This is a genomic window from Methanimicrococcus hacksteinii (assembly GCF_032714515.1).
GTDB lineage: Archaea > Halobacteriota > Methanosarcinia > Methanosarcinales > Methanosarcinaceae > Methanimicrococcus > Methanimicrococcus hacksteinii.
On the sequence record NZ_JAWDKC010000011.1, the window covers coordinates 115,344 to 173,014 of the forward strand.

Annotated in this window: 52 protein-coding genes and 2 tRNA genes (2 of these 54 cut by a window edge); 32 read left to right on the top strand and 22 right to left on the bottom strand. The window is 43.1% G+C overall.

The features are described from left to right. A protein-coding gene (locus MmiAt1_RS02585) for a hypothetical protein (RefSeq protein ID WP_318785339.1) crosses the window boundary here: on the top strand, positions 1-53 show its final stretch. 361 nt of this gene lie to the left of the window's left edge; only the last 53 of its 414 coding nucleotides appear in the window; the start codon falls outside the window, past its left edge; it ends in the stop codon at positions 51-53. Positions 54-108: 55 nt separating this feature from the next. On the opposite strand, the gene MmiAt1_RS02590 is transcribed toward MmiAt1_RS02585, so the two are convergent. Then, positions 109-480, bottom strand: coding sequence for a hypothetical protein (locus MmiAt1_RS02590; protein ID WP_318785340.1), 372 nt, complete (start codon positions 478-480; stop codon positions 109-111). A gap of 225 nt (positions 481-705) precedes the next feature. On the opposite strand from MmiAt1_RS02590, the gene MmiAt1_RS02595 reads away from it, so the two are divergent. The 10 genes from MmiAt1_RS02595 to MmiAt1_RS02640 all read left to right on the top strand — a co-directional run bounded on the left by MmiAt1_RS02595 (position 706) and on the right by MmiAt1_RS02640 (position 9,016). Then, positions 706-1,101 carry a 30S ribosomal protein S24e gene (locus MmiAt1_RS02595; protein ID WP_420891268.1) on the top strand — a complete coding sequence of 132 codons (396 nt, stop codon included), beginning with the start codon at positions 706-708 and terminating at the stop codon, positions 1,099-1,101. Positions 1,102-1,106: 5 nt separating this feature from the next. Next, complete coding sequence (locus MmiAt1_RS02600; RefSeq protein ID WP_133516768.1) at positions 1,107-1,256, top strand: 30S ribosomal protein S27ae; 150 nt, start codon at positions 1,107-1,109, stop codon at positions 1,254-1,256. A gap of 788 nt (positions 1,257-2,044) precedes the next feature. Beyond that, entirely contained in the window at positions 2,045-2,338 is a 294-nt protein-coding gene (locus MmiAt1_RS02605; RefSeq protein ID WP_133516767.1) for a 50S ribosomal protein L30e, read from the top strand. Between the two features lie 28 nt (positions 2,339-2,366). Further along, a complete protein-coding gene (locus tag MmiAt1_RS02610) occupies positions 2,367-2,795 on the top strand; it encodes a NusA-like transcription termination signal-binding factor (protein ID WP_318785341.1) in 429 nt (142 codons plus the stop codon). 85 nt (positions 2,796-2,880) lie between these two features. Then, entirely contained in the window at positions 2,881-3,309 is a 429-nt protein-coding gene (locus tag MmiAt1_RS02615) for a 30S ribosomal protein S12 (protein WP_133516765.1), read from the top strand. Positions 3,310-3,314: 5 nt separating this feature from the next. Continuing rightward, complete coding sequence (locus MmiAt1_RS02620) at positions 3,315-3,878, top strand: 30S ribosomal protein S7 (protein ID WP_318785342.1); 564 nt, start codon at positions 3,315-3,317, stop codon at positions 3,876-3,878. 87 nt (positions 3,879-3,965) lie between these two features. Then, a complete protein-coding gene (locus tag MmiAt1_RS02625) occupies positions 3,966-6,158 on the top strand; it encodes an elongation factor EF-2 (RefSeq protein ID WP_318785343.1) in 2,193 nt (730 codons plus the stop codon). Positions 6,159-6,589: 431 nt separating this feature from the next. After that, entirely contained in the window at positions 6,590-7,864 is a 1,275-nt protein-coding gene (tuf, locus tag MmiAt1_RS02630) for a translation elongation factor EF-1 subunit alpha (protein WP_318785344.1), read from the top strand. A gap of 42 nt (positions 7,865-7,906) precedes the next feature. Beyond that, the gene (gene rpsJ / locus MmiAt1_RS02635) at positions 7,907-8,215 is read left to right on the top strand and encodes a 30S ribosomal protein S10 (RefSeq protein WP_133516761.1); all 309 of its coding nucleotides are present in this window, start codon (positions 7,907-7,909) and stop codon (positions 8,213-8,215) included. A 351-nt stretch (positions 8,216-8,566) separates the two neighbouring features. Beyond that, entirely contained in the window at positions 8,567-9,016 is a 450-nt protein-coding gene (locus MmiAt1_RS02640; protein WP_318785345.1) for a hypothetical protein, read from the top strand. A 1,598-nt stretch (positions 9,017-10,614) separates the two neighbouring features. Here the strand turns inward: MmiAt1_RS02640 and MmiAt1_RS02645 are convergent. Both MmiAt1_RS02645 and MmiAt1_RS02650 read right to left on the bottom strand, forming a co-directional pair. Continuing rightward, positions 10,615-11,310 carry a DUF47 family protein gene (locus MmiAt1_RS02645; RefSeq protein ID WP_318785346.1) on the bottom strand — a complete coding sequence of 232 codons (696 nt, stop codon included), beginning with the start codon at positions 11,308-11,310 and terminating at the stop codon, positions 10,615-10,617. 349 nt (positions 11,311-11,659) lie between these two features. Beyond that, on the bottom strand, positions 11,660-12,700 hold the full coding sequence (locus MmiAt1_RS02650; RefSeq protein WP_318785347.1) for an inorganic phosphate transporter: 1,041 nt from the start codon (positions 12,698-12,700) through the stop codon (positions 11,660-11,662). A gap of 181 nt (positions 12,701-12,881) precedes the next feature. Here MmiAt1_RS02650 and MmiAt1_RS02655 point away from each other — a divergent pair, with 181 nt between their 5' ends. After that, the gene (locus MmiAt1_RS02655) at positions 12,882-13,412 is read left to right on the top strand and encodes a shikimate kinase (RefSeq protein ID WP_318785348.1); all 531 of its coding nucleotides are present in this window, start codon (positions 12,882-12,884) and stop codon (positions 13,410-13,412) included. Positions 13,413-13,826: 414 nt separating this feature from the next. Here MmiAt1_RS02655 and amrB read toward each other — a convergent pair whose 3' ends face one another. The 4 genes from amrB to pyrH form a co-directional block, all read right to left on the bottom strand. Beyond that, positions 13,827-14,756, bottom strand: coding sequence for an AmmeMemoRadiSam system protein B (amrB, locus tag MmiAt1_RS02660; protein WP_318785349.1), 930 nt, complete (start codon positions 14,754-14,756; stop codon positions 13,827-13,829). A gap of 520 nt (positions 14,757-15,276) precedes the next feature. After that, entirely contained in the window at positions 15,277-16,323 is a 1,047-nt protein-coding gene (locus tag MmiAt1_RS02665) for a D-aminoacyl-tRNA deacylase (protein WP_318785350.1), read from the bottom strand. Between the two features lie 222 nt (positions 16,324-16,545). Beyond that, positions 16,546-16,755: a zinc ribbon domain-containing protein gene (locus tag MmiAt1_RS02670; RefSeq protein ID WP_318785351.1), complete on the bottom strand. Its 210-nt coding sequence runs from the start codon at positions 16,753-16,755 to the stop codon at positions 16,546-16,548. 42 nt (positions 16,756-16,797) lie between these two features. Continuing rightward, positions 16,798-17,493 (bottom strand): UMP kinase, encoded by a 696-nt coding sequence (pyrH, locus tag MmiAt1_RS02675; protein ID WP_318785352.1) that lies wholly within the window; start codon positions 17,491-17,493, stop codon positions 16,798-16,800. A 348-nt stretch (positions 17,494-17,841) separates the two neighbouring features. Between pyrH and MmiAt1_RS02680 the strand changes: the two genes are divergently transcribed. The 9 genes from MmiAt1_RS02680 (at position 17,842) to MmiAt1_RS02720 (ending at position 27,429) form a co-directional block, all read left to right on the top strand. Continuing rightward, complete coding sequence (locus MmiAt1_RS02680) at positions 17,842-18,798, top strand: tetratricopeptide repeat protein (RefSeq protein ID WP_318785353.1); 957 nt, start codon at positions 17,842-17,844, stop codon at positions 18,796-18,798. 38 nt (positions 18,799-18,836) lie between these two features. Then, positions 18,837-19,400 carry a DUF4240 domain-containing protein gene (locus tag MmiAt1_RS02685; RefSeq protein ID WP_318785354.1) on the top strand — a complete coding sequence of 188 codons (564 nt, stop codon included), beginning with the start codon at positions 18,837-18,839 and terminating at the stop codon, positions 19,398-19,400. After that, positions 19,381-20,652: an A/G-specific adenine glycosylase gene (gene mutY, locus MmiAt1_RS02690; RefSeq protein ID WP_318785355.1), complete on the top strand. Its 1,272-nt coding sequence runs from the start codon at positions 19,381-19,383 to the stop codon at positions 20,650-20,652. Before MmiAt1_RS02685 ends, mutY begins: the two co-directional genes overlap by 20 nt. A gap of 103 nt (positions 20,653-20,755) precedes the next feature. After that, positions 20,756-21,667 carry a mevalonate kinase gene (locus MmiAt1_RS02695; RefSeq protein ID WP_318785356.1) on the top strand — a complete coding sequence of 304 codons (912 nt, stop codon included), beginning with the start codon at positions 20,756-20,758 and terminating at the stop codon, positions 21,665-21,667. Between the two features lie 142 nt (positions 21,668-21,809). Continuing rightward, positions 21,810-22,586 (top strand): isopentenyl phosphate kinase, encoded by a 777-nt coding sequence (locus tag MmiAt1_RS02700; RefSeq protein ID WP_318785357.1) that lies wholly within the window; start codon positions 21,810-21,812, stop codon positions 22,584-22,586. 311 nt (positions 22,587-22,897) lie between these two features. Beyond that, positions 22,898-23,227: a cupin domain-containing protein gene (locus tag MmiAt1_RS02705; RefSeq protein ID WP_318785358.1), complete on the top strand. Its 330-nt coding sequence runs from the start codon at positions 22,898-22,900 to the stop codon at positions 23,225-23,227. Positions 23,228-23,480: 253 nt separating this feature from the next. Beyond that, positions 23,481-24,575 carry a type 2 isopentenyl-diphosphate Delta-isomerase gene (gene fni, locus MmiAt1_RS02710; protein WP_318785359.1) on the top strand — a complete coding sequence of 365 codons (1,095 nt, stop codon included), beginning with the start codon at positions 23,481-23,483 and terminating at the stop codon, positions 24,573-24,575. 310 nt (positions 24,576-24,885) lie between these two features. Beyond that, the gene (locus MmiAt1_RS02715; RefSeq protein ID WP_318785360.1) at positions 24,886-26,229 is read left to right on the top strand and encodes an RNase J family beta-CASP ribonuclease; all 1,344 of its coding nucleotides are present in this window, start codon (positions 24,886-24,888) and stop codon (positions 26,227-26,229) included. A 234-nt stretch (positions 26,230-26,463) separates the two neighbouring features. Continuing rightward, positions 26,464-27,429: a polyprenyl synthetase family protein gene (locus MmiAt1_RS02720; protein ID WP_318785361.1), complete on the top strand. Its 966-nt coding sequence runs from the start codon at positions 26,464-26,466 to the stop codon at positions 27,427-27,429. 48 nt (positions 27,430-27,477) lie between these two features. On the opposite strand, the gene MmiAt1_RS02725 is transcribed toward MmiAt1_RS02720, so the two are convergent. Beyond that, entirely contained in the window at positions 27,478-27,825 is a 348-nt protein-coding gene (locus MmiAt1_RS02725) for a hypothetical protein (protein ID WP_318785362.1), read from the bottom strand. Positions 27,826-28,132: 307 nt separating this feature from the next. Beyond that, positions 28,133-29,128 carry an RNA methyltransferase gene (locus tag MmiAt1_RS02730; protein ID WP_318785363.1) on the bottom strand — a complete coding sequence of 332 codons (996 nt, stop codon included), beginning with the start codon at positions 29,126-29,128 and terminating at the stop codon, positions 28,133-28,135. 507 nt (positions 29,129-29,635) lie between these two features. Between MmiAt1_RS02730 and MmiAt1_RS02735 the strand changes: the two genes are divergently transcribed. Together MmiAt1_RS02735 and MmiAt1_RS02740 are read left to right on the top strand one after the other, a co-directional pair. Next, on the top strand, positions 29,636-30,472 hold the full coding sequence (locus tag MmiAt1_RS02735) for a respiratory nitrate reductase subunit gamma (RefSeq protein ID WP_318785364.1): 837 nt from the start codon (positions 29,636-29,638) through the stop codon (positions 30,470-30,472). Then, a complete protein-coding gene (locus tag MmiAt1_RS02740; RefSeq protein WP_318785365.1) occupies positions 30,472-31,764 on the top strand; it encodes a (Fe-S)-binding protein in 1,293 nt (430 codons plus the stop codon). Before MmiAt1_RS02735 ends, MmiAt1_RS02740 begins: the two co-directional genes overlap by 1 nt. 164 nt (positions 31,765-31,928) lie before the next feature. Here MmiAt1_RS02740 and MmiAt1_RS02745 read toward each other — a convergent pair whose 3' ends face one another. The 3 genes from MmiAt1_RS02745 to carB all read right to left on the bottom strand — a co-directional run bounded on the left by MmiAt1_RS02745 (position 31,929) and on the right by carB (position 36,408). After that, positions 31,929-32,789: a hypothetical protein gene (locus tag MmiAt1_RS02745; protein ID WP_318785366.1), complete on the bottom strand. Its 861-nt coding sequence runs from the start codon at positions 32,787-32,789 to the stop codon at positions 31,929-31,931. Further along, on the bottom strand, positions 32,767-32,943 hold the full coding sequence (locus MmiAt1_RS02750; RefSeq protein ID WP_318785367.1) for a hypothetical protein: 177 nt from the start codon (positions 32,941-32,943) through the stop codon (positions 32,767-32,769). The genes MmiAt1_RS02745 and MmiAt1_RS02750 overlap by 23 nt, the downstream gene beginning before the upstream one ends. A 249-nt stretch (positions 32,944-33,192) precedes the next feature. Further along, a complete protein-coding gene (gene carB / locus MmiAt1_RS02755) occupies positions 33,193-36,408 on the bottom strand; it encodes a carbamoyl-phosphate synthase large subunit (RefSeq protein ID WP_318785368.1) in 3,216 nt (1,071 codons plus the stop codon). Positions 36,409-36,514: 106 nt separating this feature from the next. Here carB and MmiAt1_RS02760 point away from each other — a divergent pair, with 106 nt between their 5' ends. After that, the gene (locus MmiAt1_RS02760) at positions 36,515-36,700 is read left to right on the top strand and encodes a hypothetical protein (protein ID WP_318785369.1); all 186 of its coding nucleotides are present in this window, start codon (positions 36,515-36,517) and stop codon (positions 36,698-36,700) included. Between the two features lie 1,374 nt (positions 36,701-38,074). Further along, positions 38,075-38,524 (top strand): hypothetical protein, encoded by a 450-nt coding sequence (locus MmiAt1_RS02765; RefSeq protein WP_318785370.1) that lies wholly within the window; start codon positions 38,075-38,077, stop codon positions 38,522-38,524. Positions 38,525-38,918: 394 nt separating this feature from the next. Here the strand turns inward: MmiAt1_RS02765 and gatE are convergent, their stop codons facing one another. Further along, positions 38,919-40,835 (bottom strand): Glu-tRNA(Gln) amidotransferase subunit GatE, encoded by a 1,917-nt coding sequence (gene gatE, locus MmiAt1_RS02770; protein ID WP_318785371.1) that lies wholly within the window; start codon positions 40,833-40,835, stop codon positions 38,919-38,921. Between the two features lie 957 nt (positions 40,836-41,792). Here gatE and MmiAt1_RS02775 point away from each other — a divergent pair. Continuing rightward, a complete protein-coding gene (locus MmiAt1_RS02775) occupies positions 41,793-43,562 on the top strand; it encodes a PKD domain-containing protein (RefSeq protein WP_318785372.1) in 1,770 nt (589 codons plus the stop codon). A gap of 479 nt (positions 43,563-44,041) precedes the next feature. Here the strand turns inward: MmiAt1_RS02775 and MmiAt1_RS02780 are convergent, their stop codons facing one another. After that, a complete protein-coding gene (locus tag MmiAt1_RS02780; protein WP_318785373.1) occupies positions 44,042-44,833 on the bottom strand; it encodes a DUF1638 domain-containing protein in 792 nt (263 codons plus the stop codon). Positions 44,834-45,094: 261 nt separating this feature from the next. Between MmiAt1_RS02780 and MmiAt1_RS02785 the strand changes: the two genes are divergently transcribed. From MmiAt1_RS02785 to MmiAt1_RS02795, 3 genes are all read left to right on the top strand, one after another. After that, on the top strand, positions 45,095-45,373 hold the full coding sequence (locus MmiAt1_RS02785) for a ferredoxin-thioredoxin reductase catalytic domain-containing protein (protein ID WP_318785374.1): 279 nt from the start codon (positions 45,095-45,097) through the stop codon (positions 45,371-45,373). Positions 45,374-45,632: 259 nt separating this feature from the next. Beyond that, a complete protein-coding gene (locus MmiAt1_RS02790; RefSeq protein WP_318785375.1) occupies positions 45,633-45,857 on the top strand; it encodes a hypothetical protein in 225 nt (74 codons plus the stop codon). Positions 45,858-46,049: 192 nt separating this feature from the next. Next, a tRNA-His gene (locus tag MmiAt1_RS02795) sits at positions 46,050-46,121 on the top strand. A gap of 158 nt (positions 46,122-46,279) precedes the next feature. Here the strand turns inward: MmiAt1_RS02795 and MmiAt1_RS02800 are convergent. Continuing rightward, positions 46,280-46,513 carry a hypothetical protein gene (locus MmiAt1_RS02800; protein ID WP_318785376.1) on the bottom strand — a complete coding sequence of 78 codons (234 nt, stop codon included), beginning with the start codon at positions 46,511-46,513 and terminating at the stop codon, positions 46,280-46,282. An 85-nt stretch (positions 46,514-46,598) separates the two neighbouring features. Here MmiAt1_RS02800 and MmiAt1_RS02805 point away from each other — a divergent pair, with 85 nt between their 5' ends. Then, a complete protein-coding gene (locus tag MmiAt1_RS02805; protein ID WP_318785377.1) occupies positions 46,599-47,201 on the top strand; it encodes a hypothetical protein in 603 nt (200 codons plus the stop codon). Between the two features lie 85 nt (positions 47,202-47,286). Here the strand turns inward: MmiAt1_RS02805 and MmiAt1_RS02810 are convergent. Together MmiAt1_RS02810 and MmiAt1_RS02815 are read right to left on the bottom strand one after the other, a co-directional pair. After that, positions 47,287-47,358: transfer RNA gene (locus MmiAt1_RS02810), tRNA-Thr, on the bottom strand. 147 nt (positions 47,359-47,505) lie between these two features. Continuing rightward, entirely contained in the window at positions 47,506-47,820 is a 315-nt protein-coding gene (locus MmiAt1_RS02815) for a DUF5611 family protein (protein ID WP_318785378.1), read from the bottom strand. 222 nt (positions 47,821-48,042) lie between these two features. Here MmiAt1_RS02815 and MmiAt1_RS02820 point away from each other — a divergent pair, with 222 nt between their 5' ends. Next, positions 48,043-48,345: a hypothetical protein gene (locus MmiAt1_RS02820; protein ID WP_318785379.1), complete on the top strand. Its 303-nt coding sequence runs from the start codon at positions 48,043-48,045 to the stop codon at positions 48,343-48,345. 95 nt (positions 48,346-48,440) lie between these two features. Here MmiAt1_RS02820 and MmiAt1_RS02825 read toward each other — a convergent pair whose 3' ends face one another. Genes MmiAt1_RS02825 through MmiAt1_RS02835 form a run of 3 tightly spaced genes read right to left on the bottom strand, consistent with a single transcriptional unit; the run spans position 48,441 to position 50,343 of the window. Continuing rightward, positions 48,441-48,884: a DUF2149 domain-containing protein gene (locus MmiAt1_RS02825; protein WP_318785380.1), complete on the bottom strand. Its 444-nt coding sequence runs from the start codon at positions 48,882-48,884 to the stop codon at positions 48,441-48,443. Further along, positions 48,881-49,546: a MotA/TolQ/ExbB proton channel family protein gene (locus MmiAt1_RS02830; RefSeq protein WP_318785381.1), complete on the bottom strand. Its 666-nt coding sequence runs from the start codon at positions 49,544-49,546 to the stop codon at positions 48,881-48,883. Before MmiAt1_RS02830 ends, MmiAt1_RS02825 begins: the two co-directional genes overlap by 4 nt. A 41-nt stretch (positions 49,547-49,587) precedes the next feature. Continuing rightward, entirely contained in the window at positions 49,588-50,343 is a 756-nt protein-coding gene (locus MmiAt1_RS02835; RefSeq protein ID WP_318785382.1) for a DUF2162 domain-containing protein, read from the bottom strand. A gap of 267 nt (positions 50,344-50,610) precedes the next feature. On the opposite strand from MmiAt1_RS02835, the gene MmiAt1_RS02840 reads away from it, so the two are divergent. Further along, positions 50,611-55,536, top strand: coding sequence for a cobaltochelatase subunit CobN (locus MmiAt1_RS02840; RefSeq protein WP_318785383.1), 4,926 nt, complete (start codon positions 50,611-50,613; stop codon positions 55,534-55,536). A 322-nt stretch (positions 55,537-55,858) separates the two neighbouring features. Here the strand turns inward: MmiAt1_RS02840 and MmiAt1_RS02845 are convergent, their stop codons facing one another. Both MmiAt1_RS02845 and nifB read right to left on the bottom strand, forming a co-directional pair. Continuing rightward, on the bottom strand, positions 55,859-56,872 hold the full coding sequence (locus tag MmiAt1_RS02845) for a methanogenesis marker 2 protein (protein WP_318785384.1): 1,014 nt from the start codon (positions 56,870-56,872) through the stop codon (positions 55,859-55,861). Between the two features lie 16 nt (positions 56,873-56,888). Then, positions 56,889-57,671, bottom strand: the 3' portion of a protein-coding gene (gene nifB, locus MmiAt1_RS02850) for a nitrogenase cofactor biosynthesis protein NifB (protein WP_420891269.1). 132 nt of this gene lie beyond the right edge of the window; only the last 783 of its 915 coding nucleotides appear in the window; the start codon falls outside the window, past its right edge; it ends in the stop codon at positions 56,889-56,891.

Here is a 57,671-nt window from a genome sequence, read left to right on the forward strand (position 1 = left end):
CTCTCCTTTTTGCAATGATCGGTTTGGCGCATTTCATCTCGGGAATTAATTGATTCTTATTCCGGCTCTGAAAGTTCGATAAAAACGAGGGTTGGGTTTGAATGTTTTTTAATTTGTGCGGCTCGCGCGCGGGCGGCAGCCGGCAGACGGCAAACGGAAACTGTAAGGTCGCTGCAGAAACGGAAACGGTAAGGTAGCAGCGGCAATCGGAAACGGTAAGGTAGCTGCAGAAACGGAAACGGTAGGTAATCTGTGCCCACGCTCGCGTAGCGAGCGGATGTGATAAAAATGAGATGATGCAACACTGCCGCCCTGCTTGCTGCCGCCCTGCTTGCTGCCGCCCTGCTTGCTGCCGCCCTGCTTGCTGCCGCCCTGCTTGCTGCCGCCCTGCTTGCTGCCGCTTCTGTCTTCTGCCGCCCTTAATTCGAATTGGAGACGATTTATCCGGGTTCTCTGTAATATTTTCCCAAAACGAAACATCGGTTTTCTTCAAATTTTCAAAAAACGAACTCCGTTTTTTTCTTTTTATTTTTTTGGAGGTGGGGAGTTCGGGTTTGATTCTTTCAAAAAACGGATGTTTCGGTTTGCCGGATTTTTCCGGTTTCCTTCCGCTAAAATTAACCAAACAGTTATAACCGATGACAACCTTTTTGAGCCGTTATATCCGACACCCGATCTTTGAATCGGTACTCGGAGGTCCAAATTATGGAAATTAAAATCGTTAAAGACTTAGACAACAAATTGTTAAACCGGAATGAACTGGATTTCACAGTTGAATATGAAGGTCCGACTCCGTCACGCGCAGATGTCAGAAAAAAACTCGCAGCTCTTTTGAACAAAAATGTCGATTTGGTTATTGTCCAGAGAATGGAATCCGAATACGGCCACCAGCTTGCAAAAGGATACGCAAAAGTGTATGAATCCGCCGACCGTATGAAACAGGTCGAACCCGAACACGTTCTTCTCAGAAACACAATGCCTGAAGAACCTGTTGTTGAGGAAGAAGCTGCCGAAGATGCTGAAACACCTGTCGGTGAAGATGCAGCGGCAGAAATGGAAGAACAGGCTGCTGAAGATGCAGCAGAAGAACTTGCGGAGTGAGTGACATGGCAGTGAAAGATTATTACAAAGTCGAAGGCGATAAAGTTACCCGCGTCAACAAATTCTGTCCGAAATGCGGCCCCGGCGTTTTCTTGTCCGAACACAAGAACAGAAACGCATGCGGCAAATGCGGATATACAGAATTTAAAAACTGATTTTTAAAATTATTTTATTATCTCATAAAAGAACTGAATCTTTCAGTTCTTCTCTTTTCATTTTTTAGAATACATTTTTTTTGCTTCGTATATTTTTAGTTTCAGACATTCGTTTTTCTTTCTGCAAAAAATTCATAAAGAAAAAGCGCAAATGAATAACTCGGTTTTAAATGTTTCATTCACGACATTTAATTCCCCCTGTATAGCCTTGTGCCCCAACACAAGGCACTTTCTACTTATTTCCGGTTTTGGATTTGATTTTCAGCAACCGATTTTTACATTTTATTTCGGGTTTTTAATTTTCCTTCAAAGCATTTGGATTTCTTTTCAGGATTATTTCAAGATTATTTTCGGGGTTCTTTAGGATTATTTTCAGGATTATTTTCAGAATTCTTCTCAAGGGTTTTTCAAAATTTCTTTTCAAATCTGCTTTGAATCCCTCTTCGGACAAATTTTCAACAACCTTTATATACAAAAACGGTATCTTTGCGGTATTCTTTATAGATTGTGAACCGGTTTTGCGCCGTTTCCTGAAATGTTTTTTCGGGAAGCGTACGATGCAGGATAAGTTTTTAGTTTTCTTAAAATTTAAGCATCGGACGTGATTGGCAAAATCGGGGAGAAACATTCCCCTCGGGTTTGTAAAGTCTATGACCCTGTCAGTGACTTTTTTATAGAGACGGCAGTCTGTTTATTGCTTTTGCAGCTCTTGCTGCGCATTGCAATAGGTTGTTGCCGTTTTCGTTTCGCAATTTTGTAAAGCCACTCAAGGATTTGAGGTACAGAAAATGGATATCAATATCGATAAAGCATTGATCAAAGCCGTAAAGACAGGAAAAGTCGTTATCGGCTCCAAAAAAGCGATTGAGCTTTCCGCTTCCGGCGACGCGAAGATCATCATCTTGGCAAAGAACTGTCCGGAAGACACTAAAAAGCAAATCGAATCGTCCAATGTTCCCGTCTATGTTTACGACGGAACAAGCAGAGAACTCGGACCGGTCTGCGGTAAACCCTTCATCATCGCCGCAATGGCAATCTTAGACGCCGGCGAATCTGACATTTTGTCACTGGCCGATGCCTGAATTTTATGATTATTGAGAGGATTTTTCCATGAGCGGCATTAAAATCACTTTTGAAGAAATGCAGTACATCGCGCGCTTTGAAGACATCACAAACGCCAAAGTTCTCGACTGTATTGTGGAAAGTGACAGAGTTATCAATGTCATCCAACAAGGCGAAATGGGCCTTGCAATCGGAAAAGGCGGCGAAAATATCGCCCGCGCCAAAAAAGCAATTGATAAGCCCATCGAGCTCGTGGAGTATTCCGATGATCCGGCAGTCTTTATCAAAAATATTTTCGGCTCCGTGATTACGGTCAAAAACGTCGTTTTCAAAGAAATCAACGACAAAAAAGTGGCCGAAGTCGAAGTCGCAGCCAAAGACAAAGGACTCGCAATCGGAAAGAACGGCAAGAATATCGCAAAAGTCAAATTGCTGGCACAAAGACATCACAATATTGACGACGTGATTCTGAAATAAATCAGCGATCATTCTTAAAGCAAAATAACAAAAATCCTCAATCAATCAAGGTTTATCATTCAATGAATTAATCGGAGACTAAACTATGACAAATGGAAACTATGCAGGCCAAATCTTAAAGAAACAAAGATTGAAGGCCAGATGGAAAGACCACGAATACAACAGACGCATGCTCGGTTTGAACGTGAAGGCCGACCCGTTGGGAGGATCTCCCCAGGGCCGCGGCATTGTTCTTGAAAAGATCGGTGTCGAAGCTAAGCAGCCCAACTCCGCTATCCGTAAGTGTGTCAGAATTCAGCTTATCAAGAACGGAAGACAAGTATCGGCATTCTGCCCCGGAGACGGCGCCATCAACTTCATCGACGAACACGACGAAGTGACCGTTGAGAGAATCGGCGGCCGCATGGGCGGTGCAATGGGTGATATTCCCGGCGTCCGTTTCAAAGTGATTGCAGTCAACAACGTTCCGCTCCAGCAGATGGTTATCGGAAGAATGGAAAAACCGAGGAGATGAGACACATGGATGCAAAAATGTTCGGCAAATGGGATCTCACTGAAGTTGAAGTGACCGATCCCGGAATTAAAAGATACGTTTGTTTGAAAGCCGTCACCGTGCCCCACTCCAGCGGCAAGCACGCCAGACAGCAGTTCAACAAATCCGAAATCTCAATCGTTGAGCGTCTCGTCAACAACCTCATGAGATCCGAAAACAATACCGGCAAAAAGCAGGTGGCCATGAGAACCGTCGATGCGGCATTTGACACCATCAACAAGAAGACCGGCAAAAACCCGATTCAAGTGTTGGTTGACGCGATTGCAAACGCAGGTCCGAGAGAAGAAGTCGTCCGTTTGAAGTACGGCGGCATCTCCGTCCCGAAAGCCGTCGACACCGCTCCTCAGAGACGTGTTGACTCCGCGCTTCGCTACATCTGCATCGGCACGCACCAGGCCGCTTTCAAATCCAAGCGCTCTGTCGCCGACTGCCTCGCAACAGAACTCATCGCAGCTTCAAACGCCGACTCCAAAGCATTCTCTGTCAGCAGAAAGGATGCCAAAGAGCGTGTTGCAAAAGCAGCCCGTTAAGCTTTATGCTTTCCCTTTTAGGCTTTTTCGGGATGTGCAAAAAGCCGATTTCATTTATCAATATAATAAAAGACAAAGGTCAGGATTATGGGAAAAAGAAAACAAATGGTTGAGCGTGTGACAGCGATCATGGGCAACCCCGAAATGATTCGCAACATCGGTATTGTCGCTCACATCGACCACGGTAAAACAACACTTTCCGACAACTTACTCAGTGGCGCCGGAATGATTTCATCAGAGCTCGCCGGAAAACAGTTATTCATGGACTCCGACGAAGAAGAACAGGCACGCGGTATCACAATTGACGCGTCCAACGTTTCAATGGTTCACACCTACGACGGCAAAGAATACCTCATCAACCTTATCGACACCCCGGGTCACGTTGACTTCGGCGGTGACGTGACACGCGCGATGCGTGCCGTTGACGGCGCTGTCGTCGTCGTCGACGCGGTTGAAGGAACAATGCCCCAGACCGAAACCGTTCTCAGACAAGCGCTCAGAGAACATGTTCGTCCGGTTTTGTTCATCAACAAAGTCGACCGTCTGATCAATGAACTTCAGGTCGACCCGCAGGAAATGCAGGTCCGTCTCGGAAAACTCATTGACCACGTGAACAAGCTCATCAAGAACATGAACCCCGAGAGATACAAAGACGGATGGCGCGTCGACGCTGCAAACGGCAGTGTCGCATTCGGTTCCGCTCTTTACAACTGGGCCATCAGCGTTCCGATGATGCAGAAAACAAAAATTTCTTTCAATGATGTTTATGACTTCTGTACAGCAGGCGACATGAAGGCACTCGCGCAGAAATGCCCGCTTCACGAAGCCCTCAACGACATGGTTATCGGTCACTTGCCCAACCCTGTTGACGCTCAGAAAGAAAGAGTTAAAGTTATCTGGCACGGCGAGAGAGATTCCGCAATCAGCAAATCCATGAACACTGCAGACCCGAAAGGCGACCTCGCATTCATGGTCACGGACATCTCTATGGATCCGCACGCCGGTGAAGTCGCAACAGGCAGACTTTTCAGCGGCACACTCACCCGCGGTTTGGAAGTTTACACCTCCGGTTCCGCCAAGAAGAGCAGAATCCAGCAGGTCAGTATCTTTATGGGCCCGGAAAGACTTGAAGTCGAAAACATTCCGGCCGGAAACATCGCAGCCGTTACAGGTTTGAAAGAAGCGATCGTCGGTTCCACCATCACAACCCTTGAAGGCATGACGCCGTTTGAAAGCATCAGACACGTCAGCGAACCGGTTATCACTGTTTCCGTCGAAGCCAAGCACACCAAAGACCTTCCGAAACTCGTCGAAGTTCTCAGACAGGTCGCCAAGGAAGACCCGACGCTTCAGATCACTTTGAACGAAGAAACCGGCGAACACTTGATGGCCGGTATGGGCGAGCTTCACTTGGAAGTTATCGCGCACAGAATCGAGCGTGACAAGGGTGTTGAAATCATCACCAACCCGCCGATTGTCGTTTATCGTGAAACCATCAAAAAGAAAGTTGAAAACGTTGAAGGTAAATCCCCCAACAGACACAACCGCTTCTACATTGATGTCGAACCGCTGGACGAAAGAGTCGTCAACCTCATCCGTGAAGGCGAAATCTCCATGAGAATGGAAGAACTCGAAAGACGTGAAAAATTAATGGCAGCAGGCATGGACAAGGATGAAGCCAAGAGCATTGCCGCAATTTACGGCAACAACATCTACCTTGACATGACCAAAGGTATTCAGTACCTCAACGAAACCATGGAATTGGTTTTGGACGGTTTTGAAGAAGTCATGAAAGCCGGTCCGCTCGCAAGAGAGCCCGTCTCTCACGTCAAAGTCGTTCTCCGTGATGCCAAGCTTCACGAAGACGCGATTCACAGAGGTCCCGCACAGGTCATTCCGGCATCCCGTCAGGCCATTCAGGCAGCAATGCTTATGGCAGAAGACACATTGCTTGAACCGTACCAGAAAGTCTTCATCCAGGTGCCCCAAAACAACATGGGCGGCGCCACAAAAGAAATTCAGGGAAGACGCGGCAGCATCATTGACATGCAGAGTGAAGGCGACTTGACCATTATCGAGTCCCGCGCACCTGTCGCAGAGCTCTTCGGATTTGCGGGCGACATCCGTTCCGCAACAGAAGGCCGCGCAATGTGGAGCACCGAATTCGGCGGCTTTGAAACCGTTCCGAATAACCTTGCCTCTGAAATCGTTGCCAAGATCAGAGAAAGAAAAGGCTTGAAGAAGGACCTTCCCAAAGCAGCTGATTACTTGGAAATGTAATGTTCATAACAAAATTCAAAAGTAAAATATTTTGAAAATTCAAAAGTAAAATAAAACTTTGAAAATTCAAAAATGAAATCAAACTTTAAGAATTTGAAATGCAAAAAATTTGAAAATCGAATCAAAAAGAAGCCGAAAATAAACGCTTCAGCATATAAGCGATTGAGCGCCGATTCCGTCGGCGCCCATATCTTTTTATATGTAAGTGTGTTTATTAGAGACTACTTCGAGAATGCCCGCCGTCTGGAGACGATTGGCGAAACGGTTTAATATTGAAATGTTGTTCAGTAATCGGAAAATCTTTCATGTTTTTCACGAGCCGTTTATCATAATCACTTTCGGTGGCACCGATTTTCACGATCATCCAAGATGATTTTAATTAAAAATCCAACGTTTAATACGTATATATCAAAAATAAAGGAGAAATTAATATGGCAGCAGAGAAACCCCACATGAACTTAGCCGTCATTGGTCACATTGACCACGGAAAGTCTACCTTCGTCGGAAGGTTAATGTTCGAAACCGGAGCAGTTCCGCCCCACGTTATCGAAAAATTCAAAGAAGAAGCAAAATTAAAAGGCAAAGAATCCTTCGCATTCGCATGGGTTATGGACTCCCTCAAAGAAGAAAGAGAGAGAGGTATCACAATCGACATTGCACACAAGAGATTCGACACCGACAAATACTACTTCACAGTCGTGGACTGCCCGGGTCACAGAGACTTCGTTAAGAACATGATCACCGGCGCATCCCAGGCCGACGCAGCAGTTCTTGTCGTCGCAGCACCTGACGGTGTTATGGCTCAGACAAAGGAACACATCTTCCTTTCCAAGACACTCGGCATCGGCCAAATGATTGTCGCCATCAACAAGATGGACGCTGTCAAATACGATGAAGCCAGATACAAGGAAGTTATTGAAGAAGTTTCCAAGATCTTGAAAATGATCGGCTTCAAACCCGATGAGATTCCGTTCATCCCGACCTCCGCATTCGAAGGCGACAACATTGCAACAGCAAGCGCAAACACGCCCTGGTACAAAGGCCCCACAGTTCTTGAAGCACTCAACAACTTGAAAGAACCCGAGAAGCCCACCTCCCTTCCGTTAAGAATCCCCGTCGAAGACGCATACACCATTTCCGGTATCGGTACTGTTCCGGTCGGCCGTGTCGAAACAGGTATCATGAAGAAAGGCGACCAGGTCACTTTCATGCCCTCCGGCGCAACCGGTGAAGTGAAGTCCATCGAAATGCACCACGAAGAAATTCCGCAGGCAGTCCCCGGTGACAACATCGGCTGGAGCGTTCGCGGTATCGGCAAGAACGATGTGAGAAGAGGAGATGTTTGCGGTCCGACCGGCGACAAAGCACCCACAGTTGCTGACGAATTTACCGGCCAGATTGTTGTTCTCCAGCACCCGTCCGCAATTACAGTCGGCTACACACCTGTTTTCCACAGCCACACAGCTCAGGTCGCATGTATGTTCATGTCCATCGACAAGAAACTCGACCCGAAAACAGGCCAGCCCAGCGAAGAAAACCCCGCTTTCATCAAGGCCGGTGACGCAGCAATCGTTACCTTCAAGCCCATGAAACCGTTGGTTCTCGAACCCGCAAAAGAAATCCCGCAGCTCGGCAGATTCGCTGTCCGTGATATGGGTATGACCATTGCAGCAGGCGTTTGTCTCAGCGTTAAGAAGAAAGAGTAATTTCTTTCTTCCTAATTTCCTTTTTTTTAGGAGAGTCAAACCATGCAAAAAGCAAGAATCAGATTATCGGGAATCAGCCCCACTGACCTTGACAGCGTCTGCAATCAGGTCAAAGCGATTGCCGAAAGGACAGGCGTCAGCATTTCCGGCCCCGTGCCGCTCCCGACCAAAAAGTTGGTTGTTCCGACCAGAAAAAGCCCGAGCGGCGACGGAACAGCAACCTGGGATCACTGGGAAATGCGCGTCCACAAAAGACTCATCGACCTCGCTGCCGATGAACGTGCCCTTCGTCAATTAATGAGAATTCAAGTACCTAAAGACATTAATATCGAGATTGTTCTCGAAAATTAATTCTTTTACTTTTCTCATCCCTTTTTTATTTTATTATTCTGTTTTTCAATTTCGTTTTATTTTCAATTCTGTTATTTTTCAATTCCGTTATTTTTCAATTCGGTTTTATTCTAATTTCTATCTTATAATTATTATATTATTATCTATCTAGAATATAGTTTTTATAGTTGTTTTACTTAGATTATTAATCACAATTAATCTTCAGGCATTTTTTCCGCAAATTTGTAAAAATCGGGCCTGATTGCATTTGTTAAGCTCTCGGCTTTAATTGTTGTATTATTATTATTGTTATTGTTTTTCCGGCAAGTATTCCGGAATTTATCATTATTTTACTTATACACGTGATTTGAAATGGTTATGAAACGACTCTTTCGGGAAACTTTGATGTCCAAGTTTAAAGCGCTTGAAGCCATCAACATTTTTCTCGGAATATACATTATTTTGGCTTACGCCCTTTTATGGTATTTGGGAACTGTTCCCCAAATCTTTGTTTACACAACGCCGCTGATCGGCATCGTGCTTCTTGTTTATCATATTAAAATGTCTTCCGATCTCAAAAAATCGGTCATCGGAAACGGCAGTCTTTTAAATCTCAGATTTGCTTCTTCAACAGGATTCGCATTTTTGCTATTCCTGCTGGCAATCATCTGCCTGACCGCCGGATGTTTGTTCTCCCGGCAAATCCCGCTGGTTCTTTCCATGCTTTTCGTTTTAGACCACGCGCTTTACATCAGCATTGATAAAAACCAAATCAACCCCAAGAAACAAAAGGAAAATGTTCAGCTGCTTGCAGCAGCATAATCCTTTTTTAATTTCTTTCAGTTTTTAATTTTGTTTTTTTGATTTTGTTTTTTTAATTTTGTTTTTTTAATTTTACTCTTTTTGATTTTACTCTTTTTGATTTTACTCTTTTCGATTTTGTTTTTTCTATTATTATTCATTTTGATTTTATCTTTTTAATTCTTTTAATTTCAATTTTATTTTCATATCTGAAAGAAAAATGAAACATCGTTTTTTCTCAACTTTAAAAAATCCGAACTCCGTTTTTTACTTGAGCTGCTCTTATGATGTTGTTTTTCTGGTTTTATCGGGAGTTCAGGTTTGCCGAAAATTCGAAAACCGATGTTTCGGTTTGAAACAAATACAGCAAACCCCACTCCAAATTACGAATTTCGGGCGACGCGAAGCGGCGAACGAAATCGTAATTTGGAGAGGTTTATCAAAAAAAAATGAAAATTTAAAAGAAAAACCATAACCGTTTGAAATTCAAGTTCACCAATTCTGTTATATGTGTTTTCGTTGAATTCATGGGACGAATCTCCAACGTCTCCTTTTGCTCGCTGGCGCTCACAAAACTCGCCGTTGGAGGTGGTTGTTTTGGTTTTTCAACAATTATTCAAAGAACTGAAACATCATTTTTTTTCAATTTTCAAAAATTTGAACTCCGTTTTTTGCTTGAGCTTCTTTTAGGATATTGTTTTTCGGGTTTTATCGGGAGTTCGGGTTTGCCGAAAATTTGAAAAAACCGATGTTTCGGTTTGAAACAAATACAGCAAACCCCACTCCAAATTACGAATTTCGGGCGACGCGAAGCGGCGAACGAAATCGTAATTTGGAGAGGTTTTCAAAAAAAAATGAAAATTTAAAAGAAAAATCATAACCGTTTGAAATTCAAGTTCACCAATTCTGTTATATGTGTTTTCGTTGAATTCATGGGACGAATCTCCAACGTCTCCTTTTGCTCGCTGGCGCTCACAAAACTCGCCGTTGGAGGTGGTTGTTTTGGTTTTTCAACAATTATTCAAAGAACTGAAACATCATTTTCTCTCAATTTTCAAAAATTTGAACTCCGTTTTTTGCTTGAGCTTCTTTTAGGATATTGTTTTTCGGGTTTTATCGGGAGTTCGGGTTTGCCGAAAATTCGAGAAACCGATGTTTCGGCTTGAAACAAATACATCAAACCCCGCTCCAAATTACGAATTTCAGGCGGCGCGAAGCGGCGAACGAAATCGTAATTTGGAGAGGTTTTCCAAAAAAAGAAAAATTAAAAGAAAAATCGTAAACGTTTGAAATTCAAATTAATGCATCTTGATTTAAACGAAAATCAAAAAGAGAATTAAACAGAAAATTAAAACTGAATCAAACCGAAAATGAAAACAGAATTAAATCGAAAATTGAAACGAATCAAACAGAAAACGAAAAAAGAATTAAATCGAAAATTGAAACGAATCAAAAGAAAATGAAAACAGAATCAAATCGAAAATTAAACCGAATCAAACCGAAAATGAAAACAGAATTAAATCGAAAATTAAAAAGAAATCTAAAAAAATATTAAAAAATATTAAAAAATGAAGTCCTTCCCGGACTTCATGATGTTTTTAAAAATTCATCCGAATTTCTTATGTCTTTTTAATCAAGATTTTTCTCATAATATCGATTGCATGCGCCGTCTGATCGGCAATGTCTCCGATATTGTCAACCAATCGGGAAACGTGATAAACGCCTGCGCCGCCGATTTCATTTTCATGTTCGAAAATCATTTTGAGAACTTTGACTTCAAACATGTCCACTTCATATTCGTTTTTCTCAATTTCCGGAATCTTTGAAACCAGTTTTTGGATCTCGACTTTGCTGTAAGAGGTGGCTTCAATTTTTTCCAAGCCTTTCATTACCTGTTCGTATCCGCGAATGCATTTCATTATCATTCTCATCAATTCGCGCAAACCGTCTTTGATTTCTTCCGGGATATCCGCGGACGGACGCAGCGTCATCCAATGGGCGGCGTTCTGCGCAAGATTGGCAATGCCGTCCTGCGCCTTCAAAAAGGCCATCAAGTCATTGGTGTCCAGCTGAATCACAACAGAATTCGGCAGCACAATTTGAAACTGCTGTTTCATCTTATCGGCATCATATTCCAAATCATCCACAATCTGACGGAATTCTTCCGTTTTGCCGCTGTCGCCCGCCAAGTAAAAATCCAGCATTTCAGAAAGCCTGTCAGCGGTTTCGACGACTTTTTTAGAATGGTCTTCCAATGCATCCATCGGCGAATCCACAAATATGTTTAAAATAGATCTCATGTATCTGTGCGGCATTATCCTCACCTGTTTCCAACCAATCAATTACGTTTTTGTTTCGTTGATTCATTTTATTATAATTAATATTATTTTTATGTACGTTTTCAAAAAGTCCTTTACTGATATAATATTCTTTGCTTCCCGTAAATCTTTTTCATTGAATCTGTCATGAGTCTGTCATGGATCTGTGAATTCTATGAATCTGCGAATTTGCCATGAATCTGCGAATTTGCCATGAATCTGCGAATTTGCCATGAATCTGCGAATTTGCCATGAATCTGTGAATCTGCATCTTTGTCACAAAAAATTCTGCCGCAAAAATTTGCCGCAGAACTTTGTCACAAATCTCAATTTTAAGGTTCTTATTTTAAAGGAAGAACCATTCCAGCGGGAAGAAAATAATCATACAGGTCAATGCCGCCACCGGGACCGTAATGAACCAGGAGCTGACGATGTTTTTGATCACTTTAAAATTCACGCCCGACAAACCGCCGGCAAGACCGACACCGATAACCGCGCCGACCAATGTGTGCGTCGTTGAAATCGGAAGACCGATAAAACTGTGCGCCAAAACCACAGAAGCCGTCGCAAACTGCGCCGAAAAACCGCGCGTCGGCGTCAATTCCGTAATTTTGCTGCCGACCGTGTCAATCACTTTGTAACCCCATGTCGATAAACCGATCACAATACCCACGCCGCCGAGCAAAAGCAAAACCTGAGACAGCGTCAGGACTCCGAATCCGGTATAGCCGTACATTTCAAAAACAGCATAAAGCGGGCCGATTGCGTTGGCCACATCGTTTGAACCGTGCGCAAAGGCAATAAAACAAGCGGTTGCGACCTGAAGCCAAACGAACTTTTTCTCAATGCCCGGAACATTCTCGGAATTGACCAAGAATCTTTTCCGGACGAAGTAAAAGATGACGTACGCCAAAGCAGCGCCAATAAACGGTGACAAAAACCAGCTGGCGACAATATTGATCAAAACAGGCCAATGAATGTCTGCAAAAGTAATATATCCGTAAAAAACACAGATGATTCCGAAACCGAGGACGGATCCGACAATTGAGTGTGTTGTCGAAACAGGAAGGTTGTAAAACGTCGCCAATGTAATCCAAAAGGCGGCGGCCAAAATTGCGGCCAGCATGCCGACCGTCACAATCAGAGGACTGATTTCTATAATTTTATCCAGAGGAACGATGCCTTTGGCGATTGTTCCCGTCACATTGCCGCCGAATAACAATGCCCCGGCGAGTTCAAAAATGGCTGCCAAAACAATCACTTGTTTGATTGTCAGCGATTTTGAACCGACCGATGTTCCCATTGCATTTGCGAGGTCATTGGCACCGATATTCCAAGCCATATAAAAGCCGGCTAAAACCAGTGCAATGCCAAGTATTATATCCATTTATTTTCTCCGTATATCCAAATTCGAATAAAATATATTTGTTATTATCTTGTAAGAAATACAATGAGAAACATGGGAATGGTTATAAATTTTATTTTCGTAGAATATATATTCTCAATATGCCTTCTCATTCATAAAAAATAATCTTCAAAAAAATCAATTCATCCGCTGTTGAAAAAATATGACATCTCCCGACAAAACCGATCCGAAAAATATTGTTTTAATCGGCATGCCCGGCTCCGGCAAAAGCACGTCCGGCGTTTTGCTTGCAAAGTCTCTCGGTCTTTCTTTTTTAGACACGGATCTGCTGATTCAGCAGCAGGAAAAAAATCTGCTTCAAAATCTGGTGGACGCTGCCGGTTTTTCAGGCTTCATTGAAACGGAAGAAAAAATCGTTTCTCAAATCCGCGCCGAAAATTGCGTCATTTCAACCGGCGGCAGCGTCGTTTACAGCGAAAAAGCCATGGCGCATCTCCAAGAAATCGGCGTCATCATTTACCTGGACGTTTCCTTCCCCGAAATCATGCGCCGCATTCAAAACATTTCAACGCGCGGCATTGCTCTAAAAGAAAACCAAAGCTTGGAAAACCTTTACAAAGAACGTCTTCCGCTCTATGAAAAATATGCCGGTATCACAATTTCGGGCGACAACAAAACAATCGAAGAATTGGTGACCGAAATCGCCGAAAAAGTTCGGAAAATGACGGCCTGATTCCGAATATTTCTCAAAATCCGACTTCCGTTTGATTTGTTTTTGAAATCCGATCTCTGTTTGATTTGTTTTTGAAATCCGATCCGTTCGCGCGCGGCGGGCGGTCGGAGGCACGACACAGCTTGAAAATGAACATATAAATCCAAAAAGAAAATCGTAAAAAATGAATAAAAATTCAAAAAATGAATGGAAATCCAAAAAATGAATAAGAAAACCGTAAAAAACGAATAAAAAAACATAAAAAACGAATAAAAAAACAAAAAACGAATTAAGAAAAACCTAAAAAATCAAAGGAAAACCGTAAAAAATCAAAAAGAAATTTTAAAAACGGGACGCCATTCGTTATGACATCCGTTTTTAATTTCTGTTTCATTTATTTTATTCTTCTCTTCTCACCTTGACCCTTTCTTATTTTTACTGTTTTGTAAAAGTAATCGCCGCATATCCGACGACAGCCGTTTCACGCGATTCTTTTTCTTCATTGCTGGTTCTGTATTCCAGCAATTTTGCTTCGGCGTTCATTGCTTTTGCCGCCATCATTAAAACGGCAATCGGGCCGTAGCCGCAAAGGCTTGAATCATTTTTCTCAATGAAATCATAAAACGCGTCAACATCCAACGATTCGATAATCTTAATGATTGCTTCGTCATGCTCTTTGGCGAATTCTTCGGGCACATAATGAGAAAAATCGCTTGAGGCAATCACGGCAATTTTTAATTTTTCTTCATAATTCTCTTTTTTGACGTAAATCTCTTCTTTCAAAACAGGAATTAAAACCGATGCAATCGCTTCGGCAGCCGCTTTATTCTGGTCTCCCATCACAATCGGGAAAATCTTAAACGGCTCATCTCCCATTTTTCGCTGCAGGAACGGCACAATCACTTCAACGGAATGTTCTCTCTCGTGAGCGCTTTCGTCGCGAACAATCCAAGTGCCGTCGAAAATACGCCCCAAATATTTGTCGGTTTCAACGACGCCGAGAGGCGTTTTCCAATCCTCTTGCGAATAGGCGAGCGCTTCGCCGAGCCCGGTATGATTGGAGCCGATAATCACGTATGTGTCGGCTTCCATAATTGAGCCGATTGCAGCGGCCGCAGTTTTTCCGGAAAAAATATATCCTGCATGCGGGCAAACAGCGCCGAAAGTTTTATCGGAATATTTCGTTTTGTCTTTCGCTGCCGAATACAAACGATCCACTTCTTTTTGTAATCCGTTTTCATCGGGATCATAAAAAAGTCCCGAGACGACCGGTTCTCTCATTTTGTTTTCCTCCAAGGGTTTTTTCAATTCCGGAAAATATGCAAAATCCGAAAGCGGCATTTCATTCATGCTTTTGCTTTTCATAAATCATAATTTGCCGCAGAATTTCACGAACCGCGGCAGATGAAGCAATTTCAAATGCAATCTATATTATTATTCGAATGATTATATATTTTGCGTAAATTGAAAAAAAGAAAGAATCGTTTTTGAATTATCGAAGTTTGAATTATTGAGCCGTTTTAAATTATTGAACTGTTTTGAATTATTGAATTGTTTTGAATATTGAATTGTTTTGAATATTGAATTGTTTTGAATATTGAATTGTTTTGAATATTGAATTGTTTTGAATATTGAATTGTTTTGAATTATTGAATTGTTTTGAATATTGAATTGTTTTGAATTATTGAATTGTTTTGAATTTTGAATGTTTTGAATTTTGAATGTTTTGAATTATTGAATTGTTTTGAATTATTGAACTGTTTTAAATTATTGAACTGTTTTAAATTATTGAACTGTTTTAAATTATTGAACTGTTTTGAATTATTGAAGTTTTGAATTATTGAGTTTTGAATTATTGAGTTTTGAATTATTGAATTGTTTTGAATTATTCCTCCGGCTCATCGCCGCCTTTTTCTCTCAAATTAAAGCCGACGCCGTATTCTTCAACAGATTCGCGGTCGTTTAATATCGGAATATTGTTTCTTTCCAAAATCTCGGCAACACGCCTGCGGTCCGGTCCGCGCATGGATTTTTTGTCAAAAAATGCGAGATTTGATTTCGTTTTTTCAAAGGCTTTTAAAATCACTTCTTCGGTGAGTGTTTCCAGCTGGTATTTCGGAAACATATGCCCGTAAGCAAGTTTTGTTCGGAACAAACTGATTGTTTGGCGGTCGCCGTAATGCCCGCCGCCGAAAGCAACGGCAGTGGTGTTGTTTTCCAAAAGTTTTGCTTCGCAGGAGATTCTTTCATCGGAATCATTGACATTATTTTGATCGGCCAGTGAAAGAACGGCTTTGGCGACAACAAGTCCGGGTTTCGGATCAGCCCATTCTTTTTCCGTGCTGCCGATTTCAACAAACAGTGACGGCGTTTCCAGTTCCGTCGGTCCGTGATGCGTGACTTCAAACGTGACATCGTAGTCGAGTCCGGTTTCAATATTGAGCCGATCCATCACTAAAATCAGTTTCTTCATGGCAAGCGGCGCCGGCGTGCAAAGCGAAAACGGATGCCCGCCGTAATCGGCGGCCGCATAATTTCCGGACGGATGAGCCGTCAGCGCTTTTGTTTCGCTTTGGCTTTTGTGTTTGGAGAGGAAAACGATTAAATCACTTTCATAACCCAAAAATTCCAGGCGCTTGTCCAAATAATCCTGAAAAATGATTCTGCCGTCGATGAGAAACATCCGAAGCAGCGTGTCTCCTCTTTGAAGTTCGTAAATTTCGGTGAACAGATTGGACAGCTCTTTGCCTTTGTCTTCCGTATACAAAACGGATGTTGTGATTTTGTATTTTTCAAGCGCTTCTTTCATTTTTTCAGCCGGCGGCAAATCCGCTTTTTCCCAGGACTCAAGCTCCAGGAGGCGGTCTTTAATGTTCACGCTTGCCAAATCCGGCAGACAGCACATCAGTGTGATGGTTTTTGTTTTTGTCATAAAAGTCACTGCAGAATTTTCATAATTTTTAAACAATTAAAAAACAATAAAAAAGAATTAAATTCCTCTTGAATAAAAAAATAACGAATTGGAAATAATGAATCGGAAATACTGATTCAAAAACAGATGAAATAATGAAAGTGTGAATCCGGTCACAGGATCATAATCTGATACAGGTTTCGGATTCACAATCTAATACAAGTTTGGGATTCTTAATCAAATTCAGCCGATCAGGAAATCCAAAATGTCTAATCCCATCGAATTCTGTGCTTTGTAAAGTTCCGTAAAGCCGCAGTCGGTGCAGCTGACGGTGATGAATTTCTTATTTTGGACATTAAACATTTTCGTAAATGTTCCGCCGGTTGCCTGAAACTGATCGCTTGTAAAGTGGTTGCAGCCGCATTTCGGACAAACGTATTGATGTTTTTCCATTTTTTCATCCTCGGTTTCTATTAATCCGTAATTCAATGCAAATTAAGCCGTGATGATTGTTCCGGCACATTCTTTCTGCGGCCCTTTTTCTTCGCCTTCAATGATCTGCATCAATGTTTTCGGGTCTCTGCCGTCCAAAACGATTGTCCGGATGCCGCTTCTCTCAATCAGTTTGCAGGCGATCGGATCAATCGGTGATTTCGAACCCGCTTTCAGGGAGGTTTCGCCGGACATTCTGACCAATTCACTTCCCGTGAGTGTTTTATATTTAACGGCGTTTTTGTCGGTGTTCGGGTCGGCGGAATAAATGCCGTCAACGGATGTCGGAATCAGGAACAAATCTGCACCGAGGTATTCCGAGAGCGCGGCGGAAACCGCATCTGTTGTCTGCCCCGGGAGAACGCCGCCCATCACGATGATTTTGCCGGATTCCGCGGCAACGGCGGCTTCATTGTAATTGACCGGAACTTCCGGGTAAGCCGCTTTTCCGAGCGCGGAAATTAAAAGTTTTGCATTGATGCGTGTGACATCAATTCCGATAAAATCACAGGTCACTTCATCCGCGCCGATGCCGCGCGCCGCTTCAATATATCTGCGGGCATAAACACCGCCGCCGACAACCAAAAGGAGTTTGTGTTTTTCAGAAATTTTTGAAATGGCATCCGCATACGTTTTAAACCGTTCGGAATCCAAGTCGCCTGCTAAAATAGAACCGCCGAGAGACATAACGATGAACATAAATTTTCTTCCTGATTTTAAAAAATGATTGATTGTTTTTAGTTTAATTTTAATTTTAATTTTAATTTTAGTTTTAATTTTAGTTTTAATTTTAGTTTTAATTTCATTTATTTAAATACGAATTCAAACAATTACAAAGCAGGACTAAATTTTTAAATCTATCGTCGGTTTTAAAAATCAGACGGTTTTAAATTCGATTTAAACTCAATCGGTTTAACGGTTTTAAATGCGGTTTAAAAGTCATGAAAAATCGTTCTAAATCAGGGAAAAAGGTTAAAAGGTTGCATTTGTTCTTTGAATCACAATTACAAATTACAAAAACGAATCCAAAAGAAAAGAGGATAAAATATGGCAGACGAAAACTCAGAATTTCAAATCACAGAGGGTCAGGCGGAAGAAGATCTTTTTGCGGACGATTCCGGCTGCGCGGGATGCAGCGGATGTGACAGCGGCGAGACAATCGAATTGAATGAATTTGAAGACGAAGCGGACCGCGGCATTTTGCTCCACCAGCTGGCCGAGCGCGAAAAAGCGCTTGAATATTATGACGGCATTATTGCGGAAAATCCGGACAACGGAGACGCCTGGTACAACAAAGGCTTAACCCTTCACGGTCTCAGCCGTTTTTATGAAGCGATTGACGCTTACGACACAGCAGTCAAACTCAATCCCGCGGACAGCGACGCTTATTACAACAAAGGCGTGATTCAGTCCGAACTCGGTTTTTATCAGGAATCCATTGAAAGCTACGACAAAGCTTATGAAGCCGATAACGAAAATATTGACGCCGTTTTCAACAAGGCAACCGCTCTTCTTCAGCTCAAAGAATACGAAGAAGCCGTCAAAACTTACGATCTGATTCTTGAAAAAGAAAAAACCAATTTCAATGCCGCCTACAACAAAGCGCTTGCTTTGGTTCAGCTGGAAAAGTATGATGCAGCGATTGACGCGTTTGACGCGGTGATTCAAATCGATCCGAGCAGCAAAGAAGCCTGGTACGACAAAGCGCATCTCCTTCTCAAAATCGGCAGCACGGAAGATGCCAAAGAAGCGTTCAACACCACTTTGAAATTAATTCCGGACCTTCCCGACTCCTGGTTCAGAATCGGCGGCATTTTGGCAGCCGTTGGCGAAAAGGAACAAAGTTTGAAATTCCTTCGAAAAGCCATTAACGCAAAAGCAGAATCCAGAGAGTGGGCCAAAGAAGATCTGGATTACATGCCGCTTTGGGATGATCCCGATTTCCTGAAAGTCATTTCCGAAAGCGAAACCGAAATCAAAGCCGCAATTCAGCCGGCCGAATAATTTTCCGTCTTTAAACTTTATTTTCAAAGAGGCAGAACATGACGCAAAAACCGTCCCGCAAAGATTTAATGAGCGAAGATAAATTTTGGGAAATCATCGAACTTTCCAAATCGGATGACCCGCAGGATCAATTGGACAATTTGATTGACCTGCTTTCCGATATGACGGCCGACGATATTTTAGGATTCGATTACCAGCTGGACAAGCATTTGGAAAAGTCTTACAACCCGGAATTATGGGCGGCGGCATACATTGTCTGCGGCGGCTGTTCGGACGACGGCTTTGATTATTTCCGCGCGTGGCTGGTTTCAAAAGGCCGCGATGCTTATGAAAACGCGCTTGAGAATCCCGATTCATTGATTGATGTTTTCAAAGACATGGACGAAACCGATTTCCCGGAAAACGAAGAAATCCTTTACGCGGCGCTGGACGCTTACGACGAATTGACGGGAAAAGAAGACTTCTACGAAGTTTTAGACTCTTATGACGACGGTTTTGAAATTCTCGAAATCGAATTGAATTGGGACGAAGACGATCCGAAAACGCTGGAAGCGATTTGCCCGAAATTGTTTGAAAGATATTATGAAGATCCCTTCTGCTGAAAAACAGACTCACAGCGCGGACAAAAACCGAACGGCGCTGTCTTCGGCCTTGCTGAACTGGTATGACGAACACGGGCGCGATCTTCCGTGGCGCGTCCGCGGCGCGCATCCGAACCCTTACATGGTTTGGATTTCAGAAATCATGCTTCAGCAAACGACGGTTAAAACCGTCATTCCTTATTTTTACCGTTTTTTGGAAAGATTTCCGGATATTTTTGCGCTTGCAGATGCGGATATCGAAGATGTTTTTCTGATGTGGCAGGGCTTGGGCTATTACACGCGCGCCCGAAAACTTCACGAATGCGCGCAATTTTTGGTTCAAAACAACGACGGCCGGTTTCCCGAAACTTATGCCGAGCTGCTGAAACTTCCCGGCATCGGCCCTTACACGGCCGCCAGCATATCCTCGCTTGCATTTGATAAACGGGAAGCGGTTGTCGACGGAAATGTGATCCGCGTCATTTCAAGGCTTTACGGAATCACGGAAAACACGGCCGTCAGCTTGCCCGAAATTAAAGAAAAAGCGCAGAATCTGATGTCTGAAACGCGGGCGGCTGATTACACTTCCGCGATCATGGATCTCGGCGCAACCGTCTGCACGCCGAAAAATCCGGATTGTTCCGCCTGTCCGTTTGAAAAAGAATGCGAAGCGCTTGCACAAAATTTGGTTGAAGAAATTCCGAAAATTGAAAAGCTGCAGAAGATCGGCAAAACGGGGAAATTATTTTGGATTGAAAACGAATCCGGAGACGTTTTGATTCGAAAGCGGACTGAAAAAGGACTGCTTCACGGGCTGACTGAGTTTCCGTGGGAAGCTGCCGCCGGCGGCCGCGAAATGCTCGGCGAAATTCCGTTTCCGATAACGGGCGCCGATTGGATTGAAACCGGCAAAAGTGTCAGGCACGTTTTTACACACATTAATCTGACCCTGGAAATTTATCAAACAACAGTTGGTTCTCCCCAAAGTTTTGAAAATTTGAAAAAATATGGCGGAGAATTCGTTTCCAAAGACAATTTTAAAGATTATCCGTTTTCAACTTTAATGAAAAAAGTCATCAAAGAGATTGAATCTGATTCCGATTCAAAAAATAAAAAAACAAACCATAAAAAAACAAACCATAAAAAAACAAACCATAAAAAGACAAACCAAAATAAAAAGGTAAACCAAAGTGAAAAGACAGACCAAAGTAAAAAGACAGGCCAAAGTAAAAAATCTCAAAACAAAACAAATAAAACACTTTCCGATTTCTGAAATCTTCAGCTTAAGTCGGGGAATGAATTTATAAATTAAGTTGCATTTACTTTTTTGGTTTTTCAATTATTATTGATATTTTTACGATTTTGGTGTTTTATTGATGATTACAAGTTCTGCGCCCGGCAAAATTTTCTTATTCGGCGAACACGCTGTTGTTTACGGTAAGACCGCGATTGCCTGTGCGATTGATTTGCGCGCACATGTGACGGTTGAGGAAGCGCCGTCGATTCAAATGAAAGGCCCGGGAGGCAGTATTGATTTGAATCCGCGCAAACACCCTTACATTTATTCTGTTGTCGAGCGGTTCAAAGATCTGACGGACGTGACGGGTGTCAACATCGATATTCACTCCGACATTCCGGTCGGCTCGGGGCTCGGGTCGTCGGCGGCCGTTACGATTGCAACCATCAAAGCGCTGGATGCGTATTACGGGACGAATCTGTCGCTTGAAGACATCGCGCATATGGGACACCAAGTGGAATCGGAAGTGCAGGGACGCGCCAGCCCGACAGACACGTTTGTTTCAACGTTCGGCGGCATGGTCCAGATTCCGGATCGCAAAAAGCTCGGATTTTACGACATGCTTATCGTGATCGGAAACACCGGAAAATTTTCCTCCACCCGCAAAATCGTCTCCAACGTCGCGGCGCTTAAGGAAAGACACCCGGCAGTCATCGGCCAAATTATGGACACAATCAGCGCAATTTCCGAAACCGGAATCGAATTTATTCAGGAAGGCGATTTTCATACGGTCGGCGAACTGATGAACATCAATCAGGGACTTTTGGATTCAATCGGCGTCGGCTCCAAAGAGCTTTCCGAATTGGTTTATGCGTCCCGGAAAGCAGGGGCGCTCGGCTCTAAGATTACGGGTGCGGGCGGCGGCGGCTGTATGATTGCGCTGTGCGAGCACAAAAATCTGTCACGCGTGGCGCATGCCATTAAGCGCGCGGGCGGCGATTCATTCATCTGCCGAACCACACACGCCGGTGTCCGAATCGAATCGAAATAATTCAATTTCATCATCAATCTCATCATCACTTTCATCATCACTTTCATATTAAATTCCATTCTTATCATCACATTATTATTATCAATCTTATCATCCATTCATTTTCATTATTATCAATTATTCACTTCGGCAAGGGAAATAAATGACTTCAAATTCCGACATTACGGTTTTAAAAGTGGGCGGCAGCGCCGTAACAGATAAAAATGCGGCCGCCGGGTCGGCAAAATCCGATGAAATGGAACGAATCGCCAAAGAAATAGCGGGGTTTTCGGGAAAACTCGTGATTGTTCACGGCGCGGGCTCTTACGGTCATGTTTATGCGAAAGAATACGGGCTTGACAAAGGCTTTCATGAAGAAGGTTTTTTGAAAACCCATGATTCCGTTCGCGAACTCAATGAAATGATTGTTCGGACTTTAAGGGCGGAAGGCATCCCGGCGGTTCCTTTGAATCCGCTTTCTTTTTCATTGTGCGAAGACGGAAGGCTTGTTTCTCTTTACACCGCCCAGATTGCCGAAATGCTGAAACACAATTTGGTTCCGGTTCTGCACGGCGATGTTTGCATGGACACTGTCCGCGGGTCTTGTATTTTGTCGGGTGACCAGTCTTTGCCGTATGTGGCGGCCGCGCTTTCCGCCAAACGCGTCGGACTCGGGTCGGCAACGGACGGCGTTTTGGATTCAAACGGACAGACGATTCCGAAAATTACGCCGAATACTTTTGATTCCGTCAAACAGCATATCGGCGGCTCGGCGGGAACGGACGTGACAGGCGGAATGCTCGGGAAAGTGTCGGAAATCTTGGACCTCGCGGAAAAAACAGGCATTGAATCCTGCATTTTTAACGCCAATACGCCGGGGAGTGTCGCTGCTTATTTAAAAGGAGAAACGGTCGGAACAATCATTTGCAAGGATGACTGACATTTCAATCAATTCATTTTCATTCAAATTTTAAAAGTATCAGTTTGTATCAATTTGTATCAATTCAGATGTAAATTCAAATGCTTCTGATGTGTAATTCAGATGCAGTCTGAATAATTCAAGTACATTCGGGTGTATAATTCAGGTGTATATTTGTAATTCGTATCATTGTAAATTTATGATACATTCAGATGTAAATTCAAATGATCTTACCTATCATTTAATTATTACAACCGCATTTATTCATCAAATTTTTAATTTTATTATATTTTATTATTTTAGAAATTTAATTATTATAAAGGAGTTTTATTATGACTGAAGAAATTTTTGAAAAAGGCATCGCCATGAACCTTGCCGATATGGTTGAGTATTCCGAAGGCGGTGTCATAAGCAAGCAAGTGTTAAAGAACGATTCGGGAAATATCACGTTATTTTCTTTTGATAAAGGCCAGGGTTTAAGCGAACACACCGCTCCGTTTGACGCTGTCGTCCAAATCTTGGACGGAAAAGCTCAGATTACAATCGGCGGAAATCCGGTTTTGCTGGAAAAAGGGCAGACAATTATTATGCCGGCAAACATTTCGCATGCGCTTTACGCGGTTGAAAAGTTTAAAATGCTGCTCACTATGATCAGAGGTTAAAAATATCTGAGGTTAAAAATATCAGAGGTTAAAATTTTCATTTTTTCAAAAAATGATTTTTTAATCTTTCAGACAGTTTAAAACTCTTTTAAACTGTTTACACGGCAGCAACAGTAATTTCTCTGTTTCTTCTGTGAATTGTTTATATACTATTACCGAGTAGGTTATTTCTAGAAAATCAGTCTTAATGAATGGAAATTTCAAATTTGGAAAATTTTAATCCCTGTTTACGGGTGACATCCGGAGCATAAAAATGGAACACGAAACATCACGCAGAAAAATAGAGCATTTGGAGCTTTGCGCCCGATGCCATGTTGAATCCCGCAAGGTGAGCGCCGGTTTTGAAGATGTGACTTTGGTCCATCGCGCGCTTCCCGAGATTTCAATGCATGATATTGATATGTCCGTTGATTTTTTCGGCAAAACTTTATCTTTTCCTTTTTTGATTGCATCCATTACGGGCGGACACCCCGAGACGACGAAAATTAATGCGGCGCTTGCAGAAGCGGCGGAAACGGTCGGTATCGGTATCGGTGTCGGCAGCCAAAGGGCGGCGATTGACGACCCGAAACAGACTGATTCTTTTAAAATTGTCCGCGAAAAAGCGCCGACGACTTTTGTTTACGGAAACATCGGCGCGGCGCAGATCAAAGAATACGGAACGGAAAAAGTGAATTCTCTTGTTTCGATGATTGACGCGGACGCGATTGCGGTTCATTTGAATTTCCTGCAGGAAGCCATCCAGCCGGAAGGCGACATCGATGCAAGCGGCTGTTTGGAAATGATTGAAAAAATCTGTGCGGCCGCAGACGTTCCGGTGATTGCGAAAGAAACCGGCGCGGGCATTTCACGCGAAGACGCGCTTTTACTGAAAAAAGCGGGTGTTGCAGCGATTGATGTCGGCGGCGTCGGCGGAACCAGCTGGTCCGGTGTCGAAGTTTACCGCGCCCGCATGGATAAAGACAAGCTGGGCGAGCATTTAGGCGAACTGTTCTGGGATTTCGGTATTCCGACCGTTTCCAGTTTGATTGAATGTAAAGTGGTGGTTCCGGTGATTGCAACCGGCGGCGTCCGAACAGGCGTCGACATTGCAAAATCCGTTGCGCTCGGAGCGGTTGCCGCAGGGGCTGCGCTGCCGTTCGTTGAGCCGGCATTTAAAGGCGCGGATGCGGTGGCGGACAGCCTTCGCTTAATGGAGCAGGAATTAAAAGCCTCCATGTTTTTAACAGGCTGCGCAAATGTGAAAGCCCTTTCTCAAACACCGGCGGTCGTGACCGGAAAGACGCGCGACTATTTGACAAGCCGCGGATTCAGCGTGAGCGATTACGCCAACAAAGAAATTCTTTAAAATAAGACGCTGTTCGAATTCGAATTATTTGAAAAGATTCGATTCGGGCCAAAACTGTTTGAATATGTGACAAACAGACTTCGGGCAGATCAGTGATATGACATTCATCTCTAATTAGCATTTAAAAAAGATTCAATTTTTTAAGGATCAAAAGGAAAATCAGTTTAAAATTCAATCTGCATTAAATCTAAAATTAAAAAATTAAAAAATTTTAAAAATTAAAAAAATCTTAAAAAATAAAAAATTAGATTCAAATCTAAATTATACTCAAAAATTCATTATTTAAATTCAAATTAAAGGAACTATAAAAATGGAAGATATAGGAATTGTCGCCGTAGGCGGTTATAACGAAATGGGCCGTAACATGACGGCCGTAGTTGTCGGCGAAGATATTGTTATTTTAGACATGGGCATCCGCTTAGACCGTGTCCAGATTCACGAAGATGCGGAAATCGACCGCATGCACTCTCTTGAATTAATCGATATGGGCGCAATCCCGGACGACACAATTATGAGAGACGTGAACGGAACGGTCCGCGCCATTGTGTGCACACACGGTCACTTGGACCACATCGGTGCGATCCCGAAGCTGGCGCACCGCTACAACGCACCGATCATCTCAACACCGTATACGACCGCGCTTATCCGCCAGCAGATTGACGAAGAGAAGAAATTCAAAGTCAACAATCCGCTGATTGCGCTCAAAGCCGGCGGCACATACGAAATTACGGAAGACATCAGCGTTGAATTTGTCAGCATTCCGCACAGCATTGTGGACAGCGTGATTGCGGTCATTCACACGCCGTACGGTTCCGTGATGTACGCCTGCGACTTTAAACTGGACCGCGCACCGACAATCGGCGAGTCTCCCAACTTCGAAGTTTTAAAAAGACTCGGCCGTGACGGTGTTTTGGCCATGATTACCGAGACCACAAACAGTGCCCGTTCCGGTAAAACGCCGTCCGAGACGATTGCCAAAGAAATGCTCCGCGACGTTCTTTTGGGAACGGAAGAATCTCACGTCGGCATGATCGTGACGACTTTTGCTTCTCACATCGCTCGTTTGAATGCGATTATTGAAATCGCCGAAGAAATGGGCAGAATCCCGGTGTTTATGGGACGCTCGATGGAGAAATATTTGCTTGCGGCACACGATTTGGGATACATTACGCTTCCCGACGACGTTGAAATTTACGGCCAGAGAAAAGATGTCGACCGTGCTTTGAAAAAGATTATGGAAGACGGCAAGGAAAAGTATCTGCCTGTCGTGACCGGTCACCAGGGCGAGCCCGGTTCCATTTTGGTCCGCATCGCAAACGGGGAAACGCCTTTTCAGGTGGCTTCCGGCGACCGCGTGATTTTCTCGGCAAACATTATTCCGAGTCCGATGACGCGCGCCAACCGCTATGCGCTTGAGACCAAATTGAAGATGCGCGGCGCCAGAATTTACGACGACGTTCACGTTTCCGGCCACGCTTACCGTGAAGACCACTGGGAAATGCTCAGGATGGTCCAGCCGACGCACGTCATTCCGGCTCACGGCGACTTGGCGATGCACAGCGCTTACATTGAAATGGCCGAAGATGCCGGCTACGTTCTCGGCGAGACGGTTCACCTTTTAAGAAACGGGGAAATTCTTTTCCTCGAACCTTAATTTTTTAATTTTAAATTTAATTTTTAAATTCAGGTTCTTAATCTCAATTCAATCTTAATTTCAATTCAATCTTAATTTAATCAAATTTTAATCAATTTAATCAAATTTTAATCAATTATAAATCAATTATAAATCAAATTTTCAATCTTATTTAAATTCAAATTTTCAAATTCTTAAATTAAAATTCTTAAAATTTTCAATTTTCTTAATTTTTTGAATTACCGGAGTTTTATAATGACTGTTGTTGATGAAATTAAAAAATTATCCGTTCCCGTCGACGAAGCGATTGATGGTTTGCTTCCCGTTAAGAAACCTGAAGGCCTTTACGAAGCTTCCCGCCATATTGTAAAAGCCGGCGGCAAAAGGCTCAGGCCTGCGGTTTTGCTGGCAAGCGCCGAAGCGGTCGGCGGCGACATCCAAAAGGCTGTTCCGGCTGCGGTCGCTGTTGAATTAATGCACACATTCACATTGGTTCACGATGACATTATGGACAACGATCCCGTTCGCCGCGGTCTTCCCGCCGTTCACACAGTTTGGGGCGAAGCGGGCGGCATTTTAGCCGGCGACACGCTTTATTCTAAAGCGATTGAAATTATTACGACAGCCGACAACGATCCCGCACGTCTTTTAAAATCCGCGAACATCCTTTCCAGAACATGCGTTGAAGTTTGCGAAGGTCAATGGCTTGACATTGACTTTGAAAACCGTGATTCGGTTTCTGCCGACGAATATTTGGAAATGATTGAAAAGAAAACCGCAATTCTGTTCGGCGCAGCCGCTCAGATCGGTGCCGTTATCGGCGGCGCGGATGAAAAAACAGATCAGGCGCTGTACGATTTCGGACGCCTCGTCGGCCTCGGCTTCCAAATCTACGACGACGTTTTGGACCTGACAACGCCCGAAGAAGTTCTCGGCAAAAGACAGGGCAGCGACATTTTCGAAGGCAAAAGAACCCTTCTTATGATTCACGCCACCGAAAAAGGCGCTATTCCGCGCGCTTTCGGCAAAGGATCCGGCGCAAAAGAAGACATTGACGAAGCGATTCAAGTGCTCACCGATTCCGGCTCATTGGATTATGTCAAAAACCTCGCCGTCGGTTTCGTCGAGGAAGGTAAAGCCAAACTTGACATTTTACCCGACAGCCCGGCCAAACAGCTCTTAAAAGATATGGCCGATTATATGCTGTACCGCGATTTCTGATTTTTTATTTTCGGATTTTTTAAAAATCCGATTCTTTTTTCTATTTTTTTAAAAAACGAGGGTTCCTTTTCGATTAATTTTTTGAAAAGCGGTGCGGCTCGAGCGCAGCGGCAGCAGCAGCAAACGGCAGCAGCAAACGGCAGCAGCAAACAGTAAGGTAACAGTGGAACGCAAACAGTAAGGTAACAATGGCGCAGACAGTAAGGTAACAGCGGAACGCAAACAGTAAGGTAATCTGTGCCCACGTTCGCGTAGCGAACGGATGTGATAAGAATGAGATGATACATATGCACAGCAACCAAGTGGCAGAACTGTGACAAGTCTGTAACTGACAGGCATCAGCATTGGCCGGCAGTAGTATTGGCAGGCGGCAAGCAGTAGCAAATCAATTGACAACAAAGCAATTTTAATTGAGAGTCATGGGGCGAATCTCCAATCCTCCTAATGCTTGCTTCGCTCGCAAAACTCGGATTGGAGGTGGTTGTTTTGGTTTTTCTATAATTTCTTACAAACCGAAACATCGATTTTTAAAAAGTTAAAGAAAAACGAACCCCGTTTTCCCTTTTCTTCATTTTACAAAAGAGGGGGTTCGGGTTTGAAAAGTTCATGAAAAACGATGTTTCGGTTTAAAATTGATTCCGAAATCATTGAAAAATAAGAAATGATTAAAAATTGTATCCAATTCCGTTTTTCATTTTAACGTTTATTTTTCCGTCATTTTGTCGACAAAATCAACATCAAAATCCAAATTAAATTCGTCATCAAATTCGTCGTTCTCATTTTCAAATTGATTTTCAATGGCTTGCCGATATTTACTGACGTCTTCGCCTTTCGCCTTTTTGGCATGATACTGAATATTTCTGAAAATGCCGCGCAGTGTTTTCGCTTCGCACGGCGTGAGTTCGGCGCGGGCGAAAATGCGTTTCATCATGAGCGCCATTTTTTCCTGCTTGAACGGATCAAATTCCATGTCTTTTAAAACATCTTCAAAATGGGCGCACATGGCATTGAATTCTTTAAAATCTGTCGTTTTATATTTTCCCGTTAACCGTGCGCCGGAAAGTTCGTAAACCATAATTCCGACGGCGTGGGACAAATTCATGACCGGATAAATGTGAGACGACGGAACCGTTGCAATCATGGAGCAGTAAGCCAGCTCGTCATTCGTAAAACCGATGTCTTCCCGCCCGAACAAGAGCGCGAATTTCGTTTCCGGGTGAAACTCCTCCATCTTTTCACGCAAAACCCCGGGCGCCATTGCAGGCGTTCGAATGTGATCGCAGCCTTTTTGCGCGCGCATTCCCGTTGTTCCGATCACGACATCGTAGCCGGCAACCGCCTCTTCAATCGTCAGGCAGATTTTCGCGTTCTGCAGCACGTCAATCGCGTGAGACGACATCGCCCGCGCTTCCCCTTCCAGCGGACACGGATTCACCAGATAAAGCTCCGTAAATCCGAAATTTTTCATCACGCGGCAGACAGATCCGACATTTCCCTGATAAAGCGGTTCCACTAAAATGATGCGGAGATTCGGCAGGAATCTGTCAGATTCTTCCATTTTCCTTCTTTCTGCTTTCGTTCCTTCCGCTTTCATTCCTTCCGCTTTCATTCTTTCTGCTTTCATTCCTTTTGTTTTCCTTCCTTCCGCTTCTGTTGCATTTTCAGCTGTTTTATTTCTTTCAGCCGGCTCGTCAGACATACAGCCAAAAAAACGATGATGCTATTTATTATTTGTTCATACCCGTCAAATTTTATTAGGGGAATGAAATTTTCGTTCGTTTTGCGAAAATTCTTCATTATTGTTCATCACAAAATCACGGCGCCGAATTCCAATTTGATGAATCAGCCTTTCGAATTCCCGAATTTGCCGAGTGGATAATATTTAAATATAATCGGTACAAAGTGCCTACTAACTTCTACCGACTTTCGTCGTTTCGAGTCATATTTCTTCTTTAAATGGGGGAGGGGTGGCTTGGTAGAACGTCATAATAGTTCACACGTTTGTGTTTTCGATGACATTTTCCGCCGGTTTTTCCGTTCGGGAAATGAAGCCGAATTGAACGCTATCGTTCGCTATCTAAATGTTATCTAAATTATTGTTTAGTTTGGTTGGCAGCGGCCGTATTATCATCATTAATCATTTATGGTAATCGGAAAAGCTGCCTGTAAAGTCATTTGCTTTCAAAAATATAATGGAGAATTAATAATGGATTATTTTTCAGGTATTGACGGCGTTGCGATTACATTCATCGTTATGATGACTGTATCCGCTCTCGCTATTCTCCTTCTTGTCGTCGGACTTTTCTTTAACGTCCGCAAATGGAGTCAGGGTTCTCTTGCATGGGGTCTTGATCCGGAAGAAGGTAAAAAAGGAAACATTTTGGTTTTCTTTAAAGCGTATTGGAAACAACTCAGAGCACATTCCGTTCACCACGGCCAGAACATTTTGGTCACACTGGTGTTCGATGTTCTTCTCCAAAGAAGAACTGCCCGCGCAGACCCGCTCCGCTGGTTTATGCACATGCTTATTTTCATCGGCTGGATGGGCCTCTTCTCATTATCCGGCGCTATGTTCGCTGTTGAAATTATTCATTTGGTCGGCATTCACTTTATTGACCCCGAATGGTTCAGAGAATTCCTGCAGCTTCCGAACCAGCTTCTCGGCTACATGCTTTTCTTCGGTATTCTCATTGCGATTGCCCGCAGACTCTTCATCCCCAAAGTCAGAGAAAACACCAACTCTTACGACGCGATTTTGCTCGTGACATTGACTGTTGTCGTCGTCACCGGTTTTATCGCCCACGCCGGCAGATACATTGCAATCGGCATCACTGACTTTACCGGATACGATATGATTTTCTTGGACTATCTCATCTGGACGCTCGGCGGCTTGACTCCGTTCTTGACTTACGTCCGGGAAATTGCATTAACGCACAGCATCTTGGCACTCTTTGTCGGCTTCGCATTCATCCCGTACTCTAAGTACATCCACATGATTACAAGCCCGCTGACAATGATTGTTAACAAAGGAGGCGAACATTAATGGCAAGAAGAGCACCGTCCCTTGAACTTAAAAATTTGACAGCTGTTCAGCTCATGGAACTTGACGGCTGTATGCGCTGCGGTGAGTGCGCCGAATGGTGTCCGACCTATGAAGGTTCCGGCTACAAGCCCGGTCTTTCCCCGCGCGACAAAATTTACCGCTGGAAACGCTTCGTTGACAAATCCTACGGCATGTGGGCCACTTTCTTCGGACCCAAAGAAATCACCGAAGAAGAATTCGTCGAATTCAAAGACGACGTTCACGGCTGTACCACCTGCGGTATTTGCGCAACAGTCTGCGAATCCGGTATCAACACCGTCGAACTTTGGGAAGCCATGCGCGCCAACCTTGTGAAGAGAGGCACAGGTCCTTACGGCAAGCAGGGCACAATGCCCAAGATCATCAGCGACACTTTCAACTCCTACAACGAGCCGAAAGAAAACCGCTTGTCCTGGATTCCCGACGACGTTAAAATCGCCGACAAAGCCGACATTCTCTATTTCATGGGATGTACGGCCGGCATGAAGCAGACCAATCTCGCCGTTTCAACCGCCCGTGTTTTGAACAAGCTCGGCGTTGAATTCTGTACACTCGGCGAAGAAGAAGCCTGCTGCGGTTCCGTTTTAATCAGAACCGGTCAGTACCACAGGGAAGACAACCTCGCCAAGAGACTCGCACAGTCCAACGTTGAGAAAATCAAAGCCAAAGGCGCGACAACCGTCCTTTATGCCTGCTCCGGCTGTTTCAGAGCATCTCTCGTTGACTGGCCCAGACTTCTCGGCGAAGAAACGCCTTTCAAAGTGATGCACGTCTCCCAGTTCCTCGCCGAAAAGATTGAAGCCGGCGAAGTCGAATGGGTGAAGAAGCCTTACGATGAAGACAAAATCGTTACCTACCACGACCCGTGCCACCTCGGCCGCCACGTCGGTGTTTATGAAGAACCCAGAAAAGTTCTCCAGAGCATGCCCGGTATGGAATTCGTCGAAATGGACCGCAACAGAGCATACCAGAGATGCTGCGGTGCAGGCGGCGGTGTCAAAGCCGGTATGCCTGAACTTGCGCTTTCAATTGCAAAAGCAAGAGTCGGCGATGCGATGGAAGTCCTCTACCCCGAAGGCGAACAGAAAACAAAGACCAACATCTTTGCTCAGGCTTGCCCGTTCTGTAAGAGAAACCTTTCCGACGGACGCGACGCCCTTTTGGCCGAAGACAACCCGCGCGCAGACATTGTCATTGAAGACATTGTTGAAATCAGCGCCCGTGCACTCGGCTTGAGCAACGTGAAAGATTAAATCTAATAAATTTGTGAAACGGTTTAAAACCGTTTCATTTAACTCTTTTTTATTTTGTTAAATCGAATGAGCAGCAGTTGTTTTTAAAACGAATGAAAAACAAATAAATAATTCACAGTTTGAAAATATTTAAAAGAGCGGTTGGCATTGAAATGATTGAATATTTATCCATAATTTAATTTATTAAAAAGCATGCTTGTTATGATGAGTATAGCCAATCCGATTAAAATGATGAGTGTGACCCAAACCGGAGTCCATGCTAAACCTCGGGAACTGAACCGATGATTTTTATAAATTGCATAATGGATGAGATACACCATGAAAAATACAGGCAGTACAAAAATGTAATAATAAAAAAGCTCAACAATTTCATTATACTTTATGAAACCTGCTAAAAAAATCACATTTACGAGTATGAAAATTATGCCCGTTTTATCAATTTTCTTTTCAATATTTTTGGACACAACCAGGTATGAATAAAACGATGAAGCCGGCAAAATAATGGAAAGAATGTAAAATGATATCGGTAGGTCAATCGGATGTAAAAATGACCCCATTCTTATTGATGTGGGAACTATCGCAAAACATATTGCTGTAAATCCGATGCCGTACAAGAAATCTTCTGTTTTCAGGTTGTATTTTTGTTTTAAAATTAGATAATAGATAATATTGGCAGCAAAAATTAAAATTATATATAACAGGAAAATGATTTTTCTCTCGGGATTTTTATTTAAAATGACAATCGTTAAAGTCAAGAGCAATGCAGGCAATGAAATTATCAAGGATTCTATTGCCGGAATCAATTTTTGTCGGTTTATGTGAGTCATAATATTGCTCTTCTTAAAAAAGAAAAAAGAAGAATTTTTCAATTCTTCTTTGACGGAATCTTTGACTTCTTTTTTGGTGTCGTTGATTTTTTTGTCAACGGCGTTGTCAACTTTTCTTTCCGCTTGATATTTTGCGCTGCTTACTTCACGGTCAATTTTCTGATCAATTTTCTTTTCAAGTTTGCCGAATAAGCCCATGGATATTCACCGGCTTATCAAAAGATGTAAAGCTATTTGAGCCTTCTGACAGTATAAATATAATTTTTATTTTTGCTGCCTGCGGTTTCTGTCTTTGTTCCGTTTTTCTGTTGCCCTGCTGCAAGCTACTGCCGGCAGGTGCAGAAGGCAGCATCGCAAGCCGCTTAGCACCGCCGCCGCGCGCGAGCCGCACAGCTTTTCAAAAAATTAATCGAAAAACGAATTTCCGGTTTTAAATAATTATGATAAAAGGAAATGAAAAAGAAACGATGAAAAAGAAAGAATGAAAAGGGATGAAAAAAGAATGAAAAGGGATGAAAAAAGAATGAAAAGGGATGAAAAAAGAATGAAAAGGGATGAAAAAAGAATGAAAAAGAAAAGAAGGAAAATAAAGACAATTCAATTAAGAATTGTCTTTGTTGTATTCCTGAATGGATTTAATTGTCATTTCTTTTTCTTTGGCGGCCGTAATCGCCTTTCCGGAGATCTTGGCGCTTTGAAGCGTTGTAATATACGGAATGCCGTAATCGACGGCTGCGCGGCGGATTTTGGACCCGTCACGGCGCGCTTTTGTCTTTTCGGTCGGGGTGTTGATGACCAGATTGACTTCATTCTTTCGGATGCGGTCAATGACGTTGGGTGTGCCTTCATAGACTTTTAAAACGATGTCCATGGAGATGCCGTTTTCTTCCATGAATTTGGCCGTTCCGGTTGTTCCGATCAATTTTAAGCCGGCGCTTGCCATGTCTTTGGCCACTTCAAGCATTTCGTCTTTGTCTTTGTCGCGAATCGACATAAAGACCGTTCCTTCAAGCGGCAGTGTGTTGTCGGCAGCCATCTCGGCTTTGTAGAATGCCAAATCATAGCTGTAATCGATTCCCATGACTTCGCCCGTACTCTTCATTTCCGGGCTTAAAAGTGGGTCGGCACCGGGCAGCTTGTCAAAGGGCAGGATAACTTCTTTGACAGCCACGTGTTTGATCTGCGGTTCTTTTTCGGAGATGTAGCCTTGATCTTTCAAGGATTTGCCGATCATAATTTTCGCAGCGATTTTTGCCAGCGGAATGCCGATGGCTTTGGAGACGAACGGGACGGTTCGGCTGGAGCGCGGATTGGCTTCCAAAACATAAACCTTGCCGTTCTGCTCGGCCATTTGGATGTTGACCATGCCTTTGACGTTTAATGCAAGCGCAATCTTCTTGGTGTAGTCCCTGACGATTTCTAAAATCTCTTCGGACAAGGTTTGCGGCGGAATCACACAAGCGGAGTCGCCCGAGTGAATGCCGGCTTCTTCAATGTGCTCCATAATCGCGCCGATAAACACATCTTTTCCGTCGCAGACAGCATCGACATCGATTTCGCGGGCGCCTTCGAGGAAGTCGTCAATTAAAATCGGGTGGTCATGCGTTACGCGAACCGCTTCTTTGATGTATTTTTCAAGTTCGTCGCGGTCATAAACGATTTCCATCGCGCGGCCGCCGAGAACGTAGGACGGGCGAACCAGGACGGGGTATCCGATTTTGTCGGCGATTTCAAACGCCTGAACTTCAGACGTTGCATATCCGGCTTCCGGCTGCAAAATGCCGAGGCCGCTCATCAAAACATTGAATCTTTCACGGTCTTCGGCCATGTCCATGCTTTCGGGAGACGTTCCCAAAACTTTGGTAATCATGCCGCGTCTTTTCAATTCTTCTTCGAGCGGAATGGCCAAGTTCACGGAAGTTTGGCCGCCGAACTGAACCAAAACACCTGTCGGATTTTCCTTTTCAATCACATTCATGACGTCTTCAAGTGTCACCGGTTCAAAGAAAAGCTTGTCGGATGTGTCGTAATCGGTTGAAACGGTTTCCGGATTGTTGTTGATAATCAGGGTTTCGATGCCTTCGTCGCGGAGCGCTTTGACAGCGTGAACGGTACAATAGTCAAATTCAATGCCCTGACCGATACGAATGGGTCCTGCGCCGAGAATGAGGATCTTTTCGCGGTCGTCAGATTTAGATAAGTTTTCAACGCCGTATTCGGTGTAATAATACGGTGTAAATGATTCAAGCGCTTCGGCGCAAGGATCGACCATGCGGTATGACGCTTCGATGCCTTCTTTGAAGCGCAGATCCGTAATTTCAATGCGGCTTTTGCCGGTGAGTTCGCTGATTCTCTCATCCGTAAATCCGAGCTTTTTCGCTTCGATTAATACGTCTTTGGTCAATTTTTCTTCTTTCAGCGTTTTCTCAAAAGAAACGAAATTGTTGATTTTTTCGATGAAGAACGGATTAATTTTTGTCCAATCGGCAATTGTTTTGACGGAATATCCTTTCTTCAATGCATAAATCATGACGAAAATACGTTCGTCGGTCGGGTTCTTCAAAAGATCTTCAATCTCTTCGTCCGTCCATGAATATTCGTCAATGTGTTTTCCGATGTCAAGTCCGCGAATCGCTTTTTGAAGCGTGTCTTCGACCTGTCCGCCGATTGCCATCACTTCGCCGGTGCTTTTCATCGCGGTTGTCAATTTGCGGTCGGCAGATGTGAATTTATCAAACGGCCAGCGCGCGACTTTCGCAACAACATAATCGACAACCGGTTCCCAATTGTCCGATCCGACTTCAACGCCTTTGACGATTTCATCCAGTGTTCGGCCGATTGCAATCTTTGCAGTCGCGCGGGCAATCGGAAATCCGGTCGCTTTAGAAGCGAGCGCCGAAGATCTGGAAACACGCGGATTGACTTCGATAACTCTGTAATCGCCGGTTTCGGGGTTATACGCAAGCTGAACGTTACAGCCGCCTTCGATGTTCAATGCTCTTAAAATTCGGATAGATGCGTCGCGAAGCATTTGGATATCTGCTTTCGGCATTGTCAGAATCGGGGCGACAACCATGGATTCGCCGGTGTGAATGCCCATCGGGTCAATATTTTCCATTGTGCAGATGACAATGCAGGTGTCGTTTTTGTCGCGCATGACTTCAAATTCGATTTCTTCCCAGCCGAGAACGCTTTCTTCAATCAGAAGCTGGTGAATGCGGCTCTTTTTGAATCCTTTTTCCGAGATGTCATAAAGTTCTTCGCGGGTGTGCGCGATACCGCCGCCTGCGCCGCCGAGTGTGTATGCCGGGCGGATAATGAGCGGAAGTCCGAATTCTTTGATTGTTTCTTCGACTTCTTCCATGGTGGTGACGGCTTTGCTGCGCGGGACGCGCTCGCCGATTCCCATCATCAGCTCTTTGAACAATTCGCGGTCTTCGGTGTTTTTGATGGATTCGACTTGTGTTCCGAGAATTTTCACGCCGTATTTGTCCAGAATTCCTTTTTCAGCCAGTTCGGTCGTCATGTTCAAACCGGTTTGGCCGCCGATACCTGCGATAATGCTGTCCGGTTTTTCTTTGGCGATGATTTTTTCCAAAATCTCGGCGTTAATCGGCTCGACATAAACAACGTCTGCCGTTTCTGGATCCGTCATGATTGTTGCCGGGTTGGAGTTGACCAAGACAACTTCCAAACCTTCTTCTTTAAGTGCGCGGCATGCTTGTGTCCCTGAAAAATCGAATTCTGCTGCCTGGCCGATAACAATCGGGCCGGATCCAATTAATAATACTCTTTTTACATCGTCTCGTATCGGCATATGTGTCACCAATTAATTTGATAAGTTTAAGGTCGTTAAACCGTTTAAATCCATGCATGAATTTTGCTGCTGCATTTTGCTATCTTTTCTCCGGCTGCCTTTTTTATTGCAGTTCCGTCCCGGAAGAAAAGCTGAAGCGATGCGGGAATATAACAAAAATAAGTCGAAAAAAAGAACATTGAAAAAAGAAACAAAAGCAAAAACAGACAAAATTGAAAAGCGTAAGGTTGAAAAACATAATGTTGAAAAACATAATGTTGAAAAAGTTGATAATGTCATAAAAGAAGTATGAAAAACGGGTGTTTCCAGCACTTTTTTATGAATCAGAAAAAGCATTTTGTGTTTTTTCGATACTTTCCCCTCAAATGAATCGGGCATCATTAAACCCGGGGGTTTAATCTGATCCCTTAAGCCGATTTTTTTATCAGTTTTCATTTTCAAGGCCATGGTTTTTTCAGTCTCATTTCGGTTCATTCTTAAGACTCTGCAGCAAAAATCTTGTTGATAAGTCTCTAAAAGCAGTTTGATTGATGTTCCAATATATAACCCCTGTGATTGAAAATATCACGATTGTCTGTGAATATGGGCGATTTTTAACATCACGGTTGGCGGTCCGGCCGAATTTTTATTTTATGAACTGTTTTTTATGAATGTTTTTATGAACCATTCGCTTTGAAGGATCTTATTTTTGCGGAGTTTGCACACTTTGATTTTTGTCGGCTGTTGTTTTTTTCTCCTTGTTGTTATATAATTATTCGGCGACGTAATCGACCGCAAAAGATATATGTATCATCCGCATACTGGATTTTAACAAATTTTGACGCAGATTACTCTGCTTAAAATCAGATGAATTAAATTAAGTCATTTATTATTTTTACAAAAACAGTTTTGAAATAGAAGTCGGAAAAGGATAATTCGCCACAAATCATCCTTTTCTCTTTTCACACATTTCTTCCAATTCAAAGATTTTTCGAGTCCGGTTGAGTTTATGATTGTCATAACCCAACGCTGACAATACCTACTATGTCTCAATCAGATATATACTTATCGCAAAATCTAGCCAAAAATAGCATTTTGTTCCAAATTTGCTATCATTTCAAACTTCGATTTTTCAAATCTATTAAATCATATCATTTCGTAACAAAAATACATCAAAATTTATTTTTGGATTCGATTTTCGATATATTTCGTATCTCTTGTAATCGATTTTGTGATTTAGCAACCGGCTATCCTCCAAATATAGCATTTTTTGTGTAAAATCTATCTTTTTGCTATTATTATGTCTGTTTCCCTTTGATGCGTTTTCATATTTTTCGTCTTCTGTATTTGTTTTTAATCTTCTCTGATTTTGCTATTCTTTGCTATCTTCTGTTGCTGCAACTTTCAAGTCCTTTATTCATTCTGACAGACTTTGTCTTTTTCATTTGCGTTGGTTGACCGGTTTGTTCTGTCGGGCTGCAAAACTTTTATAGGAATATCTATTATTCTATGTGACGAAATTCTATACTCTAATTGATCAGCTATCAAATTTCATCAATTTTGCTGTATTTTGCGGCATTTTAATATGATTGATATATCCGGTTATATTCTTGGTCTGCCGGCAAATAACAATTATATATCAAGATGTAGTAATTTGATAGACTTATCTAACAGCAGGTTTGTAATTATGATTGATATTTCCGATTCAAATGGTAACGGTAAACGCGACGAATTGAGCGCTGCCGAAAAAAACGCGAAATCTGATGACGGCACGAAATCAGATGATAAAAAACAGTTGAATGTCCGGATATCTACAGAACTCTATAATAAGCTGGATGCTTCCGGCGAGTCAAAAGGCGCGGCCGTCACAAAAGCGCTTGAGAAGTATTTATCCGATGATACGGACGATGCCGTTTCACAGGAATATGTTTCCGCTCTTCTGAAACAGCTTGAAATCAAAGATGCCCAAATCAGCGCTTTGAACCGCCAGCTTGAAACAAAAGACGAGCAGATTACGGAACGTGACAACACCACAAAAATGCATATCGCGCAAGTTCAGACATTGATTAATCAGGTTGAAAAAAAGACGCTTGAACTCGAAGATGCCAAAAAGAAGAAATGGTACCAGTTTTGGTAATTTTTTTTCTCTGATTTTTTGTTTTTGATTCTTGTTTTTGATTCTTGTTTTTGATTCTTGTTTTTGATTCTTATTTTCGATTTTTACTTTCTGACTTCTCTTTTTTTACTTTTCTTTTTTATTCTTTCTTGTTTTCAACTTCTTCCCATTTCTTTTTTTCTTAATTTATTCTGGTTTCTATCAATTTTTAGCAAATTTATATCTGTTTTTTAAGATCATATCGTTAATTTTCAATACAGCAATCTTAAAAATATTAACAATGAGTTGGCGAATCGATTAAACAAATCTATAAAACGTTTTAAAATAAGATTTAAATTAACAAAGAAAATTAACAAAGAAAATTAAAAAATAAAACTAAAAATAAAACGAATAAAAGAATCAGAAATGATTTTCATCATTTCGTCATCTTATCAATTCTTTCTTTTAACATTGCGCTGACTGTTTTTCCTTCGATTTTGCCGCGGTATTTCTCCATCACGATGCCCATCAGCGGGCCGACGGCGGCCGGTCCTTTTTCGGCAATGAAATCTTTTTTCTCGGCGACAATGCTGTCAATATAATCTTCAATTTCTTTTTGATCCACCGTGCCGATGCCGAGTTTTTCGACAGCTTCTGCAATGCAGCAGGAAGAATCATTGCAGACAATCACCAAAACATTGCGGGTGGCATCTTTCGGAAGAGCGCCTTCGGCAACTTTGTCAAACATTTCTTCAAATTTGGTGTCAGTGATTGAATCAATGTTCAATCCTTCTCTCTTTAATTCTGGCATTATGCCCGTAAATGTTCTGGCCAAAAGCGTCGAAGTGACAGCTTCGCTTTCTTTGTATTTCTCGGCCAGCTTTTCAAAAAGAAGCATATATTTTGAAAATGCAATCATATCGGCAAATTCTTTGTTGATGCCGTATTCTTTCATGTAGCGTTTTGCTTTGTCAATTAAAAGTTCGGGTGCCGGCAAATCTCGGTATTCCTGACGGCTGATTGCAAATGTCGGCAGATCTGTTTCCGGATACATTCGGGCGGCGCCCGGGAGCGGCCTCATGTAAGATGTGTTTCCGTCGGGCAGCGCATGGCGTGTTTCCTGCGGGATTTCAATTAAAACCTGTTCCGCTCTCTGAAGCACCGATTCCATTGCTCTTTTAACCACTTCTTCACGGCCGGAAATCATGATGACGGCATCATCCGCTTCGGCATTGACGGCTTTTCGAAGGGCGGCCACTTCTTCGGCGGTAATACCGTAGTTCGGCAGCTCGTCCGTGTGGAACAATCCCGAAACACCGACAGCTTTCGCTTTTTCCGAAAGTTCCGTTCCGAGCCGTCTTCCCGGCTGAACTTCTCTTCCGACATAACCGTCAAACCCTTTCAGGCAAATCGCAAGAATCTTTCTCTTTTTCGCGCTGTTGATAATGACTTTGGATTTGGTTTCCGCGAAAATGCTTGTCACATCATACAATTCTGTGTCAACAGATGCGCCTTTGGAATTCAACTCGTCTTTGATTTCAATGAGCGCAAGCTGTCTGAATATTTCACGTTTCACAATTTCTCCGATCATTGAAAGCGCCTGAACACCTTTCATCTCAACGCGCGTTCCGTTTCTAATTGAAACATTCACGTCCTGCCGGATTGTTCCGATACCTCTTTTGACGCCGAGCGTTGAACGAAGCGCCATTCCGAGGTATGATGCGACTTCATACGTTTGTTCCGGCGTTCGGATATCCGGCTCGGTCGCGACTTCAATCAGCGGAACGCCGAGGCGGTCCAGGGAGAAAACAACATATTCGTCGGTTTCTTCCATTTTCGGCGCGGATTCCTCTTCCAGACACAAGCTGGCAACACGGCATTTGCCGGATTTTGTTTCAATCCATCCGTTGCCCGCGATAAATGTCGTCCTCTGAAAGCCTCCGGGGCCGGATCCGTCCACAATGATCTTTCTCATCACATGTGCGCGGTCGGCGGGGACCATGTGAAGCAGTTTTGAAACTTCCAAAGTCGTTTTCAAAGCTTCGGGGCTCACGGGCGCGGGGCCGGCTTCATCCACATCGCCTAAGCAGGTGGTGTCAAAAACCATATACCGGCTTTGGCGGTTGGCCTGTGTCTGCTCGACAACAGCGCGGTCCATCATGCCTAAATTATTGGCTTTCGGGCGCAAGTATCTTCTGATTTCATGCGTTGATTCTTCCGGCTCTCTGTAAATATTCGGGCAGCGGCAATGCAGTTTTGTCGGCGAATCCACCTGCTGGTGAATTTCAAGACCGACCATCAGGCCGAGCGCCTCATAATCATAATCCGGGATTGTTTTAGCTTCCTGACTCATGGTAAGATATCCTTGCATTTTTGAAATTTGTAATAATGTAATAAATGTAATAAGTTGTATGATGCGTATTGGTGAATGTTTGGTGAATGATTGATGTGTATTAACTATGTTATGAATATGATATGAATATGATAGAATTATGATATGAATTACGGCGAATTATGGGGTAATGATTTATGTGCAAATTAATATGCAATATCTGCATTCAGATATAATTCTAATGATATCGTCGGCGATAATGGCTGAAGTTTATTGAAGTTTGAATTGCAATCAAAGTTCAAAAACATTATTCAAAAACCCGATGTATAGTATGATAAATAAACATGAATTTCACGTGTTAATAAATTTTCCCGTCGATTATGCTGAAAAAGTTATATTTTTTGATCTCGGAAATGTTTTCTTTTTGGAAATTGTCTTCCGATTTTGTTTTTTTGGCTCATCGGGAAATCCTGTTTATTTCTGAATTATCTTGATTTTTTATGAATTATTATTTCAATTCTTTAATTTTTATAATATTTATTTATATTATTCTCTCTCATATCTTATTTCATCTGTTATATTATAAAAACCGGCTAAATTTTTAATGAACGATGTTTGATTATATTTTATTTATGTTTCATCGTGTAATATATTAGTCTTGTAGTATTCTTTTCAATCTCTTCTCTATGATAAGTTATATATATCATCTGGGCCCTGTTTGTTAATTAGAATTCTAAATGAAACTGAATTGAAATTTTCATTCGTTCAATTTAGGTTCCCGTTAAATATTAGCATTGCCACAGTTTGTTTTATTCAATTAATCTTTTTACAGATTTTTTCGAATAAATCACTTGTTAATATTTGTATACGGAAGGGGTATTATTTTGTTCATAATGCTTCCGATTTCAGTTAAAACTTATCAATTTTGATTCTGGAGTTTTGAAAATGAAAATGTATAAACAACACTTTGGAAAATTGATGGCAGGTCTCCTCGTTTTCTGTCTTCTTTTTTCTTTAATACCGACTGCGGTCGCAGATGATGGTTACATCGCTGTGGGTGCACTCCCCGTACCGGATTTTAAAGGTGACCCGCTCCGCGGAAAAGCGCCTTTAGAAGTTAAATTTACGGACTTATCCTATCAGGGTGTCAAAGAGAATGTCAAATATACGTGGTCTTTCGGTGACGGCACAACGTCCAACCAGATCGGTGATGTCAAACACACCTACACCAAGGAAGGCAACTACACCGTTTCTTTAACAATCTCTAACTCCTACGGTAACAAAACAGAAACAAAAACAAACTACGTTTATGTCGGCGGCGGCGTGATTGCTGACTTTACCGCAAACAACACCGCAGGCGCATCCCCGCTTTCCGTTAAATTCACGGACAAATCCAGCGGCAACCCGACCAAATACGTATGGGACTTCGGCGACGGTTCAACCTCTTCCGAAAAGAACCCCTCTCACACTTACAACAAAACAGGTACATACACCGTTTCTTTAACAGTTTCCAACGAATTCGGCTCTGACACAAAGACCGAAAAAGCACTTGTTAACGTCGGTACTGCACCTTATGTTTTCTTTACCGCAAACGGTACAATCAACTCTAAGCAGGTTGTCTTTACAACCCACGGCGATGTTTCTGATTCCGCAACTTTCAAATGGGATTTCGGAGACGGTAAAACATCCGCTGAAAAGAACCCGACACACACCTATGCATCCACAGGTGTCTACAATGTGACATTGACGGTGGCTAACTCTTACGGCACTTTCAACTACACACTCAAGAATGTGGCTATTACAAACACACTTAAAGCTGATTTCTCTGCAACCAACAACATGGGCAGCGCGCCCTTGAAAGTTCAGTTCAGCGACCAGTCTGTCGGCTCCGGCAACAACTCTTCCTTCCTTTGGAACTTCGGTGACGGTACAACCTCCACAGAGAGAAACCCCTCCCACACTTACAACAGAACAGGAACATACACAGTTGCTTTGACCGTGACAAACCCCTGCGGTGCGACAGATTCAATCCTTAAGTCCAGCTACGTCAGTGTCGGCAATGTGCCGGTCGCAGACTTCTCCGGAACGCCCACAAGCGGTGTCGCTCCGATGAATGTCCAGTTCACCGACAAATCACAGGGCAACAACTTGACCTACGCATGGGACTTCGGAGACGGAACAACTTCCACCGATAAGAACCCGAAACACACCTACTCTGCAGAAGGTACGTACACCGTTAAATTGACCATCTCAAACGCATACGGTAACAACACGGCAACCAAAGACAAATACATCGTTGTCGGCAATTTGCCGCGCGCAGACTTCCAGGCAGACGTTCTCTCAGGCGTTGCACCGCACCCCGTTCAGTTCACTGACCTTTCAAAAGGAAGCCCGACCTCCTGGTACTGGGACTTCGGTGACGGAGCAACCTCCACTGAAAAGAACCCGAAGCACACCTATCAGAAGTCCGGTTACTACAACGTTACTTTGACTGTCAAGAATGCTTACGGTGAATCCACTCTCTTGAGAGAAGGCGACGGACAAAAAGTCTGGGCTGAAGATCAAAAGAAAACAGAAGCTCCGGAACCCACAACTCCGACTGTGAATGATACTGAAACCAACAAACCTGACAACACAACCGATGAACCGAAATCCGCAATTCCGGGATTCGGCATCTTGATTGCTCTTGCAGCAGTTATCGGTCTTGTCGGACTCGGTGCCTACTCACGGAAAAAAATGAATAAATAAAATTGATAAACAATGAAAGGAATTCGTTCCTTTCATTCCTTTTTCTTTTTTTAAAAACTAAAACGTTTCATATTCTGTTTTGATTTCTTTTATTTCACAATTTTTCTGCGCAGATTATTCTCTGTTCTGTATCGGTTTTTCTGTGCTTATTCTCTGCTTTGTATCGTTATTTCTGTGTTTATTCTCTGTTTTGCAATCGGTTTTTCGTTATCTTGTTATTTTGTTATTTGTTTCGTTTGCATTGGTTTTTTAATTTGTTTTTAATTCTGATAATCGCAAAGCTAAACGTTTAATTCCGGAAAAAGCAAAGCTGAATGTTTTAATTCCGGCAAAAGCAAAGTTGAATGTTTTAATTCCGGTAAAAACAAAGAAAATCGAATGTTTAATTCCTGCAAAAGAAAAGTCAAAGCCGAATGCCTTAATTCTGTAAAAGCAAAGCTAAACGTCAATGCAAATTAAAAACAGTGTGAATTGAAGTTTTAAACTTCCAATTCATTTAAAAATCTTTCAAGTGATTTTTCGATGATTGAAGGCGTTCCTTCGTAATCGATGATCTTGAAATCGAATCTTTGGGCAAAATCGTCGACGATGTCGTCAAATTCTTTTTCATATTTGAGCCCGGTTGTTACTTTTCCGATATTTTTGTAATTTGAGTAGTCAAAGACCATTTTAAGCATTTCATCATCGTTCGGATCCGGTGTCAGTGCGCTGGCGTACGCGATTTCTCTCCAATGCGCCGCATGCATCGGAGTCAAGAAGTAAGTTCCTTCTCCGCCGCCGTTCTTGAGGATTCGGATGTATTTTTCCCGGCTGCCGAGCGAAATGCAGATACAGTCGTCTGGAATGTTGCCGGTTTCATCTCTTAAGATTCTGACCGGGCAGTTCGGAAGGCTGAGTTCTTCTTCAATGTTGCCGAGAACATTGCCGCAGAGGCCGTATAAGATCATGACGCCGTCAACAAGCGGCTGAATCGGTTTGACCTTTTCATAAACCGCGTCTTTAATTTCGGACGGGCGTGCTTCCATTGAAAATTCGATAAGCTGAAGGACAATCGTATTGGCTGCATCCGTCTCTTCTTTCAGCTTTTCTTCAAGCTGCTCGGGCCGGATTTTTTCAAAAACAATGTTTTCCGACTTAAATTTGTTTTCAATTGTTTCACTGAATTCGGTTTCAATTAAAAAAAGACGGGTTTTCTTCGGCTGTTCCTTTTCCATTAAATAGGTTAATTCGTCCTCAAATATTCGGCATGAAACGATTGCAATTGTTGTCATTATCCCCTCTCCTCCGTTTTTGTTCGTTTTTGAAATTATTGATTTGTCTGATTAATCCGCTGCTTAACTCTTCCGGTTGTCTGATTACCGGGTTTGATTGTTTGATTGTTTAATTGTTTGGTTTCAGCAGCCGAATCATAAATCTTTAAAACGTTTTGTTTCTATAAGGATTTATTGACTTTTCAGTGATTTTAAAACAAAGATAATTAAAGGATAAAACGAATCATCTTCTCGTCAAATTATTCATGAAATGGTGGCTTTATGACATTTGAAGAAATCAAAGAAAAAGTGCGTCAATACGCTGAAAAATACGCGGCTCGAAAAGGATACATCTTGAATCCGAATCTTGAGGAACTGGATTTGGTTTACGAAGGATTGGCCAAACGCCGCGAACAATACGGTGCTCAATATTGCCCGTGCCGAATTGTCCTCGGGGACAAGCAGGAAGACCGTAAAATCATCTGTCCCTGTGTTTACCACGAGGAGGAAATTGAACGCGACGGTATGTGCCATTGTGCTCTTTTCTTTAAGCCCGAATAAAAATAAACAGCAAGAAGTCTGAAGTCAAAAATTGATTTCATTCTTTTTCTTTTATCTTGTTCCTTTTTCATCCTTCTGTCTCGTTTTTTATCTTTTTTACTTTTTTGTTCTCTTTATATTCCTGTCACTTCTTTCGTTTTTGAGAATTTTTTTATTTTTAAATTTGCAAGGTTTTAAATAATCTCCTGCCCATTAATCATTCCTTTCCAATAACCGATTATTTACTTATTGTTGATTATTTATGAGCGGTGGATTAATTATGGACGATGTTGCAAAACATTTGCTTGAACTTCAGGACAGAATGGAAAAAATGAGCGATGACGAACTTGTTGCTTTTGTAAGCGAAAATTATCCCGAAGCCGGCTGGTGCGGTAAACGCAAACTGGTGACAAGAAAAATCCTGACATTTGAAAGAATGAGAATTTACGGTGACAAAGATCTGTCCATGACGGACGAAGAATGGGCCGAAAAAACAAAGCAATAAGAAACAATACAAAACCGTAACAAGTCCGTAACAAATCCGAAAAACAATAAACAATGAATTTTTTTCTTTTTTGATTCTTTTTCGATTGTTGCCTCTTGTTCTTCGAAAGCTTTATATTAAAAAAAAGGTTTTATGGAGTGCTCCCTGAAAAGCGCTCTGACTTTTCTTTTCGGCTTTTCGGAACGCAGCGTGGCCGGGGTGGGGTAAAGGTTATCCTGAAGCCCTGTGGAGGCTTTGACCCGAGTTCGATTCTCGGTCCCGGCCCTTAATAAATTAAAACAATGTTTGCAGGAGGCTTAAACCTCCTGCTTCATTTGTTTTTTGAATTGCTTTTCTATGATTTTTCTATTTTTCTATGAATTGCTTTTCCTGAATTCTGTTTTTACTTTTCTTACGGATTTGTTTTTGCCGTTCTTCTTGAATCAATTTGCTGCAGCAGCTTTTTCATCCGGTTCGGCGCCGTCTTTTGAATAATAAAAAGCCATTGCAAATCCGCAAATGATGACCAAAGCCGCACCGGCAATAACGCCGAGTTCGGGAGTTATTACAGATGTCCAACCGAAAATGCCGGCATAAAGCCCGGCAAGGAATAAAAGCGCGCCGACTGCGATAACCAGTTCGAGAAGTAAAACGATACTTTTGTTGATTTCTGCCATATTCATCACCTTTAAGGTTCTGTATTATTTATTCAATCATTTATATATATTAATCTTTGGACAATGAAATTTAAACAAGAAGTGTATGAAACAAAAAAGAACAAAATCAATATATACCGTAGGATCAATGATTTTGAGTATGTATACAATTTGGGATTTTGGAAAAAAATACTGGCCTATATTAATTTCTGTTTTTTATTTGGTAGTAATACTATTTGTTGTTGAAGTTTTCCAAAATATGATTGCTAAAACTCAAGAACTGAATCCAGAACAAGCTTTAGTTAATACAATAGCATTATCAGCTTTAATGTTATCAATTGTTTCTCTTGCACTGAATATGATGTTTATGTCATCTAAAAAACTTTTAAATTCAGATGCGTGTGAAAAACAAATAAAATATTTGAATGAACGATTACAAAAAATTTATGTTCCATTAAATGAGTTCCTTAACAATTTTGAAAAAAATAAAGAATTTGATAATAATAAATTGGATGAAATAATTTCAAATCGATTTATACTTAATGAAATTGAGAAAATAAACTTAGAAAAAGTAATGGGATCTGATTTATCTCAAGGTTCAAAAATAGAGATTTTAAAATCATTTGATGGAAGAATTGAAGAAACCCAGAACGAATTAAGAAAATCTCATAAAGACTTACAATTATCGTTAGATTTAGTAAGTTTTTAGGAAATGTGCAAACGAAAATAATTTAATTTCAACACTATCAGTAATCTTTCCAATTTTGTGTGGGGGATTTTACCCCACAGATAAAAGCCTCAAGCGGGATTTGAACCCGCGACCTCTTCCTTACCAAGGAAGTGCTATACCTCTAAGCCATTGAGGCGCTCGTGTTTGTTCTGTAATTCAGAAAAGTTTGCCCGTTTCGTAAAAAACGAATGTAAGCAGACACCAAAAAGGAATACCTCTCATATTAATCTTTTGGTATTTCCAAGGGTGTTTTTGAATTGAAAATGAAATTGCAGCGGGATATTTATTCCCCGCTGACTTCCTTTTTGGCGTTTTTCACACGGTCTTTGGAAGTGTAACCGGTTCCTTTGTCCAAAAAGGTTCTGAAGCGTTTGTTTGTGTCTAAAATGACATCGTCGGCGATGCCCGTGTTGTCCGAAACGGTATCCACGCACAATTTTTTGTTGTTAATCCACACGTTGATTTCTTTTAAAACACCGTAAGAAGTCTTTAATTTGCCGTCTTCCTCTTTAATTTCCGTTCCGAAGCATTCGGTCAGCAAATCTCTTATTCTTTCAATGTCGGGCGTAAATCCGCGTTTTAACTTGTATTCCTGCATTCTTTCACCTTTATTTTTTGAATCTTTTTGAATCTTTTACAGCATCATACTGCTTCATACTTATTGAATCTTTCTTTTCATTCCTGTTTATTCATTCCAGTTTATTCATCTGCTCAGCTCTTATCCGCGGTCTTCAATCGTTATGGTTTTAATAGGTAAAGAATGTATTAAGTTTCAAATCACGTTAAAATCAAAGAATCAGCGAAAAAGGAGTCCGAATTTATGACAAAAGTATTATCTCTTCATGATTTGATTAACAGAAAAAAATTCGAATTAGCGGAAATTTCCGGCAAAAACGCCGAGCTGGAAGATCTTTACGACCTGGTTATTCCGATGGGCGTTCCGATGTCAATCATCATGGATATGGTTGAAATGTTTGATTTGGAAGCCGTTGACCGCTTAATTTCAATTACCGAACCCGAAATCGCTCAAACCCCTGTCATTGCCCTTCGCGGACAGCTCGAAAACGTTTTGGAAGCGGAAAAATTCATGAAGCAGGAAATGAAAAACTGGCTTGAAGGATGAGCCTTTCAGCTTTATTTTATATTTCTGTTTTCGTTTTTAAAAATTAATTCTAAACTTTTTTTAAATAAAAAGAACGGGAAAGTTAATCTTAAAGATTAACTTGCCGTTGTGTTTGAAGCCGTATTCGAAGTTGTGTTTGCCGCATTCGAAGTTGTGTTCGAAGTCGTATTTGAACCTCCGACCGTGCTGTTATTTTCCGGGATATAGATCACGCGCCCGTCGTCCAGTTCGTAAGCTTGTCCGAGAACTTTTCCGACACCGCCGCCGATTTGCTCTTCGGAATTAATTTCCATGATCACAATGCCTTCTTCGGTTTTTTGAATAATCTGCATATTATCTTGGCCCGGATTTTTAACGATTGTAATGTCCTGGTCCGTCAAAAGCTCCGTGAGCCCGGCAGACATAACAATTGCAACCAGCAAAGCGACCGAGAAAACCATCGCAACGTCAAAAACGTTGCCGACGCTGTTCATCGGGTTATCGACTTGACTTCTTGCGAAAACGGATCCGCGCTTTGTCCGGCGCGAACGGCGGCTCATTTTTTCTCCTCCAGCGCGTCCATCAGATAATCAATGTCAATCATATCCTGCCAGTACCAGCGGTTGCGGATGGTGGTCAGGCAGAAACTGATGCCCGCAACAAACAAACCGACGACCGTTGTTGCAAAAGCAATCACAAGGTTGGTTGCCAATTCGTCAATGTTGCCGTCCGTCAAACCGATTAAAGCCGGGCCGAGCGGAATCAATGTTCCCATCAAACCGAGCATCGGGCCGACGGTTGTGATAATTCTTGTTTTTTCCGTTCTCTTCATCATTTTGACTTCATAGTCGTCGGCGATCTTTTCAACGTGCTTCAAATCGCCTCCTTCGACGGAATCGGCAGCGTCTTTTGCGAAAGCCGCAACCATCTGGGTTTGTTTTCCGTCAAGATTTCTGAGAATGGACGCTGCTTTTTTGTATTTGGTTTCTGCCGATTCGGAAGAGTCCATAATTCCGCAAAGCTGATGCGTTTCTTTTTCAAGCGCCCTTTGATCTCTGTGGCGGCGCGTATATTCCGTAATGAATTCGCCGGCTAAAATCAGCGATAAAATGACCAGCAAAATCAATATGATCATGACCGGATACAAAAGCGAATTTGAAAAAATATACGTAATGTATGAAATGGTCGATCCAAAATCAGATAAAAATGCAATTTCTGCCATAATGTTCCCCTAAAATTTCCAATCTTTTATTTGTAATTCTTTTAATCCTCATAATCTGTTTTTGATTTCTTGACTGTTTTTTCACGGCTTTTGTCGGCGGACACGGTTAATATTGCGCCGAACAAAACCAGCAGGCAAATGCCGGCCAGCACCGTTAATTCCGCTGTTCCGAATGAGCTCGGAATGGTTGAGCGGGTCGCACCGGCGCTGATGTATGCCGGAATCATAATGGCTGCAATTAAATAAAAAAGGCCGATGAAGACCATAATTGCGCCGAGCGTGTCCGGTGTTCCGTCAAAGTTGATATGCAGTTTCTTTGCGATTTTGCTCAGGTTTTTCATCACGTATGTTGTGATCAATATCGAGAGGACAAAGACAACGCCGACTAATGCGCCGATGAGAATGCCGTCGAGCTCAACAACCGTTGAAAGCGCGACACACGAAACAAGAAGCGCGGCCATACACACAGGGCACGGAAAAACCATAATCAAAAAAGTTTTATTCGATACATCGCAGCCGGCATGCCATTTTTTCATTGTGGCAATGCCGCCGGCCAATAAGAACAAAGCAAGTGTTATGTGAATCGCTGCTGCTAACGGTGAACTCATAAAGGATGTCACATCAATTGCATCCATGAAGTAACCCGCAACAAGTGCGATTGCAAAGTATAAAAGACATAAGGCAAAAACAATTTTCCATCCGGTTTTAGAAAAACCGCATCCGACCCCCGTCTTTAAACCGAAAATAAACACACTTGACAAAATTCCTATTACTATAAGAGTTGCCATCGGTTCCATGAACCAATAATTAAGTTATGGCAGTTATATTAAGGTTCTCATTGGGCTTCCATGTATTATCTTTTTTAATTAAATGGCTGACGCTAGTCAATTTCGTCGTTTTACGTTTTTTAATATTTGTTGCAATAATTCATAATATTATTAATAATTTCTCTAAAAAGTATTAAATATTTTAAATTTAGTAACACGTTTAATTCGACTGAATGAAATTTTCCAAAAACCGAATCATTTTTACACGGTTTGAATTTCCTGTCAGGGGTATCCGTTATGAAATACACAAAAAATCATTTATTTTCGTTCTTTTCGTTCTTTTTGGTTGTTTTGGCCGTTTTGACCGTATTGTTTTTGACAGCTTCGCCGGCTTCAGCGGCTTCGGTTGAAATTGCATACATTACAGACATTGACAGTCCGTTTCCGCTCGGGGATGCATCCCAATCGCTTTCAGGCGTCAATCTTAATTTGTACGCCCTTCCGGGAGATTCAGACCGGCTGAGTACGGGTGTTTCGGAAGATCTTGTTTTTATTGATGTCCGGTCCGAGGCCAATCTTGAAATGATTGACTCTTTGAAAGCAGGCGGAAAATTTTCGGGAACAGTTCTTCTTTTGACAAAAGACGCCGACAATCTTTTTTCGGCCGAAATTACTTCTTCCGAATCTTTTACGGACACGGATGAATTAACAGCGGCTCAATACTGGACGCGCCATCCGGAAAATCTGAAAAATCTTCTGATTTGGTCGGCCGATAAATTTGCCGGACAAACACTCGGCCCGGCAGCCGACCCGATTGATATGACCGATCCGGACAACAGAACTTCTGTCCTGCTGGTTGTTACGCCCAATGCCGTTGCCATTTCGTCTGTTACGGATGAACTGTCCGAATACGGTATTGATCTCAAATTTGCCAATTTGACGGCTCTTCAAAGCGCGTCCAGCGATTCTTCCGTTATTCCTTCTGTTTTGGAAGAAATCGATCAATTTGACGGCGACATTATTTTGGAAATCGCTGCCCCGGGTTTAAACCCGACTTATGAGGCGAATATTTCCGCGGCTGTTGAACGCAGCGGCGCTGTTGCGGTTCTCGGAAAAGGATTGTCTTTAAATGCTTCTAACTTGACCGTTTCAGTTCCGACGAACTCGGGTTTAGATGCGGAGGATATTGCAAAAATTAAATTGACCGGAAATTATTGGGCCACCGTTCTGCCTGAAAATCTGGTCCGAATGTTTGTTTACATGTCTGTTCACGCAGACGGCCGCGCCGATTTAGATTCTCTTATCAAACCGACAATGAATATTCCGACAATCGGCATTTATCATCCCGATGCGCCGACACTGACTTACGGTGCCAATAATGACGAACTTCCTCACCTTTTTGATGACAGGTCCGCTTACAATAATTGGTATGCAGATTACAAGTCTGAAAACGGATTGGAAGATAACGGCCAATGGATTGCCGTTTCTTCCTATTACAGAGATTATCAGGAAGGAAAAATGCACACCGAAGAGATGATGATTCGAAAACTGGAAGCCGAAGGATACAATGTTCTTGCCTTTTTCCATCCGGCAAGCGCGTCGGCGGATGTCAGCGCTTATTTCAGCGAAAATCCGGCGGACGGCAAACCGGTTGACGTTTTCATTCATTTCCAGACCTTCGGCGCAAACGCGCCGCTGAACAAATACGGTGCGCCTGTTTTGGAAGCCGTTTTGCTGAGCAGCTACACGTCTTTGGAAGAATGGCAGGGAGATCCGAACGGTTTGAAGAAATCAACCTTCTATTACAAGATTGATCAATCCGAATCGGCGGGGTCCGTTTTCCCTGTCGGCGTTGAAATTCAGATGACTGTCGATGATCCGATTCCGTATCCGATTGAAGACCGTGTTGACCGTCTTCTCGGGCAGGTGAAGGGATATTCGAATCTGCGCCACACACCGAATGAAGAGAAAAACATTGCATTGATTTATTTCAACCATCCGCCCGGTAAACAAAATATCGGCGCCAGTTATTTCGATTTGTTCGGCTCGCTTGAAATGATTCTGTCGGCCATGAAAGATGACGAATATGATGCCGAAGTATGGACCGAAGAAGAAATCTATGACAAAATTATGACCGGCGGCCGCAATGTCGGCGGCTGGGCGCCCGGCGAACTTGAAAAATTGGTTAATGAAGGACTTGCAGATGATTCCGTTGTCTTGCTCCCCGTTTCCACTTATGAAAAATGGGTCGATGAATTATCGGACGGGCAAAAGAAAATCATTGACGAAATGACCGCCGAATGGGGCGCGCCCGGAAAAAGCGATTTTATGACCGTTACAAGAAACGGCGAACGCTTTTTCGTCCTGCCGATTATTCGAAACGGCAACATCATTTTAGCGCCCGAACCGGCCCGCGGCTGGGAAGAAGATCTTGAAAAACTTTATCACGATATGAACATCCCCGTTCCGCACCAATACGCCGCATTCTATCTGTGGCTCCAAAAACCCGCGGAAGACGGCGGATTCGGCGCGGATGCGATGGTTCACCTCGGCCGTCACGGAACACAGGAATTCCTTCCCGGCAAAATGATCTGCATGGATGAGTCAAGTGCTGCTGATTTAATGGTCGGGGATGTTCCGAACATTTACCCCTACATCGTTGACGGATCGGGCGAAGCGCTTCAGGCGAAGAGACGCGGATACGCAACCGTCATTACGCATCTGACGCCGCCGATTGCGCAAAGCGGTCTTTCTGTCGAATTGTCGGGGCTGAACGAAAAAATCATCGAATATGAGCGTGCCAAAAGCGGCGGCGGTGATTCTTCCGGGTATAAAAATTCCATCATTGAAATTCTCGGCTCGAGTACGGTTGCAAACGATTTAGGCATTGATGTTTCCGGGTTCGACGACGATGCTTATTTTGAAGAATCGCTTGAAGAAATCACGGAATATTTAGAAATTATCACGCAGCAATCCATCCCGTACGGAACACACGTTTTCGGCAGCCGTTTGTCGGATGAAAAAATGAGCATGTTTGTTGAAACGATTTACGCCGACAGACTGTTTTCAATTTCCTGCAGCCTTCTCGGATTCGGCGAAAATCCCGATTACGGCGAGCGCGATGAGGCGCGTTTATTCGCTTCTTCAATGGCGCTTATGATTGTCGAAAGCACTTCCAAAGAATCTTTTATTTCGGCGGCTGCCGGGGCTCTTGAAGTCGAAGAAACCGCTTTGGCAGCTCAAAAAACAGATTTGGAGAACCTATATACGACGGCTTTAGGAACAATCAACAAATTGGACGGCATTTGGGAAACGGAAGGGCTTTTAAGCGCTTTAAACGGCAGATACATTGAAACAAGTCCGCTCGGCGATCCTGTCCGCAATGAGGATGTTCTTTCGACCGGCCGAAATCCTGTCGGTTTTGTTTCAAACCGGGTCCCGACAGCCGAGGCTGAAGCAATCGGCATTAAAATGGCGGATGAAATGATTTCGGCGTATTATAATGAAACCGGAAGCTTCCCCGAAAAAATCGGCGTCGTTTTGTGGTCGGTTGAAACTTTCCGGCATGACGGCGTGATGGAAGCAATGGCGATTCATTTGATGGGCGGCGAAATTATCCGCGCAGCGTCAGGCAGTGTCACAAATACGAAAATCACTGTTCTTTCCGAAGACAATTTAAAAGTCATGACAAAAGACGGCGCGCTTCAAAGACCTCGTGTTGATGTTGTTTTTACAATCAGCGGTCTTTATCGGGATACGCTGCCCTACCAAATCCGTCTGCTGAATTCGGTCGTCAGTATGATTTCCGCCTATGATTCCGACAACACGATTGAAAATCATGTCCGATCGAATACGCTCGGCATGGAAGCACAGCTGAACGGGCTCTCAAACGCCGATAAAGAAGAAATTATCCGCAGTTATAAGGAAGCTGATCCTTCTTATGAAGGCGGTTTGGACGATTTTGATGCTTTGGCGGCCCAGCTTTCTAAAATCCGGATTTTCGGTCCGCCGCCGGAAAGTTACGGAACCGGCATTGAAAAAGAAATTGAAGCCGGCCAGGGCTGGGATTCTGACAGCGCGATTGACAAAATCGCGGAGCTCTACATTTTCAGAATGGCGAACATGTACACCGTTAACAGCGCCGGCGACATTATTTTCCTCGGCAATTTCGGAATCGTTTTTGAAATGAATTTAAAAGGCGTTGAAATCGTCACAAACAGCCGTTCCAGCAACTTGTACGGCATTTTGGACAACGACGATTTCTTCCAATATGTCGGCGGTATGTCTGCCGCTGTTCAAAGTTTGGATGAAAACAAACAGCCGCCTCAGGTTCAGGTCGTCAACCTCCGCATCGGCGGCAAAGAATCGGTTCAGTCGCTGAGTGAGTTCCTGACGCTTGAAATCCGCTCCCGCGCTTTGAATGAGAAATATCTGCAGGGAATGATGGAATCGGGATATTCCGGCATGAAAGAAATCTCCGAAATCGTTGACAATTTGTGGGGCTGGCAGGTGACGACACCGCATGCCGTCAGCGAATACATGTGGAACGATGTTTACACGGCGCTGGTCACAAATCAGGATGTCAGCGATGCTTTCAGAAATTCAAATCCGTACGCCTACGAATCCATGCTGACGCGCATGATTGATGCGAATGCCAAAGGCTATTGGAATCCGTCTGAGACAACAATTCAAAATTTGGCCAAAGAATTGGCCGAAACGGTTGTCGCAAGCGGCGTTGCCTGCTGCCATCACACCTGCGGCAACCCGACGCTGAACAATCACATTGCAGGAATCTTGTCCATTCCGGGCGTTGTTGAAAAAGATGTTGCAAAGCAATGGCAGCAGCTGACGGAAGAAGCGACCAATGTCAAAATTAAGCCGACAAACACCAAACCGCCGGGCAAATCTTCGAGCGGAACGGGCGCGGCAAACATTGTCGAATCCGGCACCGACGGAACGGAACAGGTTCAGGCCGATCCTGTCGGTCAATCTCAGGAAGAGACGAAAAATCCGGGTCAAGGCGCCGGAACGGATATGACATCGACACCCGGCCAATCGGTTTCCGGTTTTGAAATGACGGTTCAATCCATCAGCGACGCGGCCAATTCCGTCCGCGATTTCATTGAAAATCCGACCTTCTCGGCGACGTCGCTGGTTGCGATTTTATTTGTTGTCGGAACGGTCGGGGCGCTGTTTTACGGATTCAGAAGAAAAAATATTTGATAAATTTTAACGGACGGGATCTTTCCCGTTCTTTTTTCTTTCTTTTTGTTTATTTATGGCAATGGCAATGATTGTTTTAATCGTCGGCGTTGTCTTCTACGGCTTCCGCAAAAAAAATATTTAACTCCCGGAAGCCGAACTTAAAAACAGACCTCATTTAAACCAACCCTCTCAAAGATTGTCCGAATTTGAAAGTTCGGACAATCTTCCGATTTTTCAAATCGTAAAAAACGTAAATGCGAAAACCTGAATTGAAAACTTCAGCTGAAAACTTTGTTGAAAACTTTAACTGAAAATCTTAATTGAAAACCGCAATTCGAAATCAGATCTTTTGAATTCCCGTAATCTTATCTTTTTCAAAATCAAAAACAACAGCCGTTTCATTGCCGTCTTCAATCGTCACTTTCCGGTCCGCCGTCATTTCGCCGCAAACCGCGGCAGTCATGCCGCCTTCTTCCAAAACGCGGATGCACTCTTCTGCGTTTTCAGGCTTTGCGGTCCAAACAAATCCGGTTCCGGGGTGCATTAAACACCATTTTTCAATCGTGATTTCCGAATTTTCGGAACTTTTTGGCCTCACAATGTCTGCCGGCCTGATCTGTGCGCCGACACCGCTTGTTTCGCACAGCATGCCGAGCGTTCCGATCACACCGGGATTGCTGATGTCTTTTCCGGCTGTTGCCAGCTGTCTCTGTCCGATAATTTGCGGCGCTTCATACATCTTTCGGATTTCTTCCGGCGTTTTGGCGGAGACGGATTCAAAACTGTAAGGCGAATTCGGCCCGGTCCGCCCGTCCAAATCAATCGCGTAAATGACAACGTCTCCCGGTTTTGCCGAATCGCTTCGAATGATGTGTTCTTTTTTCGCGATTCCGATGATTGCAACCGACAAGGATTTTTCGCCTTCCGGATGCGTGTGCCCGCCGACGACAGGAACGCCGAATTTTTTAATGCCTTCCGCCATTCCTTTGAAAATCTCTTTAAACGTTTCGGAATCTGTCGATGACACAACGTCGACCATCGCAAGCGGCCGACCGCCCATCGCGGCAATGTCGTTCACATTGACAATCACGGACGTAAATCCCGCCCACCACGGACTTTTTTCAATCAGCCGGCCCCAAATGCCGTCGGCCGCAAACAAGATGACATCGCCGTTTCCGATGTCAATCGCCGCCGCATCGTCTCCGAAATCCGCGATGCAGCCGCCGTAAGCGTCGGCGACATCTTTGAAAATCTCGGAAACAGAGGCGATGGGTCCTTTTCGGGAAGTGCCGTCAAACGTTTTAATGGATTCGGCGAGTTTTTGCAAGTCAATCGATGAATCTGAATTCGGCACGCTGTTACCCCTTCGTTTATTCCTTAATTTCCCCGTCTTTTTTGGAGGCGGTAATCGTTTTCAATTCTTTTCCGCAGGCTTTCTTCTCAACCGACAAATCGTTCCCGAGCAGGCCGTAAGCATCTGATCTGCATTGCCTGCAGTGTTTCATCTGCTTGACATACGGCGCGCAGGCGTCCTGAACGGCTTTTCTTTCCGCGTCTGTCGGCGGCACAATATCGGCAAAAGCGGCTTGGTTGATGAGCGGCATCACATTCATGATGTAAACACCGAGGCCGTTCATTTTTTTTGCGATTTCGATGATGTGTTTGTCATTGATTCCGGGAATCAGCACCGTGTTGATTTTAACGGTCATTCCCGCGGCAACCGCCATTTTGATGCCTTTAAGCTGATTTTCGATTAAAATCTCGGCGGCGGCTCGGCCTTCATATTTTTCGCCGTTGTAATAAATCATGCTGATGATTTCTTTTTGAATATCAGGATCAATCGCATTGAGCGTTACCGTCAGCGTTTCCACATTTGATTCCTGCAGTTCGTCAAAACGATCGGGCAGTAATAATCCGTTTGTGCTGATGCAGAGCGTCTTGTCCGGGAAATTTTCGCGAATGAAGCGGAATGTTTCAAACGTTTCGTCATTGTCCAGCGGGTCGCCCGGTCCGGCAATGCCGATGACGCTGATGTAGGGATTCTGTTTTAAAATCTGTTCCGTTCTTTCAAGCGCGTTTTTCGGCGAAAGAACTTCGCTTGCCACACCCGGCCGGCTTTCATTGACGCAGTCAAATTTCCGGTCACAGTAATT

Coding starts and splice junctions, on each gene's coding strand:
- MmiAt1_RS02590 (WP_318785340.1), bottom strand. CDS start 480: ATGTTTCGTTTTGGGAAAATATTACAGAGAACCCGGATAAATCGTCTC.
- MmiAt1_RS02595 (WP_420891268.1), top strand. CDS start 706: ATGGAAATTAAAATCGTTAAAGACTTAGACAACAAATTGTTAAACCGG.
- MmiAt1_RS02600 (WP_133516768.1), top strand. CDS start 1,107: ATGGCAGTGAAAGATTATTACAAAGTCGAAGGCGATAAAGTTACCCGC.
- MmiAt1_RS02605 (WP_133516767.1), top strand. CDS start 2,045: ATGGATATCAATATCGATAAAGCATTGATCAAAGCCGTAAAGACAGGA.
- MmiAt1_RS02610 (WP_318785341.1), top strand. CDS start 2,367: ATGAGCGGCATTAAAATCACTTTTGAAGAAATGCAGTACATCGCGCGC.
- MmiAt1_RS02615 (WP_133516765.1), top strand. CDS start 2,881: ATGACAAATGGAAACTATGCAGGCCAAATCTTAAAGAAACAAAGATTG.
- MmiAt1_RS02620 (WP_318785342.1), top strand. CDS start 3,315: ATGGATGCAAAAATGTTCGGCAAATGGGATCTCACTGAAGTTGAAGTG.
- MmiAt1_RS02625 (WP_318785343.1), top strand. CDS start 3,966: ATGGGAAAAAGAAAACAAATGGTTGAGCGTGTGACAGCGATCATGGGC.
- tuf (WP_318785344.1), top strand. CDS start 6,590: ATGGCAGCAGAGAAACCCCACATGAACTTAGCCGTCATTGGTCACATT.
- rpsJ (WP_133516761.1), top strand. CDS start 7,907: ATGCAAAAAGCAAGAATCAGATTATCGGGAATCAGCCCCACTGACCTT.
- MmiAt1_RS02640 (WP_318785345.1), top strand. CDS start 8,567: ATGGTTATGAAACGACTCTTTCGGGAAACTTTGATGTCCAAGTTTAAA.
- MmiAt1_RS02645 (WP_318785346.1), bottom strand. CDS start 11,310: ATGCCGCACAGATACATGAGATCTATTTTAAACATATTTGTGGATTCG.
- MmiAt1_RS02650 (WP_318785347.1), bottom strand. CDS start 12,700: ATGGATATAATACTTGGCATTGCACTGGTTTTAGCCGGCTTTTATATG.
- MmiAt1_RS02655 (WP_318785348.1), top strand. CDS start 12,882: ATGACATCTCCCGACAAAACCGATCCGAAAAATATTGTTTTAATCGGC.
- amrB (WP_318785349.1), bottom strand. CDS start 14,756: ATGAAAAGCAAAAGCATGAATGAAATGCCGCTTTCGGATTTTGCATAT.
- MmiAt1_RS02665 (WP_318785350.1), bottom strand. CDS start 16,323: ATGACAAAAACAAAAACCATCACACTGATGTGCTGTCTGCCGGATTTG.
- MmiAt1_RS02670 (WP_318785351.1), bottom strand. CDS start 16,755: ATGGAAAAACATCAATACGTTTGTCCGAAATGCGGCTGCAACCACTTT.
- pyrH (WP_318785352.1), bottom strand. CDS start 17,493: ATGTTCATCGTTATGTCTCTCGGCGGTTCTATTTTAGCAGGCGACTTG.
- MmiAt1_RS02680 (WP_318785353.1), top strand. CDS start 17,842: ATGGCAGACGAAAACTCAGAATTTCAAATCACAGAGGGTCAGGCGGAA.
- MmiAt1_RS02685 (WP_318785354.1), top strand. CDS start 18,837: ATGACGCAAAAACCGTCCCGCAAAGATTTAATGAGCGAAGATAAATTT.
- mutY (WP_318785355.1), top strand. CDS start 19,381: ATGAAGATCCCTTCTGCTGAAAAACAGACTCACAGCGCGGACAAAAAC.
- MmiAt1_RS02695 (WP_318785356.1), top strand. CDS start 20,756: ATGATTACAAGTTCTGCGCCCGGCAAAATTTTCTTATTCGGCGAACAC.
- MmiAt1_RS02700 (WP_318785357.1), top strand. CDS start 21,810: ATGACTTCAAATTCCGACATTACGGTTTTAAAAGTGGGCGGCAGCGCC.
- MmiAt1_RS02705 (WP_318785358.1), top strand. CDS start 22,898: ATGACTGAAGAAATTTTTGAAAAAGGCATCGCCATGAACCTTGCCGAT.
- fni (WP_318785359.1), top strand. CDS start 23,481: ATGGAACACGAAACATCACGCAGAAAAATAGAGCATTTGGAGCTTTGC.
- MmiAt1_RS02715 (WP_318785360.1), top strand. CDS start 24,886: ATGGAAGATATAGGAATTGTCGCCGTAGGCGGTTATAACGAAATGGGC.
- MmiAt1_RS02720 (WP_318785361.1), top strand. CDS start 26,464: ATGACTGTTGTTGATGAAATTAAAAAATTATCCGTTCCCGTCGACGAA.
- MmiAt1_RS02730 (WP_318785363.1), bottom strand. CDS start 29,128: ATGTCTGACGAGCCGGCTGAAAGAAATAAAACAGCTGAAAATGCAACA.
- MmiAt1_RS02735 (WP_318785364.1), top strand. CDS start 29,636: ATGGATTATTTTTCAGGTATTGACGGCGTTGCGATTACATTCATCGTT.
- MmiAt1_RS02740 (WP_318785365.1), top strand. CDS start 30,472: ATGGCAAGAAGAGCACCGTCCCTTGAACTTAAAAATTTGACAGCTGTT.
- MmiAt1_RS02745 (WP_318785366.1), bottom strand. CDS start 32,789: ATGGGCTTATTCGGCAAACTTGAAAAGAAAATTGATCAGAAAATTGAC.
- MmiAt1_RS02750 (WP_318785367.1), bottom strand. CDS start 32,943: ATGCTGCCTTCTGCACCTGCCGGCAGTAGCTTGCAGCAGGGCAACAGA.
- carB (WP_318785368.1), bottom strand. CDS start 36,408: ATGCCGATACGAGACGATGTAAAAAGAGTATTATTAATTGGATCCGGC.
- MmiAt1_RS02765 (WP_318785370.1), top strand. CDS start 38,075: ATGATTGATATTTCCGATTCAAATGGTAACGGTAAACGCGACGAATTG.
- gatE (WP_318785371.1), bottom strand. CDS start 40,835: ATGAGTCAGGAAGCTAAAACAATCCCGGATTATGATTATGAGGCGCTC.
- MmiAt1_RS02775 (WP_318785372.1), top strand. CDS start 41,793: ATGGCAGGTCTCCTCGTTTTCTGTCTTCTTTTTTCTTTAATACCGACT.
- MmiAt1_RS02780 (WP_318785373.1), bottom strand. CDS start 44,833: ATGACAACAATTGCAATCGTTTCATGCCGAATATTTGAGGACGAATTA.
- MmiAt1_RS02785 (WP_318785374.1), top strand. CDS start 45,095: ATGACATTTGAAGAAATCAAAGAAAAAGTGCGTCAATACGCTGAAAAA.
- MmiAt1_RS02790 (WP_318785375.1), top strand. CDS start 45,633: ATGGACGATGTTGCAAAACATTTGCTTGAACTTCAGGACAGAATGGAA.
- MmiAt1_RS02800 (WP_318785376.1), bottom strand. CDS start 46,513: ATGGCAGAAATCAACAAAAGTATCGTTTTACTTCTCGAACTGGTTATC.
- MmiAt1_RS02805 (WP_318785377.1), top strand. CDS start 46,599: ATGAAACAAAAAAGAACAAAATCAATATATACCGTAGGATCAATGATT.
- MmiAt1_RS02815 (WP_318785378.1), bottom strand. CDS start 47,820: ATGCAGGAATACAAGTTAAAACGCGGATTTACGCCCGACATTGAAAGA.
- MmiAt1_RS02820 (WP_318785379.1), top strand. CDS start 48,043: ATGACAAAAGTATTATCTCTTCATGATTTGATTAACAGAAAAAAATTC.
- MmiAt1_RS02825 (WP_318785380.1), bottom strand. CDS start 48,884: ATGAGCCGCCGTTCGCGCCGGACAAAGCGCGGATCCGTTTTCGCAAGA.
- MmiAt1_RS02830 (WP_318785381.1), bottom strand. CDS start 49,546: ATGGCAGAAATTGCATTTTTATCTGATTTTGGATCGACCATTTCATAC.
- MmiAt1_RS02835 (WP_318785382.1), bottom strand. CDS start 50,343: ATGGAACCGATGGCAACTCTTATAGTAATAGGAATTTTGTCAAGTGTG.
- MmiAt1_RS02840 (WP_318785383.1), top strand. CDS start 50,611: ATGAAATACACAAAAAATCATTTATTTTCGTTCTTTTCGTTCTTTTTG.